Source organism: Defluviitalea phaphyphila (assembly GCF_001466305.1).
GTDB classification, from domain to species: Bacteria; Bacillota; Clostridia; order Lachnospirales; family Defluviitaleaceae; genus Defluviitalea_A; species Defluviitalea_A phaphyphila.
In genome coordinates, this window is the sequence record NZ_JWID01000002.1 from 129,015 (window position 1) to 186,685 (window position 57,671).

A 57,671-nucleotide genomic window follows, 5' to 3' on the forward strand; every position below is an offset into this window, starting at 1 on the left:
TCCATAATGATGGATTAAATTTATCAGAAGAAAAGGTAGGAAATAAAGAAATACTTACAGAAAATTTTAGTCAAGAAGAAAGCTCGAAGAAGGAAATTTTAGAAAAAGAGTTTTCACAACAAAAAATATCTACTAATAAAGATAATAATATGTCAGAAGTTGAAGTAAAAGAAATCATAGTAGAAACAATAGACAATAATAATGGAAATATTATTAACCAAAATATTATTTATGAAAATAAAATAATAAAAACGGAATTAAGTCAAATTAGTTCAGAATCAGTTCAGCAACCACAACAAATAATAGAACAAATGGTTGAATACATAAAAGTTAATTTAGCAGAAGACATAACTGAAATCAATCTTAATCTTAAACCAGATTATTTAGGGAAATTATCTCTTAAAATTGTTAGTGAAAAAGGAATCATGACAGCACGTTTTATTGCAGAAAACCAAGTTGTAAAAGAAGTTATAGAAACAAATTTAAATCAACTTAGAGATGTATTAGAGGATCAAGGCATAAAAGTAGATAAATTAGAAGTTTTTGTAAAACAAGAATTTGATGGTCAAGGATTTAATTTTAATCAAGAAAAGTTTTCAAAATCTAATAAAAGAATATCTTCTATAATTGCCAATTTGGATGAGACAATAGAAGAGATATATGATGATGTAGAAACTAAAAATCCTTATATCTTTTCTGAAAATAAAATCGATTTTTTGGCATGATATTAATTGATTATTAATCTTTATAAGGGGGGATTTTATGTCCAGTATATCAAATACAAGCTATATTAGTGCTACTGATTCTAAAATTCAGTATACACAAGAGACTACTACAGCAGAAAATGAATTAGATAAAAATGCTTTTTTAAATCTCTTAGTAACCCAGTTAAAATATCAAGATCCTTTAAATCCTACTGATGATAAAGAATTTTTAGCTCAAATGGCACAATTTTCATCCTTAGAACAAATGCAGAATTTAAATAGAAATTTTGAAGCTACAAAAGCATTTTCCTTGTTAGGTAAAGATATTCAAGCGACCATAACTAATGATTTAACGTCAGAAGTAGAAACTATTCAGGGCAAGGTTGATTTTGTGAAAATAAAAAATGGAAATGTTTATTTAGTTGTTGATAATAAAGAAATTTCTATTGATGATGTAGAGGTAGTAACAGACTCTCAATTGTTTGATATAGATACAGATATTACCAATGTTTTTGAACTAATAGGAGAAGTTGTACAAGTAAAAAGAAATAATCCAGAAACAAATGAAACAGAATATATTGAAGGAAAAGTTACGCATATAAATATGGAAAATGGTGTTCCATATATAGTTATTGGAAGTGGAGAAAGTTCTATTGAAGTAACTTTAGAAAATTTAGAAGGAGTTATAGATAAAGAATCCTTAACTGGCAAAAAAGTTATAGCTTCTTTCTTTAATGATGAAACAGGTGAAAATGAGGAAATAGAAGGAGAAGTAGAATATATTTTAGTTAAAAATGAGGTTACTTATGTAATAGTAGATGGAAAAGAAATTTCAATTAAAGATGTTGAAAAGGTATTTGATAATTAATTATAGGGAGCGATTTTATGAAAATAAATAATGTTTCTCCCATTAATGCCTTTAATCTTAATGCAAATAAAGTTAATACTAACAGTCAATTTGAAGAAATATTAAAAAATAAAATATCTTTTAATGAACAAATAAAGTTTTCTAAACACGCTACTATGAGACTAAATTCTAGAAATATTCAATTTACAGACGAACAAATAAAAAGACTTAACAAGGGAATTACAAAAGCACAGGAAAAAGGTATTAAAGATTCTTTAATCTTAGTGGATCAAGTTGCTTTAATAGTCAATATAAAAAGTAAAACAGTAATAACGGCAATGGATTCAAATAAAACAGAAGAAAATGTATTTACAAATATTGATGGAGCTGTAATTATTTAACCGGACCTCGAAAGAGGAGGTTTTCATCTTGGAATGATTGAAAAGATGAATTACAGTTCTCTAAAGAAAATGTTTATAATAGGGAGGTCATAAATATGATGAGATCTATGTTTTCTGGAGTTTCTGGACTCAGAGTTCATCAAACAAAAATGGATGTTATAGGTAATAATATAGCAAATGTAAATACAACTGCATTTAAATCAGGACGTGTTACTTTTAATGAAGTATTTAGTCAAACTCTTCAAGGAGCTAGTGGACCTAGTGAATATACTGGTAGAGGCGGTATAAATCCTATGCAAGTAGGATTAGGAGTTAATGTTTCTTCCATAGATACTCTTATGACAAGTGGTGCAGCACAAAGAACAGATAATCCTTTTGATTTAATGATAGAAGGTGACGGTTTCTTTGTTGTAGGAGATGAAAGTGGAACTTATTTTACAAGAGCAGGAATTTTTAGAAAAGATGATTCAGGGAATTTAGTTATTCCTAATGGAATGAAAGTATATGGATGGGATACAGTAGAAACTGATGAGGATACTGGAGTTCAAACAGTAGTAAGAGGGAATGTTGCTCCTCTTAAACTAGATACCCCAGAAAATTTAGTAGCAGAACCGGAGGCAACAACGAGAATTAATATTCAAGGAAATTTAAATTTAGTAGACGGAGAAGAAGGAATAACTATCCAAGTACAATTTTATGACACTTTAGGTAATCTATTTTCAGGTAATTTACAGGCTACATATGATGCAAGTAGTGGAGAATGGACTATACAAGCAATTGATGAAGATGGAAATGCCGGAAGTGATATGTATATTGTAAGTTCTGATGGAGAAATTGAGACTACCATTACTGGACTTAGCGATTTAAATATAACTTTTGATTCTTCAGGAAATCCCGTTTATCCAAGTGGAGTAGATGAATTAATTTTCCAAATTCCTGAAGGAGATTTACAAAATTCTAGTGGGACAACTATATCCAAAATAGGTCCAATTGAGATTTCATTTGATGATATAACACAATATAATTCAACTACTAGCATAGACCCAATAAGAGTTGATGGAAGAGAAGTAGGAACTCTTCAGGGATATAGTATTGGTTCAGATGGAATAATTACTGCTTCTTATAGTAATGGAGATACAAAAGTTCTTGGACAAATAGTAGTAGCAAATTTCATAAATCCTGCAGGTTTAGAAAAAGTAGGAGATAATTTATATGCGACCACTCCTAATTCTGGAGATTTTGATGGAATAGGAGAAGAAGGAACCTTACAAGGTGGAGTTTTGGAAATGTCAAATGTTGACCTTTCTTATGAATTTACAGAAATGATAACAACCCAAAGGGGATTCCAAGCTAATTCAAGGATTATTACAGTATCAGATGAAATGCTTCAAGAATTAGTTAATTTAAAACGTTAATATAGAAAATCCCCACTTTAAGGGTATAAGTAGATATAATTAAAGTGGGGATTTTAAAGGAGAATATCAATGATTGAAGTGACAAAATTAAATAACATAAAAATTGTTATTAATGGAGATTTAATAGAATTAATTGAAGAAACTCCTGACACAGTAATCACAATGACAACTGGTCGAAGGATTGTTGTAAAAGAAACAGTTGATGAAATTATAAATAAGGTAATTCAATATAAGCAAAAAATTTTCATACCAACGAAGACTTTATCAAAGTGAGGTGACGATATTGGACCTTTCAACCATAATAGGAATTATAAGTGGGATTATATTTGTAGTATTATCTATTATGCTAAAAGGAAGATTAGGATTATTTGCTGATATTTCTTCCGTTATGATTACTATAGGAGGAACTTTTGCTTCAGTATTAATTTCTTATCCTCTAAATAAATTTATTAATTCAATAAAAACAATGGGATTAATTTTTAAAAATAAAGAATTAAATGCTGGAGAAGTAATAAAACAAATTATAGATTTAGCTAATATTGCTAGAAAAGAAGGACTTTTAGCTCTTGAAGAAGCAGCTCAGGAAATGGAAGATAAATTTTTACAAAAAGGAATCCTTCTAATAGTTGATGGAACAGACCCAGAATTAGTTAGAAATATTATGGAAACAGAATTAGCTTTTGTAGAAGCTCGTCATAAAGAAACTCAAGGATTTTGGGAAACAATAGCAAAGTTAGGGCCTGCTTGGGGGATGATTGGGACATTGATTGGTCTTATTATTATGTTAGACCAGCTTGATGACCCTACCAAGATAGGTCCGGCTATGGCAGTTGCTTTGCTTACAACTTTCTATGGTTCGATTTTAGCTAATTTATTAGCTAGTCCAACCGCTAATAAATTAAAAGTTAGAAGTAGTGAAGAGATATTATTAAAAGAGGTTATGATCGAAGGACTTTTATCTATTCAAGCAGGAGAAAATCCAAGAATAATTGAAGAAAAATTAAAGGCATTTTTATCACCAACTCTTCGTAATAGTATGGAAGAAAAAGAAGAAGAAAAAGTTGTAGAGGTAGGTGAATAAAAATGTCAAGAAAGAAAACAATTCAAGAGGTAAACGAAGGCTCTCCAGATTGGCTAAATACTTATGGAGATATGGTTACCTTATTACTTACTTTTTTTGTACTTCTTTTTTCAATGTCTACAATTGATATAGCTAAATTCAAAGCTTTTATTAACTCTATTGAAGGATCTTCTGGAATATTGTCAGGGGGTTCTAGTATAGGAGATGGAAGTGAGGTAGGAAATGGAATAAATCAGTTATCCAATTTGGATATATATTTTGATAAAACTAATGAAGAAGAAATACAACTTAAAACACAGGAAGAATTAAAGCAAATGCATTCAGATCTAAAAAATTATATACAAGAAAATAATTTAGAAGAAGAAATAAATGTTACTTTAGGAAATTATTATGTTGTATTAACTTTTAAAGATGGAGTACTTTTTGACAGTGGGAAAGCGGAATTAAAACCAGAAGCTATAGAAATATTAAATAAAATAGGTACACAGCTTTCTAAATATGCAGATAATAGAATACGTTTTGAAGGCCATACGGATAATCGTCCGATTAATACTATAAGATTTCCAAGTAATTGGGAGTTATCTGCTGCAAGAGCAATAGCAGTTGCAAAATATTACATAGATGAGTTAGGATTTGACCCAAAACAATTTTCTACAGAAGGATTTGGAGAATATGCCCCTATAGCTGATAATAACACTGAAGAGGGGAGAGCAAAAAATAGAAGAGTAGAAATTAAGATTTTAAGTAAATATGTTTCATATGCAGTGGAAACTGAAGCATTGCAATAAGGGGGATTATAATGGAAAAAAACAAAACATTAATTTTTATTATAATAGGAGTCTTATCAATAACTGTAATAGTTATGGCAACTACGCTTTTTTCGACGCTTAATTCTTTAAAAGAAGCTACAGAAAACAAAAAAAATTTGACATTTGAAGAAGTTTCAATTGACACAGAAGATATATCTATTTTTTCTATTTCAGACCCTATAACTGCTAATCTACTCAATAATGAAGAAGATGATACTCAGCATATTCTTCGTATTTCTGTAGGATTAGGATTAGATAGCAAACAAAAAGATTTTAAAGAAGTAAATAATGAATTAACAGAAAAAACAACTATTATTAGAGATATTATCATTAAAACAATTAGAAATAAAACTTATGAAGAAATGCAAAAAGCTAATGCGCAAGAGTTAATAGGGGATGAAATTTTAAGTAATATAAAACAAGAATTTCAAACAAATACCATAGTAGATATTTATTTTGAAGAATTTTTTGTTCAATAACATTTTTAAATAATTTTATAAGCTAGAATGGGAGGTGGTTTAGTGGGTGAAGTTTTATCACAAAGTGAAATAGATGAATTATTAAAAGCCTTAAATACAGGAGAGTTAGATGTTGAAGATATTCAAGCTAACGATAGAGAAAAACATATAAAAAATTATGATTTTGCTAGACCTTCTAAGTTTTCAAAAGAACAATTAAGAACTTTAGAAATTATATTTGAAAATTATTCCAGAATAGCTTCTACATATTTATCTGGATATTTAAGGACTCCTACTAAAGTAGAAGTTATTAATGCGGAAGCAGTTACTTATTATGAATTTAGTAATTCTCTATCTAATCCTGTAATATTATCTATAGTAGATTTTTATCCATTAAAAGGATCAATAATATTTGAAATATCTCCAAATGTTGGTTACTGTATTATAGATAGAATTTTAGGAGGAAAAGGCTCTGCAATTGATAAAATAAGAGAATTTACTGAAATAGAGAGAATTCTTTTAGAAAGAATAGTAGCGCAATTATTAAATTTATTAAAAGAACCTTGGGAAAATGTATTAGAAATTAATCCAAAGCTTGAAAAAATTGAAACCAATTCTCAATTTGCTCAAATCATTTCTCCAAATGAAATGATTGCCTTAGTAACTTTAAATGTGAAAATTGGAGAAGTTGAAGGAATGATGAATATTTGTATTCCTCATTTAGTTATTGAGCCTATTATGGATAAATTAAATACTAAATATTGGTTTACAATTTCAGAAAAAGAAGATCAAACAATTTATAGAGAATATTTAGAAAAAAGATTAGAAATTGCTAAAATACCTATAAAAGCAATATTAGGGAAAACTCATATTACAGTAGGGGAATTTATAAATCTTCAAAAAGGTGATGTTATAAAATTGGATTCATATATAAACTCTGATTTAGATATTATGGTAGGTAATATTTTAAAATTTCATGCTAAACCAGGTATATTAAAAAATAAAAATGCTATTCAAATAACGTCAATTGAAAGGAAGGGGGAAGAATAAATGGGAGATATGCTTTCACAAGCTGAAATAGATGCATTATTAGGAGGAACAGATGAGAATACAAAAGAAAATACCTCAACTACAAATCAAATAAATATAGAACCACTTACAGAAGAAGAAAAGGATGCCTTAGGAGAAATTGGTAATATAAGTATGGGGACTGCAGCAACCACTTTATTTACTTTATTAAACCAAAGGGTTACAATTACTACTCCAAAAGTAAAAACTATGACATGGGAAGAATTGGGAGTAGAATATCAAGAACCCTGTGTAGCTATTAATGTAGAATACAAAGAAGGATTAGAAGGAATTAATTTATTAATTTTAAAAGAAGAGGATGTTAAGGTTATAGCGGACCTTATGATGGGAGGAGATGGAACAAATGTAAAAGGAGAGCTTACAGAATTACATTTGAGTGCTATAAGTGAAGCTATGAATCAAATGGTGGGTTCAGCGTCCACATCTATGTCATCAATGTTTAATAAAAAAATAGATATTAGTCCACCTAAAGCTTTTGCAACTAATTTAAATGAAGGGGATATGATAGAAAATGTAGGGTTTGGAGAAAATGGAATAGTAAGAATTGCATTTAAAATGGAAATAGGAGATTTAATAGATAGTGAAATTATGCAAATACTTCCTATTGATTTTGCAAAAACCCTTGTGAAAAATTTAATAGAAGCTGAAGGGAATAATTCTGATAAAAATATAAATGAACATATAACAAAAGATTTAGAAAGTGATATTCCAATGCAAACTTCTGATACATCTAATTTATCTAATCAATCACAACAACAAGTTAAACAAAATATTAATCCTCAAGTTTCAAGAGAACAAGAACCTCAAATAAGATCTTCTAAACAAGAGACTATTAATGTTAAACCTGCTCAATTTCAAAATTTTGATACAGGAGCTGTTGTTCAGCAAAAGGAAAATATTGATCTTATAATGGATGTCCCTTTGGAAGTAACAGTAGAATTGGGAAGAACACATAAATTAATTAGAGAAATATTAGAATTTAGTCCTGGAACTATTATTGAATTAGATAAATTAGCTGGAGAACCTATTGATATTTTAGTAAATGGTAAATTTGTTGCAAAAGGAGAAGTTGTAGTCATTGATGAAAATTTTGGAATTAGGATTACAGATATTATAAATGTCGAAAATAGGATATAATATTTGTTTTTAATATAAATTTGTCGTTTTTTGAATGGAATTTATATTTTAAATATATTATAATACCTATAAAAACTATAATACATATTGTATTCCATAATTATTTAAAGGAGAGGATAAATAAATGCCAAAAAGTATATTAATTGTTGATGATGCAGCTTTTATGAGAATGATGATTAAAGATATTTTAACTAAAAATGGATATGAAATTGCAGGGGAAGCAGAAAATGGAGCTAAAGCTGTAGAAAAATTTAAAGAATTAACTCCAGACCTCGTTATAATGGATATTACAATGCCAGAAATGGATGGAATACAAGCAGTTAAAGAAATTAAAAAAATTGATTCAAATGCTACTATTATTATGTGTTCGGCAATGGGACAACAAGCAATGGTTATAGAGTCTATACAAGCAGGAGCTAAAGATTTTATCGTAAAACCTTTTCAAGCAGAACGTGTAGTTGAAGCAGTAAAGAAGGTCATAGGTTAAATATGATTAATATAAATGACTTTTTGAATTTTGCATTTGGACAGATAACTTTTTTAGATAGCGAAATGCAAATAAATACAAACTGGTTTAAAATGCTAGGCCAGTTTTTTTTCCTAATAATAATATTTATACTTATATTAATATTAACGTATTATGTAACTAAATGGATAGGAAAGTTTCAATATAAAAAATATCAAGGTAATAATATTAAAATTATAGAATCTATAACCATTGCACCACAAAAGACACTTCAGTTGATTAAGGTTGGTAATAAAATTCATTTAATTGGACTTTCAAAAGATAATATTACTTATTTAACAGAAATTGATGAAGATATTATTAAAAATCCAATTTTAGAGAACCACGTAAATAATGTTTCTGATAATAAATTTGAGTTTTATTTAAAATCATGGGTTCAAAAATTAAAAAAAGATTCCAAAATAAAAGATACTACTTCTACTGGAGAGATTCATGATGAAAATAAGTAAAAAAATAAAATTTTTAATTAGTACATTAGTTGTAATAATCATATTACAAATACCTTTTAGTTCTAAAGTTTTTGCAGAACCAACAGATTCAACTTTTACTATACCCAAAATTGGAATTAATGTAGAATCAACAGAAAATCCTGATGAAGTAGTTACGAGTTTACAAATTCTTTTTATTCTTACTATTATTTCATTAGCTCCTTCTATATTAATTATGATGACTTCTTTTACAAGAATTATTGTAGTATTACATTTCTTACGTTCTGCAATAGGAACACAACAAACTCCACCCAATCAAGTTCTTATAGGTTTAGCTTTGTTTTTGACATTATTTATCATGGGTCCTACTTTTACACAAATTAATGAACAAGCCTTAACGCCTTATACAAATGGAGAATTATCTCAACAAGAAGTTATAGAAAAAGCCATGGAACCCATGAGAGAATTTATGTTTAAACAGGTAAGAACAAGTGATTTAAATTTATTTATGGGAATTGCCCAAATAGAACCTATAGAGGAGACAGAAGATGTTTCTATAATGGACCAAATTCCTTCAAGAGTATTAATTCCAGCATTTATTATTAGTGAATTAAAAACAGGCTTTATGATAGGATTTTTAATATATATACCTTTTATTATCATAGATATGATTGTTGCTTCTACTTTAATGTCAATGGGAATGATGATGCTTCCTCCTGTTATGATTTCTCTTCCGTTTAAAATACTATTGTTTGTTATGGTAGATGGATGGAATTTAGTAATTAGTCAACTTGTTCAAACTTTTAGGTAAAAAGGAGGAAGAGATTATGGAACAGATTATAATAGATTTAGCTAAAGAAGCTTTATTGACTACAATAAAAGTATCAGCTCCTATGCTTCTTATGGGATTAATTGTAGGGCTCATTGTAAGTATATTTCAAACAGTTACTTCAATTCAAGAACAAACTCTAGCATTTATTCCTAAGATTCTTGCAGTATTTATATCAATATTAATATTTGGACCTTGGATGCTTACTACTATGATAGAATTTATAAATAATTTATATAAAAATATGAATATGTATATTCGTTAAAGGAAAGTGAATTATGGACTTCTTAATGAGTAATGTGTTTTTTCATATAGATATTGTTCTTCTAGTTTTCATTAGATTTTTAGGTTTTTTTATTACATCTCCTGTTTTTGGAGGAAGAGATATTCCTTCCTATTCAAAAATAGGGCTTTCTTTTATTATGAGTACTATTTTGATTTCTACTATGCCAGATATTACAGTAAGTTATAATGATAATATTTTGGGGTATGTATTACTTATTTTAAAAGAATTAGTTGTGGGGATGCTATTTGGATTTATAGTATATTTGATTTTAAGCACTTTTTATTTAGCGGGACAGCTTATAGATTATCAAATAGGTTTTTCAATGATAAATGTTTTAGACCCATTAAGTCAAATACAGATACCTATTACAGGGAACTTTTATTATTTAATTATATTAGCTTTGCTCTTAGTAACTAATGGACATCATAAAATAATACAAGCATTATTTTATAGTTATAATGTTATTCCTATAGGAGAAGCAATTTTTAATAGTACAATGATAGGGAATTATATTATTATTTTATCCGATATATTTATACTTGCTATTAAAATAGCATCCCCAATTATAGGAGCCATTTTAATATTAGATGTGGCATTAGGGATATTGGCTAGAACAGCTCCACAAATGAATATGTTTGTTATAGGATTGCCTTTGAAATTAATTATAGGATTAGTATTTTTAATGATAATAACTCCTTTACTTAATATGATATATAATTTTATTGCAGAAGAATTATTTAGACAATTATTTATTGTAATTAAAGGGTTGATGCCGTGAAAAAGAATATAAAAAAAATGGAAATTTCTCAAAAATTAATTTATAATTTACAATTTTTTGCGGATAAAGAAGGCAAAACTGAAAAAGCAACTCCTAGAAAAAGAAGTAAAGCTAGAGAAGAAGGACAAGTAGCAAAAAGTATAGAAATAAATACAGCTTTTTTACTGATTTTTATGTTTGCAGGTTTAAAATTATTCGGAATTTTTATATATGATAAGATAACTATAATTTTTAAAAATACTTATGTACTTTATTCAGAATTAGATAATATTTTTAATAAAACGTATATTTTGGAATTTATAAATAATACGATTATTCAAATTCTTATTATAGTTTCACCTTTATTTGTAATTGCTTTAATTGTTGGTATCACTACAAGTTATATTCAAGTAGGATGGCATCCAACCTTAAAGCCGTTAAAACCTAAATTTAATAAATTAAATCCAATAGCAGGTATAAAAAGATTGTTTTCAAAACGTGCCTTAATAGAATTAATGAAAGCTATATTTAAAGTTGTGGTTATTACAATAATTATATATAACTACATTGTTGATGAAATAGAGAATATTATGTTGTTGATAGACATGGATTTAATAGAAATGGTAGGTTATATTGGCAATATTGCAATTAATATAGGATTAAGAGTAGGGATATTTTTCTTGTTTATTGCAGTAGGAGATTATATATATCAAAGATATGAACATGAAAGTAATTTAAAAATGACAAAAGAAGAAGTAAAAGAAGAATATAAAATGACTGAAGGGAATCCTCAAATTAAAAGTAAAATTAAACAAAAAATGAAAGAAATATCTATGAGGAGAATGATGGAAGAAATACCAAAGGCAGATGTTGTTATTACAAATCCTACTCATTATGCTGTAGCAATAAAATATGATTCTAATATTTCATCTGCTCCAATTGTAGTAGCTAAAGGGGTAGATTATTTAGCCGCAAGGATTAAAGAGATTGCAGGAGAAAATAATATAGAAATTGTAGAAAATAAGCCACTTGCAAGGATGCTTTATCAAACTGTGGATATTGGAGAAGAAATTCCCCCTGAATTGTATCAAGCTGTGGCAGAAATATTGGCTTTTGTATATAGTTTAAAAAATAGTGTGTAGTAAGGTAGTGAAGGAGGATTTTTGGTGAAATTTGGGAACATTTTTCTTGGAGTATTTGTTATAGCGATTATTATAATGATTATTATTCCTTTACCTCAAGGTGTATTAGATGTATTTTTTACCCTTAATATTGCTATTGGAATTATTATTCTTTTAAATACTATATTTTCAAAAGAACCTTTAGATATGTCTTTATTTCCCTCTATTCTTTTGATTACAACCATATTTAGATTAGCTTTAAATATATCTTCTACTAGAGCTATTTTAGCAGATGGATATGCTGGAGAAGTTATAGAAGCTTTTGGAAGTTTTGTTGCAGGAGGGAATATTGTTCTTGGAATCGTTGTATTTATTATTATTGTAATTATACAATTTTTAGTTATTACTAAAGGTGCTGAAAGGGTAGCAGAAGTATCAGCAAGATTTACTTTAGACGCAATGCCAGGGAAACAAATGGCAATAGATGCTGATTTAAATACTGGATTAATAGATGAGGCAGAAGCAAAGGCAAGAAGAAAAAAAATACAAGATGAAGCTAGTTTTTATGGAGCCATGGACGGAGCTAGTAAATTTGTTAAAAATGATGCTATTGCTGGAATTATTATTACATTTATTAATATTATAGGAGGAATTATTTTAGGGACAACAGGGATAACAACAGGAAATCCTATGTCTATTAGTGAAGCTTTAGAGGTTTATACTATTTTAACTATAGGGGACGGACTGGTAAGTCAAATTCCTTCTTTACTTATTTCTACAGCAACTGGAATATTAGTAACTAAAGTAGCTACAGAAAATAATATGAGTAGTGATTTTTTAAAACAATTAGGAAGTATTCCTATAGTACTTCAAATTGCAGGATGGGCATTAATCATTTTAGGAATTTTATCTCCTCTCCCATGGTATACTTTAGTTCCAGTTGGAATTTTACTTATTGCAGGAGCTAGTATTATTAATAGAAGATTAAAATTACAAACAATTCAAGAAGAAATTTCTTCAGAAGATATACAAGCTGAAGAAATTAGAAAGCCTGAAAATGTAATATCTCTTTTGCAAGTAGATCCTATTGAATTAGAATTTGGATATGGGATAATTCCTTTAGCTGACGTAAAACAAGGGGGAGATTTACTTGACAGGGTTGTTATGATAAGAAGACAAATTGCTTTAGATTTAGGAGCGATTGTTCCAATTATTAGATTAAGAGATAATATTCAACTTGCCCCAAATCAATATATAATAAAAATAAAAGGGGTTGAAGTTGCTAGAGGAGAAATTTTATTTGATCATTATATGGCTATGAATCCAGGATATGTAGAAGAGGAAATAGATGGAATTGAAACTGTTGAACCTGCCTTTGGATTGCCTGCTCTATGGATTTCAGAGTCTCAAAGAGAAAAAGCAGAAATGATGGGATATACAGTTGTAGATCCTCCTTCTATTATAGCTACTCATTTAACTGAAGTTATAAAGAAAAACTTAAGCGAATTACTTAGCAGACAAGATGTTCAAACTCTTATAAATAATGTAAAAGAAACCAATCCTGCTCTTATAGATGAATTAGTGCCTAAAGTATTGGGTATAGGAGAAATTCAAAAAGTATTGGCAAATTTATTAAAAGAGTATGTACCAATAAGAGATTTAGTTACTATATTAGAAACTTTAGCTGATTATGGGACAACAACAAGAGATACAGATGTTTTAACAGAGTATGTAAGGCAAAGACTTAGTAGAACAATATCTAAAAGGTTTTTAAGTGAAGAAACAAATAATATTATTACTTTAAGTCCTGAACTAGAACAGAAAATAATGGATTCAGTACAACATTCAGAACAAGGTTCATATTTAGCATTAGACCCACAAACAACCCAACAAATTTTTGAAAAGTTAAATAAAGAAATTCAACGTTTTACTTCAATAGGAAAACAACCAATTTTATTAACTTCTCCTATTGTAAGAATTTATTTTAAGAGACTTACAGAACAAGTTGCTCCAGATTTAATTATTTTATCATATAATGAAGTTGACCCAAGTATTGAACTGCAATCTATTGGGATGGTGAGTTTATAATGAAAATAAAGAAATATCAAGCAGAAACAGAATTTCAAGCAATGAAAAAGGCTAAAAAAGATTTAGGTGAAGAGGCGATTATTTTAAATGTAAAAAAAACTAATCCAAAAGGTATTTTAAAATGGTTTAAAAAGCCTTTAGTAGAAATAACTGCTGCTTTAGATGAAGAAAAATCATCAAATTTTGCAAATACATTAAATAATATATCTTCTAAAAAAGTACATATAAATAATTTATCAGAAAATATAATAAAAGAACAAAGTACAACAATTAAATCATTAGAAAATAAATTAGATAATTTGGAAGAGTTAATTATTAAAATAGCAGAAAGAGAAAACAAGTTAAATATAGATGATAAAAATAATAACAAAGAAAATATTTATGATAATCCAGTTTTACAATTATTTTATGATAATCTTATTAAAAATGAAGTTACTCCAGAATTAGCTAAAACGATTTTAAAAGAATTAAATCAAACATATAAAAATAATCAAAATGATATAGATAATTTAGTAAGAATTGTATATAATCAAATTATAGAAATTATTGGGGAACCTAAACCAATTCAAATAGATGATACTCCTAAAATTGTCTTTTTTATTGGACCAACTGGGGTAGGGAAAACTACTACAATTGCCAAAATAACAGCCCATTTTTCTCTAAATATGAAGAAAAAAGTTGGTTTAATTACAGCAGATACATATCGTATTGCAGCAGTAGAACAATTAAAAACTTATGCAGAAATATTAAATGTGCCAGTAGAAGTAATTTATTCTTCTGAAGAACTTTTAGAAACTTTAAAAAAGATGGAAGAAAAAGATATTATATTAATTGATACTGCAGGAAGGTCACATAAAAATGAAAAACAATTTCAAGAATTACATGATTTATTAGACAAAGTAGATAAAAAAGAAGTATTTTTAGTTTTAAGTGCAACTACTAAATATAGAGATATGTTAAAAATAATTAGTAAATATTCTTCTATTTCAGACTATAATATCATTTTTACTAAAATTGATGAGACTACAGCATTAGGTTCTATATTAAATATAAAGTATGTAACTAATAAAAATTTATCATACATGACATTTGGACAAAATGTACCAGACGATATTGAAGTAATTAGTCCGGAAAAAATAGCAAAGATGTTATTAGGGAGAATTGATGAGTGATGGACCAGGCAGAAAATTTAAGGAGAATTGTAAATAATCGAATAAATTATGATATTACTAATTCTAATTCCTCAAGAGTTATAACTATTACTAGTGGAAAAGGTGGAGTTGGAAAAACAAATGTAGCAGTTAATTTAGCTGTGCAGTTTCAAAAAGTTGGGAAAAAAGTTATTATAATTGATGCAGATTTTGGATTGGCTAATATAGAAGTACTTCTTGGAATTGTTCCTAAATTTAATCTTAGTGATGTGATAAATGGGAGAAAGAATATCACAGATATAATAATAAAAGGTCCTCAAAACATTAAGTTTATTTCAGGAGGTTCAGGAGTTCAAGATTTAATTAGGCTTAATAAAAATCAATTAAATTATTTTATTAAAAATATGAGTTTATTGGATGAAATAGCAGATATTATTTTGATTGATACAGGAGCTGGATTAACAGAAGCTGTATTAAGTTTTTCAAAAGCAGCAGAAGAGATTGTTTTAGTTACTACCCCAGAACCTACTTCTATCACTGATGCTTATGCTCTTATAAAAACATTATATATTCAAGATAAAAATGCAGTTCCTAATATAAAATTATTAGTTAACAAAGTAGACAATGAAAAAGAAGGATTAGAAATAAGTAACAAATTAAAACAAGTATCTAAAAAGTTTTTAAATATAGAAATTGAAGAAGTGGGATATATTCCATATGATAGAAATTTAATTAAATCAGTAAAATTACAAGACCCTGTTTCCATTAGTTTTCCCAAAAGTGAATCTAGCAAGGCTTTTAAAAAGATTGCTAATAAAATTCTTAATGCAAATCATAAAGATAAAACAAAACTACAGTTTTCTGCATTTATAAAACGTTTAATGGATGTATTTAGTAATTAATCGAGATATAAATAAAGGGTGAGTTTATGAAAAGCATTTTAATTCCAGGGACTAAATTAGAGATAAAATATAATAATGAGATAGATGAAAAAAAGAATTATACATTTATTAGTCAAATAGAAGAATATATAGATGAAAATAATTTAATAATATCGGCTCCTATATTTAAAGGTGAAATAGTTCCATTAAGATTAAATAAAGAGTATACATTGATTATTTATGGGAATAAAGGACTTTATGAATGTAAAATTATACTAAAAAAACGTTTAAAAAAAGAGAATATAGAGATGGTAAAAATAGAGATAATATCATCTTTAATTAAAATTCAGAGAAGGGATTTTTTTAGATTAGAATGTGTAATTCCAGTAGAATTTACTGTAAATAATGTTTTAAATAAAGGAATTATTAAAGATATTAGTGGTGGAGGAATTAAATTTATTTCAAATATAGAATTGAATATCAATGACGAAATTAATTTTAATTTTGTTTTAAATAATAAAAAAATGTCTTTATTAGGAATAATTTTAACAAAAGAAGATTCGAATGTAGAAAAATATAAATATCAGTATAGAGTAGCATTTAAGGATATTAGTGAAAAAGATCAAGAATGTATAGTAGAATTTATTTTTTTAGAACAAAGGAGAATAGTTAGACAAAATAAAGGGTTGTGATTTTGTGATTAAAAAGAAAAAAATCTTAGTCATCGATGATTCTGCTTTTATGAGAAGAGTCATTTCTGATATAATTAATAGTGATAATAGATTAATAGTAGTGGGAACTGCAAAAAATGGAAAAGAAGGATTAAGAAAAATAAAAGAACTAAATCCAGATGTTATTACAACAGATATAGAAATGCCTACAATGAATGGGTTAGAAATGATAAAGATATTAATGGAAACAACCCCTAAACCTGTTTTAGTAATCAGTGCATTTACTAAAGAAGGAGCAGATACTACTATTAAGGCTTTAGAACTAGGAGCAGTTGATTTTATAACTAAGCCAGAAAATATTTTTAAAATAAACAAGGAAGAAACTAAAAAGCAAATATTAGAAAAAATTATTACAGCTTCTAATATTCGTAATTTACCTCATAAAAATATTAAAAATATAAGAAAAGATATAAAAAACATAGAAAAAAATACTATAAAAAAAGAAAGTATAAAAGAATATGGTAAATATTTGCGAAAAATAGTAGCAATAGGAACTTCTACAGGAGGACCAAGAGCGTTACAAGAAGTATTGCCATATATCCCCAAAACTTTACCAGCAAGTTATGTGATAGTCCAACATATGCCTCCAGGTTTTACAAAATCATTATCTGAAAGATTAAATAGTTTAAGTGATATAACTGTAAAGGAAGCAAAAGATAAAGATATTTTATATCCAGGAGTAGCTTATATTGCTCCTGGAGATTATCATATTTTAATAGAAAAAGCAAATAATTCCTCTGACTATTGGATTAGATTATCTAGTAGCCCGCCTGTAGCAGGACATAGACCTTCAGTTAATGTTATGTTTAATTCTTTAATAGAAACTAATTTTAATGATATTATTGGGGTAATTATGACAGGAATGGGGACTGATGGACTAGAAGGCATGAAAAATCTAAAAAGAAAAAAAAATGCTTTTATTATTGCTCAGGAAGAAAAAAGTTGTGTTGTTTATGGTATGCCTAGAGCTGTAATAGAGGCCGGTATTGCAGATGTAGTAGTTCCTTTGCATAAGATTGCTAAAGAAATTATTAAAGTAGTGGAGGTGTTTTAATATGGATATGAGTCAATATTTAGATATTTTTATTGAAGAATCAAAGGATCATCTTCAAAATTTAAATGAAAGTTTGTTAGAATTAGAAAATTCTCCAAATGATATGTCAATTTTAAACGAAATATTTCGTGTAGCTCATACATTAAAAGGTATGGCTGGCACTATGGGATTTGTAAGAATGCAAAAATTAACTCATAATATGGAAAATGTTCTTTCAGAAATTCGTAATGGACATATAAAAGCTAACTCTAATTTATTAGATATACTTTTTAAATGTTTAGATGCACTAGAAGATTACATAGATAAAATTACAAATACAGGTAGTGAAGGAGAAGAAGAATATTCAGATATTATTAAAAATTTAAATGATATTTTATCATCTGATACAAATAAAGAAGAGAAAGAACAAGATTCCATAGATGAAAAATCTTCAGTTGATAATGATAAAGAAGATTCAGAAACTTCAAATATTTCAATGAATGAATTTGAAAACAATGCAGTAAAAACTGCTGTATCAAAAGGATACAATGTATATGAAATTACTATTTATTTAAACAAAAATTGTGTATTAAAATCAGCTCGTGCATTTATTGTTTTTAAAACTTTAGAAAGTCATGGAGAAATTATTAAGTCAATTCCTAGTGTTGAAGATATAGAAGATGAAAAATTTGAATTTGAATTTACTCTTGTAATAATATCAAAATCATCTAAAGATATAATAAAAAAGGATTTATTATCTATTGCTGAAATAGATAAAATAGTTTTAAAAGATATTTTAATTCAGGTTGATTCTAATAATGTAGTTAATAAAGAAGTTAATGAAAATAAAAAAGATATTGCAACAAAAAGTCTAAAAAATACTTACGAACAACCTAAAAATACTTCAAAAGAGGTAAATAAAAGGCAAAAACCAAAAGCTGGAAAAACTGTAAGAGTAGATATTGACCGTCTAGATACTTTAATGAATTTAGTTAGTGAGTTAATTATTGTAAAGACTAGATTAGAAGGAACTGAAGGAGGAAATAATAATCAAAATTATAATGAGGCAGTAGAATATCTAGAAAGAATTACGACTAGTTTACATGACGCAGTAATGAAAGTAAGGATGGTTCCTGTTGAGAGAGTATTTAATCGTTTTCCAAGAATGATAAGAGATTTATCTAGAAAATTAAATAAAGATATAGAACTTAATATGTCAGGAGAAGAAACAGAATTAGATAGAACGGTTATTGATGAAATAGGAGACCCTTTAATCCATTTATTAAGAAATGCTGCTGACCATGGATTAGAAACAACAGAAGAAAGAATTCAAAACCATAAAGAAAAAACAGGACATATTTATCTTAGAGCTTATCAAGATGGTAATAATGTAGTAATTGAAGTTGAAGATGATGGAAGAGGAATTGATGCAAATAAGATAAAAAATAAAGCCATTGAAAAAGGGATTGTTACTCCAGAATTAGCAGAAAATATGTCTGAGAAAGATTTAATTGAATTATTATTTAAACCTAGTTTTAGCACAGCAAAAACGATCTCTGATATATCAGGAAGAGGAGTAGGATTAGATGTAGTAAAAACTAAAATAGAAGCTTTAGGAGGAGATATAGAAGTCGTATCTAATTTGGGAAGAGGAAGTAAGTTTATTGTTAGACTTCCCTTAACTCTTGCTATTATTCAGGCACTTATGGTGAAAATAGGAGACGAAAAATATGCTATTCCTCTTAATACAATTCAAAATATTGAAGATATAAAAACATCTGAAATACAATATGTGAAAAGTCAAGAAGTTATTATTTTAAGAGATAAGGTTATACCAATAATTCATTTAGATAAAATTTTAGACATAGAACAAAAAGTTCAAAAAGATACAATTACTGTTGTAATTGTTAAAAAAGGAGAAAAACAAGCGGGTTTTGTAGTAGACGGTTTAATTGGACAACAAGAAATAGTAATAAAATCTTTAGGAAAATATCTTAGTAACATTAAAATGATTGCAGGAGCAACTATTTTAGGAGACGGAGAAGTAGCACTTATTTTAGATATTAATACATTAGTATAATATAAATAGGGGGAATATTATGGATAATATTTCAAAAGAAGAAATAAAACAATATGTTGTATTTAAATTAGGAAACGAGGAATATGGAATCGATATACATCAAGTTCAAATCATAGAAAAAATAAAAAAAATCACTAGAGTTCCTAAGGCTCCAGCTCACATAAAAGGAGTAATTAATCTTAGAGGAGAAATTATTCCTGTTATGAGTTTAAAAAGTAAGTTTGGATTAGGAGAAGACCAATATACTGATGAAACAAGAATTATTATTGTAAAAATTGATGATAATCAAATTGGAATGATAGTAGATGAAGTAAAAGAAGTTCTTCAAATTTCTTCAAATTCCATTGAAAATGTTCAGCAAGGAGATATTAATTTAAATTTTATTCAAGGAGTAGGAAAAGTTAATCAGCAAATAGTTACTATTCTAAATTTAAGAACTTTAATTGAATTTGTTAAGGATGTTTAGTTTAGTGATTTGTTATTTAATAAAGGGGTGGAATAATGGCAAATATTGATATAGATACGTTAAATACACTTCATCTAGATGTTTTAAAAGAAATTGGTAATATTGGTGCGGGTAATGCTACTACTGCTCTTGCTAAGCTTCTTAATAAAAAAGTGGATATGGGGGTTCCAAAAGTTAATATTTTAGAATTAAAAAATGTTGCAGATATATTAGGAGGAGCAGAAAATTTAGTTGTTGGGATTTTACTCAGTGTTTCTGGAGAAGTTAATGGAATGATGATGTTTGTTTTAGAACAAAAATCAGCCCATATTTTAGTTAATATTTTAATGGGAAGAGAAATTAATAATATATCAGAATTTACAGAAATGGATATATCAGCACTTAAAGAAATTGGAAATATTTTAACAAGTTCTTATCTCTCTTCTTTATCTGCTTTAACAAATTTAAATATTGTTCCATCTATTCCACAAATGGCTTTTGATATGGCAGGAGCAATACTTAGTGTACCGGCAATTGAATTTGGTAAAATAGGAGATAAAGTTTTACTTATAGAGACAGAATTTATAGAAGGTATAGACCATGTTATGGGGTATTTTATATTAATACCAGAGATAAATTCTTTTGAAAAAATTTTGTTATCTTTAGGAGTTAATATATGATGGGTTCACGAGAAATTATAAAAGTAGGGATGGCAGATCTTAATATAGCAAAGTATCCAAATATTTTAACTACTTTAGGATTAGGTTCTTGTGTAGGAATAGCACTTTATGATCCTATTACTAAAATAGGAGGATTAGCTCATATAATGCTTCCTGACAGCACTCAAATTAAAAATAATTCCAATATAGCCAAATTTGCAGATACAGCTACATTGAAATTAGTAAAAGATATGATTGATATAGGAGCTAAAAAAGATAGAATAGTAGCTAAACTTGCAGGGGGAGCTCAAATGTTTTCATTTAGTTCTTCCAATGACTTAATGAGCATCGGAGAAAGAAATATATTAGCAGCTCAGAATATTTTGGCTAAATTAAATATTCCTATTGTAGCTTCTGATACAGGGGAAAATTATGGGAGAACTATAGAATTATATACAGAAAATGGAGAATTACTTATTAAAACTATTGGCCATGGGATAAAGAAAATATAAAAGGGATTAAAAATAGTTAAAAAGTTGGATATTATTTTTAGTTTAATTTTAGGTATAATCATAATAAAAATATATTTATTATCTGCTGAAAGTAAATTGGTTTCAGGAGGAATTATATGACAGAAAAAAATATTGTAGAGTTATGGGAACAATACGAAAAAACAAATCAACCTGCTTTAAAAGAAAAATTAATAATGGAATATGCTCCCCTAGTTAAATATGTAGCTGGAAGATTAAATATTTATTTAGGTCAAAATGTTGAATATGAAGATCTTATAAGTTATGGGATATTTGGATTAATTGATGCAATTGATAAATTTGATATTAAAAAAGGAGTTAAGTTCGAAACTTATGCTTCTCTTAGAATTAGAGGAGCAATATTAGATAGTATAAGAAAATTAGACTGGATTCCAAGATCACTACGACAAAAACATAAAGAAATTGAGAAAATATATGCAGAGTTAGAGGCAGAATTAGGAAGAGCTCCAACAGATGAGGAATTAGCAAAGAAAATGGGACTTGAAGTTAAAGAAACTCGTGAAATATTAAAAAAAATAAATCTTATTTCTCTTATTTCCCTAGAAGAATATGTAGAACAAAATAGTGAGTTTAGTGTTGAAAGTTCAAGTAAAAGCAGTGAGCAGCCAGAAAATTATTTAGAAAAGCAAGAATTAAAAAGAATACTTAAAGAATATATAGAAAAATTACCGGAAAGAGAACAGAAGGTTTTATTTTTTTATTATTTTGAAGATTTAACGCTTAAAGAAATTAGTGCAATTATGGGAGTATCAGAATCTAGAATATCACAATTACATACAAAAGCTATTACTCGTTTAAGAAGTAAACTAGGAAAGTATAAAAATATTTTATTTGAGCTTTAGAGGAGAGATAAAATGAAAAAAAAAGAAGATTTGTCAAATAGGATTCAAGATAATTATGATGGTTTTTTTGATTTAAAAATTAAAGAAGATGGGCTTTATCTTATTGTTTATGGACCTAAGGGGAAAGGAAAATTTGTAGATATTCAAGAAGTTATTGATAGATTAAATCAAAAAAAAATTGATAAATATAATTTAGATGCCATTAAGCAAGCGTTAAATAATGTAAAACCTGAAGAAAAGATAGAAATTTTGATTTCTACAGAAATACAATTAGAAGATATTAACGAAAAAATAATTGTAGAAATTTCTAAAGATAAAATGTTTGCAGTGATAAGTTTTATTCCTCCTCAAAATAATGGAAAACTTCTTTCTTTTGAAGATGCAATTAAAGCAATTGAAAATAAAGGTATAAAATTTGGTATAGATAAAGAAAAAGTAAAAGAAGCATTAAAGGAAAGAAAGACAAATTATAGATATATTATAGCTGAGGGAATATCTCCTATACATGGTAAAGATGCTATATTAGAATTTCATTTTAATAGGCAAAAAAAAATAAAACCTAAACTTTTAGAAGATGGAAGCGTTGATTTTCACAACTTAGATTTAATTGAAAATGTATCTAAAGGACAAGTTCTTGTTACATTAATTCCTCCTGTGGAAGGAACTCCTGGAGTGAATGTATTAGGAATAAAAATACCTCCTAAAAAGGGAAAACCAATTAGACTTCCTAAGGGGAAAAATACAGCAATTTCAGAAGATGGTTTAAAATTAATATCAACTATAGATGGACAAGTTAGTTTTAATAATAATAAAGTAAATGTATATGAAACTTATGAAGTTCCTAATAATGTGGATAATTCAATAGGTAATATTAATTTTGTTGGAAATGTGATTGTAAAAGGAAATGTATTAACAGGATTTAGTATTAAAGCTGGAGGTAATGTTGAAGTTTATGGGGTCGTAGAAGGAGCTAGAATAGAAGCAGAGGGAGATATTGTTCTTCATAGAGGGATACAAGGAATGAACAAAGGATTTCTAAGTTCAAAAGGAAATATCTTATCTAAGTATATTCAAAACAGTACTGTAGAAGCTTCAGAAAATATTATAAGTGAAGCAATTATGCATAGTCATGTTAAATGCAGTGGTTCTATCATAGTAAATAATAAAAAAGGTATTATAGTAGGTGGAGTAATTCGTGCTAGTGATCAAATTGATGCAAAAGTAATAGGTTCTCCTATGGCTACTTTGACAGAAATTGAAGTAGGGATGGATCCAGGAATACTTGAAAAATATAGAAGTTTAAAAGAAAAATCAGAATATATAAAAAGAGAAATTATAAAGACAAATCAAGTGATAGATTTGCTAAATAAAATGAAAGAAGCAGGGAAAATAACAGATTCTAAAAAGGATTTATTATTAAAATCAATTAGAACAAAAGTATTTTTAGATGATAATTTAAAAAGTATTAAAGGAGAAATGGAAGAACTTCAATTTTTATTAAATGAAAAAGATAATGGAAAAGTTAAAGTGTATGATACTATTTATCCTGGAGTAAAAGTTACTATAGGAAATGCGTGTATGTATGTAAGAGAAGAATTAAAATATTGTACTTTATATAAAGATAGAGCGGATATTGTAACTAGTACCTATGAATAAGGGGGGATGTATTATGTCAATTCGTCCTATAGATATGCAAGTTTCTATACCTAAGACCTCTGAATTATCTAATCAGCAGCAAGGACAAATGCATCGAGGAGAGTTGCAACAACAACAATTTGTCACTCAAATGGAAAAAAATATAATAAAAAATCAACAGCAAGTACAAAACTCTAATAAATCAGAATATCAAGTGGATAAAGATGCAAATAATAAAAATAAGTATCAACAAAATAATAATAAAAAACAAAAAAATAAAAAAAGAAAAAAAGAAGAATTATCAAAAGATACAGATAGTACAATTGATATAAGAATTTAATATTGAGGTGTAAAATATGTCTCAAATTGAAATTATAAATAGTATGCTTTTATTTCTTGTAGTGGTTGGAATAATTATGTTAATAATTGGAATATTTTTTATAAAAGAAAAACAAAATATAAATGCTTATTTAATAGATGATAAACAAGAAGAAATAGATAAGCAATTAAATGATAAAATTGAAGAAGCAGATAAAATGTTACAAGAACTTAATGAATTTTCATCTTATCTTAAATCAGATGTAGAAAAAAAATATAAGGAGTTATTATTTTTATATCAACTAATAGATGAAAAAGAGAAGAATATTTCTAATTTATATTATTTAGAAAATCAAAAAGTTGTTAGTGATGTAGATAAAATAGAAGAAAATATACAAGAAGATATAGAAGAAGATATTAAAAAGAATAAAGATAATATTGAAACAAATCTAGAAAAAAATAATAAAGAAAATATGGGGGAAAATACACAAGAATCTATGATTTTAAATAATAAAAATTATGATAATATTATTAAATTGTATAAAAGAGGGGTTAATCCAACGGACATTGCAAAAGAACTAGACATTGGAAAAGGTGAAGTAGAATTAGTGTTAAGCCTTACTAAAATGAGGTGATGTCAGTGAGGATATCTTTTAAAAGTTTAGTTATTGGATTAGGAATAGGAATAATAGTAACCTCTCTTTTTGTTATGATTTTTACTTTAAAATTAAAAAATGAAAAGGAAACTACTTTATTAACAAATGAAGAGATTATTCAAAAAGCTAAAGAATTAGGAATGATAAATCCTTTAGATTTAGAAGCAGATAAATTTGTTTTATCTAATGAAGAAATTATAAATAAAGCAAGAAAATTAGGAATGGAATATACATCTACAGTTGATTTACAAGTATATAAAGAGCAAGAAGGACAAGTTGATATAGAAGAATTTGTTACAGTATTTATTCCTAAAGGGATAAACTCTGAAGAAATGGCAATAATATTTTATAAAAATGGTTTGATAGATAGTGTAGAAGAATTTAATTCATATCTTAAAAATCAAAATTTAACTACTATAAATAATGGTGGATACTTCGATATTCCTAAAAATAGTGATTATGAAGAATTAATTAATATAATAACAAAATAAAATAAAAATATTGATAAAATAAAAATAGTATGATATACTTCCTTGTGAAAAAACACACGCATTTGATTTTTCGTAATGGTGCCAAAGATTGGTTTTACGAAAAGATGACGAATGCGGAGGAAAAACCAAAATTTAGGAGGAAAAAGAATGAGTGTAATTTCAATGAAACAATTACTTGAGGCAGGAGTACATTTCGGACATCAAACAAAAAGATGGAATCCCAAAATGGCAGAATATATTTTTACAGAAAGAAATGGGATTTATATTATTGACCTTCAAAAAACAGTTAAAAAAGTTGAAGAGGCTTATAAAGTAGTTAGGGATGTTGTAGAAGAAGGTGGTAACATCCTTTTTGTAGGAACTAAAAAACAGGCTCAAGATTCTATTAAAGAAGAAGCTGAACGTTGTGGAATGTTCTATGTAAATCAAAGATGGTTAGGCGGTATGCTTACTAATTTTAAAACAATTCGTACAAGAATAGATAGATTAAATGAATTAGAAGAAATGGAACAAAACGGAACATTCGAAGTACTACCTAAGAAAGAAGTAATTAATCTTCGTCATGAAAAAGAAAAACTTCAAAAAAATCTTGGTGGAATTAAAGAGATGACTAAGCTTCCTGATTTACTTTTTATAGTTGATCCTAGAAAAGAAAGAATTGCTGTTCAGGAAGCACATATTTTAGGGATTCCTATCATCGCAATTGTAGACACAAATTGTGACCCTGAAGAAGTTGATTATGTAATACCAGGAAATGATGATGCAATTAGAGCAGTTAAATTAATTGTAAGTAAAATGGCTGATGCAGTTATTGAAGTGAAGCAAGGGGTACAAGATACAGTGGCTTCTGACGAAGAAGAAGTAGTAGCGGAGTAAAAATGTAAACCTTAAAGCTTCAGCCTGAATTTAGGCTGAAGCTTTTCATGTATATTAAAAATATAAATTATATATACAAGATAATAAAAATATTATAGGAGGTAATAAAATGGCAATAACAGCTAAGATGGTAAAAGAATTAAGAGAAATGACTGGTGCAGGTATGATGGATTGTAAGAAAGCATTAACAGAAGCAGATGGAGATATGGAAAAAGCTGTTGAAGTATTAAGAGAAAAAGGATTAGCAAAAGCTGCAAAAAAATCTGGACGTATTGCAGCAGAAGGATTAGTTAAGGATTATATTTCAGAAGATGGGAAAGTTGGAGCAATAGTAGAAGTAAATAGTGAAACAGATTTTGTTGCTAAAAATGAAGAATTTAGAACTTTTGTGGAACAAGTAGCTAAACAAGTATCAATGACAAAATCAACTAATATTGAGGATTTTATGAAAGAAGAATGGATTTTAGATTCTTCTAAAACAGTACAAGATGTTTTAAATGAAAAGATATCTGTTATTGGAGAAAATTTAAATATCAGACGTTTTGTAAAATTTGAAACCCAAGAAGGAATTATTTCTTCTTATATACATGGTGGTGGAAGAATAGGAGTATTAGTAGAATTAAATTGCAAAAATATTACAGACAAAGTAAAAGAAGTTGCAAAAGATATAGCAATGCAAGTTGCAGCTATTAATCCTAAATATATTAGTAAAGAAGATGTACCTTCTGATTTTATTGAAAAAGAAAGAGAAATTTTAAAACAACAGGCGCTTAATGAAGGGAAGCCAGCTAATATTGTTGAAAAAATGATAGAAGGACGTTTAGCGAAAAATCTAAAAGAAATTTGCTTAGTTGATCAACCATATATTAAAGACGGAGATATTACTGTAGGGAAGTATTTAGAAAGTGTTTCTAAGGAATTAGGAGATGATATTACAATTAAAAATTTTGTTCGTTATGAAACAGGAGAAGGATTAGAAAAGAAAGAAGAAAATTTTGCAGAAGAAGTGGCAAAACAGATGAATGTATAATATGATATAATATTGGGGAACACTAAGTGTTTCCCTTTTTATGTAAAACATTTATATTGATAAGCTTTTTTAAATAATATATTTAATGTGGAAAAATATATAAAAATATGGTACATTAATAATGAAGGAGTAATTGTATGGCAAAATTTAAAAGAGTATTAATTAAATTAAGTGGAGAAGCTCTTGCAGGTTTAAAAGGAGAAGGATTTGATTTTTCAACTGCAGTAAAAGTGTCTAAACAAATTAAAAAATTAATAGAGCAAGGAATAGAAGTTTCTATTGTTATTGGAGGAGGAAATTTTTGGAGAGGAAGAAATAGTGAATCTATGGACCGTACTAAAGCGGACCAAATAGGTATGTTAGCTACAGTTATGAATTCTCTGTACATGGCAGAAATATGTAGATTGCAAGGATTAAAATCAATTGTTCAAACTCCATTTCAAATAGGAACTATTACTGAACAATTTAATAAGGATAAAGCTTTAAGTCATATGAAAAATAATACAGTTGTATTTTTTGCTGGAGGAACTGGACATCCTTTTTTCTCTACAGATACAAGTGCTGTATTAAGAGGATGTGAAATAGAAGCTGATATATTATTATTTGCAAAAAATATTGATGGTGTGTATGATTCAGACCCTAAAGTTAATAATGAAGCAAAAAAATTCACAAAATTGTCTTTTAAAGATATTCTTGATAAACAATTAAAGGTTATTGATGGAACAGCAGCAAGTCTTTGTATGGAACAAAATATACCTATATTAATATTTAAACTTGATACTGAAGATGGTATAATAAAAGCGGCTTATGGTGAAAATATTGGTACATTAATAACTAATTAAGGGGGAGTTAATATGGATAAAAATCAATATAATATATACGAAGAAAAAATGAAAAAAACAATTAAGACATTACAGGAAGAATTTAATACTATTCGTGCTGGAAGAGCTAATCCACGTATTTTAGATCGTATTATGGTGGAATATTATGGAGTTCCAACACCTATACAGCAAGTAGGGAATATATCAGTTCCTGAAGCAAGAATTATTCAAATTCAACCTTGGGATTCTTCTATAATAAAAGATATTGAAAAAGCAATTATGGCATCTGATATAGGAATTACCCCAAGTAATGATGGGAAAGTTATAAGATTGATTTTTCCAGAGATAACGGAAGAAAGAAGAAAAGAATTAACAAAAGAAGTAAAGAAAAAAGGTGAAGAAGCAAAAGTTGCAATTAGAAATATTAGAAGAGAAGCATTAGATCATTTTAAAAAGCTTCAAAAAAATGGAGATATTACAGAAGATGATTTAAAAGATTGCGAAGAAGATATTCAAAAACTTACAGATAAATATATTAAAGAAATAGATAAACATGTAGAAAATAAAAATAAAGATATATTATCAGTATAAATTAATTATACATATATGCCCCTTCCATGGAGGGGTATTTTGTTAATTTTTAAGGAGGCTTGAATGAAAGATATAGATTATAAAGAAAAGATATATTTGGATAAATTACCTAAACATGTAGCAATTATAATGGATGGAAATGGACGATGGGCTAAAAAGAAAAATATTCCTAGAAATTTTGGACATAAAGCAGGAGCTAAAGCATTACAAAAGATATTAAAAGCAGCAGATGATATAGGGATAAAACATTTAACTGTATATGCTTTTTCAACTGAAAATTGGACTAGACCTAAAGAAGAAATAAGTGGATTAATGAATTTACTTAGGGAATATTTAAAACAATATTTAAAAGATATGGATAAAAATAATATAAAAGTTGATATCATAGGGGATATAACAAAATTAGACAAAGATATTCAAGAACAAATTGAAAAAATAAAAATAAAAACTTATAATAAAACAGGATTAAATTTGCATATTGCTTTAAATTATGGTGGCCATGATGAAATTATAAGAGCAATTAAAAAAATAGGACAAGATCTTCTAGACTCAAAAATAAATATAGATGAAATTAATAAAGATGTATTTGCTACATACTTAGATACTAAAGATATTCCAGATCCAGACCTTTTAATTCGTACTAGTGGAGAACAAAGGATAAGTAATTTTTTATTGTGGCAAATTGCTTATAGTGAATTATATTTTTGCGATAAATTATGGCCTGATTATAATGAAAACGATTTTTATAAAGCCATATATGAATTTCAAAAAAGAAACCGCCGTTTTGGGGGAATTTAATATTCGGAGGAGATTTTATTGCGTTTACGAATAATAACATCCATAATAGGTATTCCTTTACTTTTGGGTATAGTAATTTTAGGAGGAGAGGTATTAAAGATATCTTTAGGATTTATTTCCATAGTAGGAATGTATGAATTTTATAAAGCTATGGATATAAAGGTTAATACTATAAAATTTGTTGGATATTTTTTTGCTTTAATTTTTATATTTTTTATATTTCCTAATACTCAATTGTATTTTATATTTTTCATATGTTTTTTATTCTCCTTATTTTTAAGTATTATATTTTTTCATAAAAAATATAATATTATAGACGTAGGGGTTACATTTATAGGATTTGTTTATGTATGTATTTTATTATTTTTTATTATTCAAGTTAGAGAATATACATTACATGGAGAATTTTTTGTATGGTTAATTTTTATAAGTGCTTGGGGTAGTGATACAGCAGCATATTTTACAGGATTATCTATAGGAAAACATAAACTTTCTCCTGAATTAAGTCCTAATAAAACTATAGAAGGGTCATTAGGAGGAGTTATAGGCGGGGCACTTTTATCTTTTATATATGGGCATATATGTATATATTTTGAGTATATTCCTATATCAAATTTTCCTATTATGTGTGCAATAATAGGTGGAATTGGAGCAGTAGCTTCACAATTAGGAGATTTAACAGCTTCATCAATTAAGAGATATGTAAAAATAAAAGATTATGGGAATTTATTTCCAGGTCATGGTGGCGTTTTAGATAGATTTGACAGTATTTTATTTACAGCTCCTTTAGTATATTATTTGATAATATTATATAAATTTTTATTTTAATATTGCTTTTAAAATTAGATGAGGTGAATAACTTGAAAAAAATATCTATATTAGGTTCTACAGGTTCTATAGGAACTCAGACTTTAGATGTAATTAGAAATCTTAAAGATATAGAAGTATTAGGATTAACAACAAATAAAAATATTGAATTATTAGAAAAACAAATTAATGAATTTCATCCTAAAAAAGTAGCAGTTATGGATGAAAAAAAAGCTTATGAGTTAAAAAAGAAATTAAGTAATTCTGTTGAAGTATTATCAGGAATAGAAGGACTAAATGAAATAGCTACTATGGATGAAATAGACACAGTAGTTACATCTGTTGTAGGGACTGTTGGTTTAATTCCAACATTTAAAGCAATAAAGAAAGAAAAAAATATTGCTTTAGCAAATAAAGAAACCCTTGTTACAGCTGGGAAAATCATTATGGAAGAAGCTAAAAATAACAATGTAAAAATTATTCCAGTAGATAGTGAGCATTCAGCAATATTTCAATGTTTACAAGGGAATGAAGAAAATAAAATAGAAAGAATTATTTTAACAGCTTCTGGAGGTCCTTTTAGAAATAAAAATATTGAAGATCTTAAAAATGTTACTTTAGAAGAAGCATTAAAACATCCTAATTGGTCTATGGGGAAAAAAATAACTATAGATTCAGCAACTATGATGAATAAGGGCTTAGAAGTTATAGAGGCTAAATGGTTATTCGGAGTAGAATTAGACCAAATAGAAGTTTTAATTCATCCACAAAGCATTATTCACTCCATGGTAGAATTTGAAGATGGTTCTATTATTTCTCAAATTGGTGAACCGGATATGAGAATACCTATACAATATGCTTTAACTTTTCCTAAACGTTTAAAAAATAAGTGGCCTAGAGTTGATTTTTCTAAAAGAAATTTATTTACTTTTGAACATCCTAATTTAGAGTCTTTCCAATGTTTAGATTTAGCATATAATGCTCTTAAAATAGGAGGAAGTATGCCAGCAGTGCTTAATGCGGCAAATGAAATAGCAGTGGAAAGATTTTTGAAAAAAGAAATAAGTTTTTTAGATATTCCTAAAATTATAGAAAAAACAATGGAAAAGCATAATATAATAAAAGTTCCAACATTATCCGATATTTTAGAAGTAGATAAATGGGCAAGAGAAATTTCAAAAGGTAGGTGAAGATATGAATATATTAATAGCACTTTTAGTTTTTGGGATTATTGTATTAATACATGAATTTGGACATTATATTGTAGCTAAAAAGAGTGGAATTAAAGTAGAAGAATTTGCTATTGGAATGGGGCCTAAATTAATTAGTAAACAGTATGGAGAAACTTTATATTCTATTAGAATTTTTCCTATAGGTGGATTTTGTAAGATGTTAGGGGAGGATGAAGGAGTACAAGATGAAAGAGCCTTCAGTAATAAATCAGTTCTTACTCGTATAGCTGTTATAGCAGCAGGACCTATTATGAATTTGTTATTAGCGTTTATAATTATACTTTTCTTTGTAATTTCTGGTGGTTTTCTAACCACCGTTGTTAATCAAGTTGCTCCTAATACACCTGCAGAACAAGCGGATATTAGAATTGGAGATAAGATAGTTGCTATAGATGGAAAGAAAATTAATATTAAAGAAGAAATAAGCTATATATTAGAGAAAACAAAAGACCAATCAATTGAAGTGACTATATTAAGAGATGGTAATAAAATTAAAAAAGAAATAAAGCCTATGTTAGATGAAGAAACTGGTAGATGGATGTTGGGAATAGGCTTTGAATTTAAAGAAGGTAAAGAAAATATATTAGAGAGTATTGCTCAAAGTTTCTGGAATGTAATTTTTCTTGTAAAACTTGTAATTGTAGGATTCTTTCAAATTATTACAGGACAAGTAGGAGCAGATAAAATAGCAGGACCTGTTGGAGTAATTGAAATGATTGGAGAAAGTTATGAGATAGGGCTAAAAACTAGTATAATTATGGCAATTCAAAATGTTATGTATTTAGCTGCATTAATTAGTGCTAATTTAGGAGTTATTAATTTACTTCCTATTCCTGCTTTAGATGGAGGAAGATTATTATTTTTAATAATTGAAGGATTAAGAGGGAAACCTATAAGTGTTGAAAAAGAAGGTTTAATACATTTCATAGGATTTGTATTATTAATGGTTTTTATGGTGTTTATTTTATATAATGATTTATCAAAACTTGTAGCATAAGAACGGAGGAAATAAATGAAGTCAAAGACAGTTTTTGTTGGGGATGTTCCAATAGGAGGAGGGCATCCCATTGTTGTCCAATCTATGTGTAATACGGATACAAGGAATGTTAAAGAAACTGTAAAGCAAATTCATGCATTAGAAAAAGTAGGATGCGAAATAATTAGGGTTGCTATTCCAGATATGGAAGCAGCTAATGCAGTTAAAGAAATTAAAAGACAAATTAATATTCCTTTAGTTGCAGACATTCATTTTGATTATCGTTTAGCATTGGTTTGTGTAAAAAATGGAATAGATAAGATAAGGATTAATCCTGGAAATATTGGAGGAAAAGAAAAAATTAGAGAAGTTGTTAAAGCTGTAAAAGAACGTAATATACCAATTAGAATAGGAGTAAATTCTGGTTCCTTAGAAAAAGATTTATTAAAAAAATATGGTGGAGTTACGGCAGAAGCTTTAGTAGAAAGTGCAAAAAAACATATTTATTTATTAGAAGAAATGGATTTTAGCGATATTGTTGTATCTATTAAATCTTCTAATGTATTATTATCCTTAAAAGCTTATGAACAATTTTCGAAAGAAATGGACTATCCTCTTCATATAGGAATTACAGAAGCAGGAACATTATGGAGTGGTACAATTAAATCAGCAGTGGGAATAGGAGCTATTTTATCTAGGGGAATAGGAGACACTATTAGGGTATCTCTTACAGGAGACCCAATTGAAGAAGTAAAAGTGGGGAAAGAAATCTTAAAAGCTCTTAATCTTAGAAATTTCGGAATAGAATTTATATCTTGTCCTACTTGTGGAAGAACAGAAATAGATTTAATATCTTTAGCAAATGAAGTTGAAAAAAAGTGTGCCAATAAAGATAAAAAAATAAAAGTAGCAATAATGGGATGTGCTGTAAACGGGCCAGGAGAGGCTAAAGAAGCAGATATAGGAATTGCTGGTGGTAAAGGAGTAGGATTAATATTTAAAAAAGGGAAAATTATAAAAAAAGTACCAGAGGAACAATTATTAGATGTACTTTTAGAAGAAATTGATAAATTATAAATAAATTAAATATAGGGGGCTTTTCAATGCATCAAAATGAAAACTGTCAGAGTTTTCTAAAAGTATTCCCGAACGTATATATGGATAATTCTATAAAAGAATTATTAAAAGAAGCCATGATAACTAATATAAAGATATTTACTAAATTAAGAAAAATAGAAATAACTTTATCTAATAATGCTATTATTCATCAAGAAGTTTTAAACAAATTAAGTATTCAAATAAAAAACCAATTTCCAGGAATTAATAAAGTTTTAATAAAAACTAAATTTAATTTATTAAAGAATCAGTCTCCAAAAAAATTAATGTATTTATATTGGGATAATATACTTCATGCTATTCATGATGAAAATCCTATTTGTTCAGGAATTTTAAAAGAATGCCCTTGGAAAGTTGATAAAGATAATAATTTGATAATATCAGTAAATAATTATCAATTTTTATATCTTAAAAAAAAGAAAGTAGACCAATGCATTCAAAATATGTTAAAAGAACAATTAGGAATAAATATGGAAGTTTTATTGCAAGCAGAAGAAGTATCTGTGAAAGAAAAAGAAATATACGAAAAAAATTTATTTTCTAAGGAACAAGAAGTAGTAAAAGAAATAGCATTAAATATATCTAATGAAATTAAAAACAACAAAGAAGATAAAGAAAAGAAAAAAGATAAAGAAGATAATCCTATTATTATAGGAAAAGAAATAAAGTCCTCTTCAATAGATATAAAAGAAATTTCAGAAGAGATAGGAGAAGCAATTATAGAAGGATGTATTATTGCACTTGATATTAAAGAAACTAAAAATGGTAAATATATAGTTACTTTTGATGTTACTGATTATAAAGATTCTATTACAGTTAAAATGTTTTTAAAAAAAGAACAATTTATATCAAACATTAAAGATAAATTAAAAAAAGATATATATGTTAAAGTTAGAGGGTTTGTACAGTTTGATCCTTATTCAAGAGAAATAGTTATTATTGGGAAAGACATAAATAAAAAGCAAAATTCTAAAATTAGAATGGATAATGCGTCAGAAAAAAGAGTAGAGCTTCATGTTCATACACAAATGAGTAGTATGGATGGAATTTCTTCTGTTGATTCTTTAGTTAAAAGAGCAGCAGAATGGGGACATTCTGCTATTGCAATTACAGACCATGGAGTTGTACAAGCTTATCCTGATGCTGCTATGGCAAGTAAAAAATATGGAATAAAAATTATTTATGGTATAGAAGCTTATTTAGTAGATGATTTAAAAGCTATAGTGCAATCTCCTAGAAATCAAAGTTTAAATGATACGTTTGTAGTATTTGATATTGAAACTACAGGATTAAAAGCTGGTAAAGATAGAATAACAGAAATAGGTGCTGTAAAAATAAAAAACAGAAAAATTGTAGATTATTATAGTACATTTGTGAATCCTGAAATACCAATTCCTCAAAATATTCAAGAATTAACGGGAATAACAGACGAAATGGTAGCTAATGCTCCTAAAATAGAAGAAGCATTAGTAGAATTTTTAGATTTTGTAGAAGATAGTGTAGTAGTTGCTCACAATGCTAATTTTGATGTTGGATTTATAAGATATTTTAGCAATTTATATTCTAAGGATTTTAAAAATACAGTATTAGATACTCTTGAATTAAGTAGATTATTATTTCCAACTTTAAAAAAACATAAGTTAAATATTATCGCTAAACATTTAAATATTTCTTTAGAAAATCATCATAGGGCAGTAGATGATGCAAAAGCTACAGCTGAAATTTTTATAAAATGTATGGAAATACTTTCCGAAAGAAAAGTTGATAATATAAATCAAATTAATGCTTTAGCCAGTGAATCTATTGATATAAAAAAATTAAAAACATATCACGCAATAATATTAGTAAAAAATCATACAGGTTTAATAAATTTATATAAATTAGTATCAAAATCACATATAGATTATTTTCATAAAAAACCAAGAATTTCAAAAAGCTTATATTTAAAATATAAAGAAGGATTAATTATAGGAAGTGCTTGTGAGGCTGGAGAATTATATAGAGCTATATTAGAAAATAAACCTGAAAATGAAATAAAAGAAATAGCTTCATTTTATGATTACTTAGAAATTCAACCGTTAGGAAATAACCAATTTTTATTAGATAATGGAAAATTAGATTCTATAGAAGAATTAAAAAATATTAATAAGTATATTGTAAATTTAGGAGAAGAATTAAATAAATTAGTAGTTGCAACTTGCGATGTCCATTTTATAGATCCAGAAGATGAAGTATTTAGAAGAATTATTATGGCAGGTCAAGGATTTGCAGATGCAGATAAACAAGCTCCCCTATATTTAAGAACAACGGAAGAAATGCTTAAAGAATTTGAATATTTAGGAGAAGAAAAAGCTAAAGAAGTAGTTATCAAAAATACAAATAAAATCGAAAAAATGATAGATACTATTAAACCTATTCCAGATGAAACTTTTCCACCTAAAATTGATGGAGCCGAAGAAGAACTTACAAGAATTACTATGGAAAAAGCAAAATCAATCTATGGAGATCCACTTCCAACTCCAGTACAAGAAAGATTAGATAAAGAACTAAATTCTATTATTAAAAATGGTTTTGCTGTTTTGTATATTATTGCACAAAAGTTAGTTTGGAAATCATTAGAAGATGGATATTTAGTTGGGTCAAGGGGTTCTGTTGGATCTTCTTTCGTAGCAACTATGGCATCTATTACAGAGGTTAACCCTCTTCCTCCACACTATGTTTGTCCTAATTGTAAATATTCTGATTTTGATTCTGAGACTGTAAAACAGTTTGCTGGAGGATCAGGATGTGATATGCCTGATAAAAATTGTCCTAAGTGTGGAAGTAAGATGAATAAAGATGGACATGATATACCTTTTGAAACTTTTTTAGGATTTGATGGAGATAAAGAACCTGATATTGACCTTAATTTTTCAGGAGATTATCAACCTAGAGCTCATGAATATACAGAAGAACTTTTTGGGAAAGGGCATGTATTTAGAGCAGGTACTATAGGTACTTTAGCTGAAAAAACAGCTTATGGATTTGTAAAAAAATATTTAGAAAGCAAAGGAGAAATTGTAAGGAATGCAGAAATAAATCGTCTTGTTAAGGGATGTACTGGAATAAAAAGAACAACTGGACAGCATCCAGGAGGACTTATGGTTGTTCCAAGAGATCATGAGATATATGAATTTTGTCCTGTTCAAAGACCCGCTAATGATGTAAATTCAACGACAATAACAACACATTTTGATTATCATTCAATTAGTGGAAGATTGTTAAAATTAGATATATTAGGTCATGACGATCCTACAGTTATAAGAATGCTTCAAGATTTAACAGGAATTAATCCACAAGAAATCCCGTTGGATGATGAAAAAACTATGTCTTTATTTACTTCTACAGAAGCTTTAGGAGTAAAACCTGAAGATATAGGTAGTGAAGTTGGAACCTTTGGGCTTCCAGAATTTGGGACGAAATTTGTTCGACAGATGTTGGTAGATACAAAACCTAAAACTTTTGCTGAATTAATTAGAATTTCAGGCTTATCACATGGAACAGATGTATGGTTAAATAATGCACAAGAATTAGTTAGGTCTAATGTTGCCACCCTTTCAGAAGTTATATCTACCCGTGATGATATAATGGTATATTTAATTCTTAAGGGAGTAGAAAAAAAGCATGCCTTTAAAATTATGGAAAAGGTTAGAAAAGGGAAAGGACTTTCTCCTGAAGATGAAAAAGAAATGAGAGCTGCAAAAGTTCCAGAATGGTATATTGAATCATGTAAGAAAATTAAATATATGTTTCCTAAGGCTCATGCAGCAGCTTATGTAATGATGGCATTTAGAATAGCTTATTTTAAAGTATATTATCCAGAAGCTTTTTATGTTACTTATTTTACTGTTAGAGCAGAAGATTTTGATTACTGTTCAATGTGTAAGGGAGTAGATAAAGTTAGATTAGCCATAAAACAACTAGAAGAAAAAGGGAATAAACTTACTGCAAAAGAAAAAGGGACACTTACAGTTTTAGAAATTGTTTTAGAGATGTATGCAAGAGGAATTAAATTTGTTCCTATTGATTTATATAAATCAGAAGCTTTAAAATTTCAAATTACAGAAGAAGGAATTCTTCCACCTTTAAATGCTTTACAAGGATTAGGAAATACAGCAGCTAAGAACATTGTTGAAGAACGAAAAAAAGGAGAGTTTATATCTATTGAGAATTTAAGAGAAAGGACAAAAATTAGTAAAACTGTTATAGAAGTTATGAAAGAAAATGGTATTTTAGATGGAATACCAGAAAATAGTCAATTAAGTTTATTTTAAACTTAAGAAAAATACTTTTTAACTTGCAATTCTTTACTGGTAATGTTATAATCATAAATAGTAGAGATATCAAATAAAATTTTCGAACGATAAAAGAGTGGGTTAGAGCCCACTCTTTCTATTGTAATAAGAATAAAATTTTAAATGTATATGAAATATTTTTTTAAAAAAAACTATATAGGAAGGTCAAAATAAAAAAGGGAGATTTTTTTATTAAACTGTTAAGAGAGAGGATGATTAAATGGCTAAAAAAAAGATTGAGCAATTAGTAGAAGCTTATTTAGCACCTATTATAGAAGAATATAAATTTGAATTAGTTGACGTAGAATACGTAAAAGAAGGATCTAATTGGTATCTTAGAATTTTTATTGATAAAGAAGGAGGAATTACGATTGATGATTGTGAGTTAGTATCAAGGTCTTTAGAAAAAAAATTAGATGAAGAAGACCCTATTAAAGATTCTTATATTTTAGAAGTAAGTTCTCCAGGATTAGATCGTCCTTTAAAAAAAGAATCAGACTTTGAGAAATTTAAAGGGCAAGTTGTAGATGTCAAATTGTACAAAGCTGTTAATAAAAAGAAAGAATATAGAGGAGAACTTAAAGGACTAGAAAATAATATAGTAAAAATAATAGATGAAGATGGGCAAGAATTAGCTTTTGATAGAAATGATATTGCCATCATTAGATTAGCAATTTTATTTTAATATAGGAGGTAAAAAAATGAACGCCGAATTCATCGGTGCCTTAGAGCAATTAGAAAAAGAAAAAGGAATAGACAAAGAATTACTTATAGAAGCAATTGAAACATCTTTAGTTTCAGCATGTAAAAAAAATTTTGGAACTTCGCAAAACATAAGGGTATCAATTGATAGAGAAAATGGAGATGTGGCAGTTTATGCTAAAAAAGAAGTTGTAGAAAAAGTAGATAATGAAGCATTGCAAATTTCCATAGAAGAAGCTAAAAATTTAAATGGGAATTATACTATAGGAGATATTGTAGATATTGAAGTAACACCTAAAAATTTTGGAAGGATTGCGGCTCAAACAGCAAAGCAAGTCGTAGTTCAAAGAATAAGAGAAGCAGAACGTGAAATAATATATAATCAATATATTACTAAAGAAAAAGATATAGTTACAGGTATTATACAGAGGAAAGAAAGAAAAAATATTATGATTAATTTAGGAAAAACAGAAGCTATTTTACCCCCAACTGAGCAAATTCCAGGAGAGGAATATAATTTTAATACTCGAATAAAAGTTTATATACTGGAAGTTAGACAAACAACAAAAGGACCTCAAATATACGTGTCCAGAACTCATCCAGAACTTGTAAAAAGATTATTTGAACAAGAAGTTCCTGAAGTGTATGAAGGAATAGTTGAAATAAAAAGCATTTCAAGAGAAGCCGGTTTTAGAACTAAAATAGCAGTTCATTCTAATGATGAAGAAGTGGACCCAGTAGGAGCTTGTGTAGGACAAAATGGGCAGAGAGTAAATGTTATTGTAAATGAGCTTAGAGGAGAAAAAATAGATATTATTCAATGGAGTGAAGAGCCTGAAAAATATATTGCAGCTGCATTAAGTCCATCAAATGTATTAAAAGTATTTATAAATGAAGAAGATAAAAGTGCAAAAGTAGTAGTTCCAGATTATCAATTATCTTTAGCTATTGGTAAGGAAGGTCAAAATGCTAGATTAGCTGCTAAATTAACAGGATGGAAAATAGATATAAAAAGTGAGTCTCAAGCTAAAAAAATAGGACTTATTGAAGAATATGAAAATAATGAAGAAAATTAATAATGAATTTTAGGGGAGTGAATATATGAAAAAAAGAAAAATTCCTCTTAGAAAATGTACTGGTTGTCAAGAAATGAAAAATAAAAAAGAATTAATAAGAATTGTAAGGAATAAAGAAGGAGAATTTTCATTAGATTTTACTGGTAAAAAACCAGGAAGAGGGGCATATATATGTCCTAATGAAGATTGTTTAATAAAGGCTCAAAAGCTTAAAGGATTAGAAAGATCATTTAAAGTAGCAGTTCCTAAAGAAATATATGATGATTTAAGAAGCGAGTTGAGGAAGAAAAATGAATAATTCTATTTTTTCTATGATAAGCTTATGTCAAAAAGCTGGAAAACTTTTATCAGGAGAATTTAAATGTGAGCAAGCAATAAAAAATGGAAAAGCAAAAATGGTTATTATTGCAGAAGACGCTTCTGCTAATACTAAAAAATTATTTAAAGATAAATGTAATTATAGAAATATTCCTATATATGAATTTGGGTCTAAAGAAAAATTAGGTAAAATTATAGGGAAAAGACAAAGGGCTTCTTTAGTAGTATTAGATGAAAATTTTTATGTTAAATTAAAAGAATTACTAGAGAAAGAAAAGATGTAAATTATTGGAGGTGTAGTATTTGTCAAAAATGAGAGTATATGAAATAGCAAAACAGCTAAATATAAGTAGTAAAGAATTAATAGAAAAGTTAAAAGAATTTGGAATTAATGTACATAGTCATATGAGTACATTAGAAGATGATGAAACTAGTTTAATTATAGAATATTATAAAAAAGAAGAAGATATTAATGATAATGAAAAACCACAAAATTCAAAAAATAAAAATAATAAGAAAAATAAAGTTAAAACAAAATCTAATTCAAAAAATGAAAAAAGTAATAATAATAAAAAACAAAAATCAAAAAATAAGTTAAAAGAAGAAGATGAAAATATTGAAGAAGAGGAAATAAAAATCATTCAAATACCTGAAAAAATAAGTGTTCAAGAACTTGCAAATAAACTAGAAAAGCTGCCTTCAGAGTTAATAAAAGATCTTATGATGAAAGGAATAATGGCTTCGATTAATCAAGAAATTGATTTTGAAGTAGCCTCTCAGATTGCAGAAGAATATGGAATTTTAGTTGAAAAGGAAGAGGAAAAAGAATTATTAGAAGAAATATTTAAAGAAGAGCCAGATAATCCAGAAGACCTTGTAGAAAGGCCACCGGTAGTTGTTGTAATGGGACATGTTGATCATGGAAAAACCTCTTTATTAGATGCTATTAGAAAAAGTAATGTTACAGAAAAAGAAGCTGGAGGAATTACTCAACATATAGGAGCTTCAACTATAGAAATATCTGGCAAAAAAATTACTTTTCTTGATACTCCAGGACATGAAGCATTTACAGCTATGAGAATGAGAGGAGCTCAAGTAACAGATATAGCGATATTAGTTGTAGCAGCAGATGATGGTGTTATGCCTCAAACAATAGAAGCTATCAATCATGCTAAGGCAGCAAATGTTCAAATTATTGTAGCAATTAATAAAATAGATAAACCAGGAGCAAATCCTGATAGAGTAAAGCAAGAGTTAGCAGATCATGGACTTATTGCAGAAGATTGGGGAGGAGATACAATTTGTGTTCCAGTTTCTGCTGTTCAAAAAACTAATTTAGATACTTTATTAGAAATGGTTTTATTAGTAGCAGAAATGGAAGAGTTAAAGGCGAATCCAAATAAAAGAGCAAAGGGAACAATAATAGAAGCACAACTTGATAAAGGAAGAGGCCCTGTAGCAACTGTACTTGTTCAAAGTGGTACTTTAAAAGTAGGAGATCCTATTGTAGCAGGAGCAGCTTTTGGGAGAATTCGTGCTATGATGGATGATAAGGGACGTCGTGTAAAAAAAGCCGGACCTTCTACACCAGTAGAAATTCTTGGCTTATCAGAAGTTCCTTTTGCAGGAGATAGATTTTATGTTGCTGAAAGTGATAAACAAGCTCGTCAAATTGCTAATATGTTAGCTGAAAAAGAAAGAGAAAAATCTTTAAAAGCAACGCCTAATAAAGTTTCTTTAGATGATTTATTTAATCAAATACAATCTGGTAATGTAAAACAACTAAATGTTGTTATAAAAGCAGATGTTCAAGGTTCTGTCGAAGCAGTAAGACAAAGTGTAGAGCGTTTGTCGAATGATGAAGTAAGGATTCAAACAATTCATGGAGGAGTTGGAGCTATTACAGAATCAGATGTTATGTTAGCTTCAGCATCAAATGCAATAATAATTGGATTTAATGTACGTCCAGAAGCAGGTGCAAAATCTGTAGCAGAGGCTGAAAAAGTAGATATTAGACTATATCGTGTTATTTATAATGCCATAGAAGATATAGAAGCAGCTATGAAAGGAATGTTAGAACCAGAATTTAAGGAAAAAGTAATAGGTCATGCAGAAATTCGTCAAACTTTTAAAATTTCAGGAGTTGGAACTATTGGTGGAGCATATGTACAAGATGGAAAGTTAATTCGAAATGCTAAAGTTCGTATTATTAGAAATGGTATAGTTGTATATGAAGGTCAACTTAGTTCTTTAAAAAGATTTAAAGATGACGTAAAAGAAGTAAATAGTGGATATGAATGTGGATTGAGTTTTGAAAAATTTAATGATATAAAAGAAGGAGATATTGTAGAAGCCTTTATTATGGAGGAAATTTCTAGGATGTAGGTGATATTATGCCAAAAGGATCAAGAATGATAAGAATTAATGAAGAAATAAAAAGAGAATTAAGTGATATTATTCGTCAAGATTTAAAGGACCCAAGAATTAATCAAGTTATGGTAAGTGTTGTTAGTGTAAATACTACTAATGATTTAAAATATTCTAAAATATATATTAGCGTATTAGGTAATGATGAACAGAAAGAAGCTGTTCTAGAAGGGCTAAAAAGTGCAGGAGGATTTATTAGAAGAGAAATTGCAAGAAGAATTAATTTAAGGAATACTCCAGAGCTTATATTTAAAATAGATGATTCAATTGAATATGGGATACATCTTTCAAAAATTATAGATAATGTTAAAAATAGTGGAGATGAATCTAAATGATTAATTCAAATATAATAGAACAGATTAAAAAATATAATAATATTGTCTTAGCAGCTCATGTTAATCCCGATGGAGATGCCATTGGAGCATGTACTGCTTTGGCTTTAGCCCTTTCTAAGATAGGTAAAAATCCTGTTATACTTATGGATGAATATCCAGAAAAATATAATTTTTTACATGGAAGAGAATATATTCATAAAGAATATATTAATGATGAGCCTTTAGAACTTTTTATTACATTAGATTGTGGAGATTTGGAAAGGTTGGGAGATTATATTTCGTATTTTAGAAAAGCTCCTATAACGATAAATATTGATCATCATATTACTAATACTAAATATGGGCATTATAATGAAGTAAAAAAAGAAGCTTCTTCCACTTGTGAAATTATTTACGAAGTAATTAAATCTTGTGAGATTCCCTTTGATGATAAAATAGCAAGTTCTTTATATACAGGAATAGCATTTGATACTGGAGGATTTAAACATAGTTCTACAACTTCATTTACTCATGAAGTAATTTCCGATCTACTAAAATACAAAGTAAATTTCACCTATATTATGAACAAATTATTTTATTCTCGTTCTTTAACATCTTCTAGATTATTAGGATTAGCATTAAGTAAAATAGAACTTCTAGAAAATGATAAACTTTGTTTTTGTGATTTGAGTAAAAAAGAGATGGAAAGTTTAGGAGCAACTATAGATGATGTAGATGGGATTATTGCATCAATGCAAAATATAGAAGGCGTTTTAGTTTCTGTTCTAATTTATGAAAAAGATAAAAATGAAATAAAAGTAAGTTTTAGGTCTGTAGGAGATAAAGATGTTTCTAAAATTGCAAAGATGTTTAATGGAGGAGGGCATAAAAATGCCTCCGGTTGTACAATAAATAAAAATCTAGAAGCAGTTAAAAAAGAAATATTAAAAAAAATACAAGAAGAATTATTTTAAGGAGTAATAAATTTGGACGGGATTTTAAATATTTATAAAGAAAAAGGATATACATCTCATGATGTTGTAGCAATTATTAGAAAAATATTAAATCAAAAAAAGGTAGGACATACAGGGACATTAGACCCAGAAGCAGAAGGTGTTTTACCGATTTGTATAGGTAAAGCTACAAAAACTGTAGAATATTTAACAGATAAAAAGAAAAGATATTTATCAGTTGTAAAATTTGGAATAACAACTTCTACTGGAGATAGTACAGGAGAAATTATAAAATCAACTTCTGTAGATTTAGACAAAAATAAGGTAGAAAATATAGTTAAATCTTTTATAGGAGAGTATAATCAAATACCTCCTATGTATTCAGCAATAAAAGTTAAGGGAAAAAAATTATATGAATTAGCAAGGCAAGGGAAAGTTATTGATAGAAAACCAAGAAAAGTATATATATATAATATAAATATTACTTCATTTATTTCTAAAGATGAAATAGAAATCGATGTAGAATGTTCTAAAGGAACTTATATTAGAACTTTGTGTGAAGATATTGGAAATGCCTTGGGGTTTGGAGCCCATATGAAAAGTTTAATACGTACCCAAGTAGGTATGTTTAATATAGATAATAGTATTAAATTAAATGAACTAAAAGAAATAGTAAAAGATAAAAAATTAGATAAATATATTATAAAAATAGAAGAAATATTTTCTCAATATTCCTTGGTAAAGATAAAATCAGAAGGAGAAAAAATATTAAAAAATGGTAATAAAATAAAATTTAATTATATTGAATATAGTGTAAAAAAATTGACTCCTGAAGAAATAGTCAGAGTATATGATTATTCAGAAAAATTTATTGGAATTTATAAAGTTATAGTACAAGGAGAAAGTTATTACCTAAAACCTATGAAGTTATTTTTGTAAGGAGTTTTATAATGAAATATATATCAGATTCAAGTATATATCAGAATAAATTTAGTGTAGTTACTTTAGGTAATTTTGATGGTATCCATTTAGGACACAGAAAATTAATAGAAACAGTAAAAAAAGAAAGTAAAAAAAGGGGTTATCAGTCAGTTGTTTTTTCATTTTATCCACATCCACAATTAGTAATTAAAAAAAATAATTTTCAAGGTATGATTTTTTCAAGAAATGAAAAGAAAAAAAAATTAGAAAATATGGGAATAGATATTTATATAGAATATCCCTTTACTAAGGAATTTGCCAATATTTCTCCTGAAGAATTTGTAAAAGATATTCTTATAAAACAACTTAAAACAAAGGTTATTGTAATTGGTTCTAATAATAGATTTGGAAGGAAACAAGAAGGAAATGTTCAATTTTTAAAAGAAAGAGAAAAAAAATGGGGAATATCTGTTATTGAAATTAGCCATGTTTTAAAAGATAATAAAATTATTAGTAGTAGTAGGATAAGAAAAGAATTATTAAATGGTAATATACAAAAAGTAAATGAACTTTTAGGAAGTCCATATGTTATTTCTGGTAATGTTATAGAAGGTAAAAAATTAGGACGAATTTTAGGATATCCTACTGTAAATATATCTTCACAAGAGGAAAGGATATATCCTCCTAATGGAGTATATATAACAAGAACAAAATGGAATAATAAAAATTTTTATAGTGTTACTAATATTGGGTATAATCCTACTGTAAATGGAAAAAATAAGAATATTGAAACTTATATAATAGATTTTAACAAAGATATTTATGGAGAAATGATAGAAGTAGAATTTTATAAATGGGTTAGAAAAGAACAAAAATTTGAAAGTATAGATAAATTAGTTGAGCAATTAAAGAAAGATGTAAATATAGCAAAGTTATATTTTAAGAATTGTAATAATTAATTTAATAAATATGGTTTACAGAAAAGAACTGTAATGATATAATACATTTTGTATTAAACCTTTGCTCAGAGTTAGGGGACTCCGACCTATTCTTAGCAAAAGGGGTTAATAAATAAAGGAGGATAATAAAATGGACAAAGCTAGAAAACAAGAAATTATTAAAAAGTATGGAAGAACTGAAAATGATACAGGTTCTCCAGAAGTACAAATTGCTCTTTTAACAGAAAGAATTAATCATTTAACAGAACATTTGAAAGTTCATAAAAAAGACCACCATTCAAGAAGAGGACTTCTTAAAATGGTAGGACAAAGAAGAGGTTTATTAAATTATCTTATGAAAAAAGATATTGAAAGATATCGTAAAATTATTTCAGAGCTTGGTATAAGAAAATAAAGTATATAGAGCGGAGGAATCCGCTCTATTATTTTAGCAATTTTAGATATTATTTCAAAAAATAATTTTCATAAACATAGATATAATTTAAAATAATAAATATACATAAGATTAATTCAAGGAAGGAGAAATGGTTTTATGACGGATAAAGTAAAAACCTTTTCAACAGATTTGGGAGGACGTAAGCTTTCTGTTGAAATAGGAAAAGTTGCAGAATTTGCTAATGGTGCTGCAATTGTGAGATATGGAGATACGGTAATTTTAGTTACAGCAACTGCTTCAGAAAAACCTAGAGAAGGAGTAGATTTTTTCCCATTAAGTGTGGATTATGAAGAAAGATTATATGCAGTAGGGAAAATTCCAGGAGGATTTATAAAAAGAGAAGGTAAACCAACTGAAAAAGCAATTCTTACATCTAGGGTTATAGATAGGCCTATAAGACCATTATTCCCTAAAGATTATAGGAATGATGTTTCTGTTGTAGCTACAGTACTTTCTGTAGACCAAGACTGTAGTCCAGAAATTACAGCCATGATAGGTTCTTCTATTGCATTATCAATTTCAGATATTCCATTTAATGGGCCTACAGGATCTGTAAATGTAGGATATGTTGATGGAGAAATAGTAATTAATCCTACTTCAGCTCAACGGGAAGTTAGTAAACTTTCTTTAACGGTTTCTTCTACAAAAGATAAGGTAATGATGATAGAGGCTGGAGCTGATGAAATAGAAGAAAGTATTATGTTAGAAGCAATTTTTAGAGGACATGAAGAGAATAAGAAAATTGTAAAATTCATAGAAGAGATTGTGGCAGAATGTGGTAAGCCAAAACATGATTATGAAAAACATGAAGTTCCTCAAGAGGTTTATGAAGCAGTAAAAGAATTAATTGGAGAAGAAGAAATGGAAAAAGCTGTATTTACTGATGATAAGCAGCATAGAGAAGAGCAAATAAAAGAGCTTACAGAAAAGGTTAATGCCTATTTCGCAGAACATAATAGTGAATATGAACCATACGTTAATGAAGCAATTTATAAATTTGAAAAAGAAGTTGTAAGAAAAATGATTTTAAGAAAGCATAAACGTCCTGATGGGAGAGCTTTAGAAGAAATAAGACCTTTATCGGCAGAAATAGATGTCCTTCCAAGAACTCATGGATCAGCTATATTTAAAAGAGGACAAACTCAAGTTTTGACAGTAACAACTTTAGGAGCCATGGGGGATGTACAAATATTAGATGGATTAGATGCCCTAGAAGACATAAAGAGATATATGCATCATTATAATTTCCCATCTTTTTCAGTAGGAGAAACTAAACCTTCAAGAGGACCAGGGAGAAGAGAAATAGGACATGGTGCTTTAGCAGAAAGAGCATTACTTCCAGTTATTCCAAGTGAAGAAGAATTTCCTTATGCTATTAGATTAGTTTCCGAAGTATTAAGTTCTAATGGGTCAACTTCTCAAGCGAGTGTTTGTGGTAGTACTTTGTCCTTAATGGCTGCAGGAGTTCCTATTAAAGCTCCAGTTGCAGGGATTTCAGTAGGACTTGTAACAGGAGATAATGATGAAGACTTTGTTTTACTTACAGATATACAAGGTCTAGAAGACTTTTTTGGAGATATGGATTTTAAAGTAGCCGGAACTCATAAAGGAATAACAGCTATACAAATGGATATAAAAATTCAAGGATTAACAAAAGAAATTATACAAAAAGCATTACAACAAACTAAAAGAGCTAGAACATATATATTAGATGAAGTAATGTTAAAAGTTATTGATAAACCAAGACCTAATCTTTCACCTTATGCTCCACAAATTATAACAACTCATATTGATCCTGAAAAGATTAGTGAAGTTATAGGACCTAGAGGAAAAACAATAAATAAAATTATTGATGAAACGGGAGTAAAAATAGATATTGAAGACGATGGACGTATATTTATATGTGGAAAAGATTCTGATAAAGCTAAAAAAGCTTTATCTATGATAGAAGGAATTGCAAAGGAAATTGAACCAGGAGAAATCTATTTAGGAAAAGTAACTAGAATTATGAATTTTGGTGCTTTTGTAGAAATTGCTCCGGGGAAAGAAGGACTTGTACACATTTCTAAACTTGCCCATGAACATGTTAAAAATGTAGAAGATATTGTTAAAGTAGGGGATGAAATATTAGTTAAAGTATTAGATATAGATAGACAAGGGCGTATAAATTTATCAAGAAAAGATACTCTTCCTAAACCTGAAAATAAAGAACAATCTTAAGTAAACAAAAATAAAAGGAGAACGTTTATGTTCAAACTAAAAAGATTATCTAATGGAGTTACTATTGTAGCAGAGAAACTTCCTTTTGTGCGTTCAATTGCTTTAGGAATTTGGGTTTACAATGGTTCAAGACATGAAAAAGCTAATGAAAATGGAATTTCTCATTTTATAGAACATATGTTATTTAAAGGAACTAAAAACAGAAATAGCAAACAAATTGCTGAAGAAATGGACGCCATAGGAGGACAACTTAATGCTTATACTACTAAAGAATACACCTGTTATTATTTTAGAACTTTAGATAATCATATCAATCAAGCATTAGATATATTAACTGATATGTTTTTTAATTCAATTTTTGATGAAAAAGAAATTGAAAAAGAAAAAGGAGTTATTATAGAAGAAATAAATATGTACGAAGATTCTCCAGAAGAACTTGTTCATGATCTAATGCAAAAAGCTGTATGGGAAAAAGATCCTTTAGGAGAACCAATTTTAGGAACAAAAGATACAATAATGTCTTTTAATAATAAAACTTTAAAAACTTTTTTAAATAAAAGATATCGCCCTGAAAATACAGTTATAGCAGTTGCAGGGAATTTTGAATACGACGAAATAATAAATAAAATTGAAGAAAAATTTATAAATTGGAATACATTTCAAAAAGATGACTATGTATATACAATACCTAAATATCAATCCAAGTTAGTTACTAAATTTAAAGATATAGAACAAGTTCATTTATGCTTAAGTTTTCCAGGAATTGCTTCAGATTCAAAAGATATATATAATTTAATAACTCTTAATACTATATTTGGAGGAGGAATGAGTTCTAGACTTTTTCAAAAAATTAGAGAGGATAGAGGATTAGCATATTCTGTTTACTCTTATCCAACTAATTATAAAGATACAGGACTTTTTACTATTTATGCTGGAATGAATCCTTCTCAAGTAATAGAAGTAATTAACTTAATTATAAAAGAAATAGAAAATTTAAAATCTAATAAAATTCCTAAGCAGGATTTAATAAAAACTAAAGAACAATTAAAAAGTAATTATATTATGGGATTAGAAAGTACTAATAGTCGTATGTCTTCTTTAGGAAAGTCACAATTAATGTTAAATAAAATCAGAACTCCTGATGAAATTATTGAAAAGCTAGATGAAGTAACCCAAGAAAAAATAGAGATATTAATTGAAAAAATATTTGATTTTTCTAATATAAGTTTATCTATTGTAGGGAATTTAGATAATATTAATCTTAAGGAGATTAAAGATATATGTCTTATGAATTAAAAGTAAAAATAAAAAAATCTAAGGGAGCAGAAGATATTCCTCTCCCTAAATATATGACTAGTGGGTCTGTAGGTATGGACCTGTATGCAAATATAGAAAAACAAGAAATACTTAAAGCAGGTAAAATAAAGTTAATACCTACAGGTATTCATATTGAACTTCCTAAAGGATATGAAGCACAAATTCGTCCTAGAAGTGGATTAGCGCTTAAAGGAATTACTTTGGTAAATAGTCCAGGAACTATTGATGCAGATTATAGAGGAGAAATAAAGGTAATAATGATTAACTTTGGAGAAGAAGATTTTATTATTAAAAGAGGGGACAGAATTGCCCAAATGGTAATTAATAAGATAGAACAGGTAAAATGGGTTTTAGTAGAAGAATTAAAAGACACTAAAAGAAATGATGGTGGATTTGGTCATACGGGAATATAAAAGTCATGTGAACATTAAGTTCATATGATTTTTTTTATGCAAAATTTTATATTTTGTAGAAGAATATGATTTGTTTATAGGACTAGCACCAAATAATAGTTAGATTTCATAAACTATATTATCGATATTCTAGCAAGGAGTTTATCAGGAGGGGTTTTAGTTGAAATTTAAAAAAAGAAAATTTGCTATTGTTGGAGGAGATTTAAGGCAAATTAAATTGAGCCAATATTTATCAAAAAAAGGTTATGAAGTTTCAATATTTGGATTTGATAAAAATAAAATAGAATTAAAAAAAAATATAATGATATCTCCATCTCTTAAAAAAACAATGGAAGATATAGATATTGTAATAGGTCCTATTCCTTGTTCTAGGGATAATACCACTTTATTTACTAAATATTATGAAGGAAAAATTTTATTAAAAGATTTATTTAAATGTATACCTAGAGATAAAATTTTTATGGCAGGAAATATTACACCGGAAATGAAGATAATTTTAGATAATAAAAAAGTTAAAGTAATTGATTTATTAAAAAGAGAAGAATTAGCTATTTTAAACGCTATTCCCACAGGAGAAGGAGCTATACAATATGCCATGGAAAATAGTGATATTACCTTAAATGGAAGCGAATGTTTAGTATTAGGTTATGGAAGATGTGGGAAAGTACTTGCTAATATGTTAAAAGGACTTGGAGCAAATACCACAGTAGAAGCTAGAAATTTTAAAGATTTAGCCTATATAAAAAGCTATGGATATAAAGCATTACATTTGAAAGATTTAAAAAAACATATTGGTAAATTTGATTTTATTTTTAATACAATTCCCAGTTTAATTTTAAATAAAGAAATTTTAAACGAAATTAAAGAAAATGCTTTAATAATTGATTTGGCTTCAAAGCCTGGAGGAGTAGATTATGATGCTGCAAAAGAATTAGGAATAAAAGCTATTTCCGTACTAAGTTTACCAGGGAAAGTAGCCCCTGAAAGTGCAGCTTTGATTATTTATAATACCATATTTAACGTATGTGCAGAGATGGGGGTGACTTTATGAACACTTTAAAAGGAGTAAAAATAGGATTTGCATTAAGTGGCTCTTATTGTACTTATAACAAAGTTATACCTGAAATAGAAAAACTAGTAAATGAAGGAGCAGATGTATTTCCTATTATGTCTCAAAATGCTTTTACTACAGATACAAGGTTTGGAACAGCAAAAGAACATATAGAAAAAATAGAAAAAATTACTGGGAAAAAAATAATTAAAACAATTGTTGAAGCGGAACCATTAGGACCTAAAAATATAATAGATATATTAGTTATCGCTCCATGTACTGGGAATACTCTAGCTAAATTAGCAAATGCAATAACTGATACAGCGGTATTAATGTCAGCAAAGACTCTTCTTAGAAATAAAAAACCTGTAGTATTAGCTATTGCAACTAATGATGGTTTAGGAATGAATATGAGAAATATAGGTCTTCTTATGAATATAAAAAATATTTATTTTGTGCCTATGGGACAGGATAATTATAAAGATAAACCTAATTCTCTTATGGCAGATATGAATCTAATTTTAGAATCTGTTCAAAAAGCCTTAAAAGGAGAACAGATTCAACCAGTTATTATTAATTTAAATGAATAACAAATATTAAATTATGAAGATTCATAGAATCTTCATAATTTAATATTTAATAAAGTTTAGACATTCGTATAGTATTATGGCATAATTATTCTGTTATTAATTAGAAAGGAATGATATTATGACTAGAAAATTCGCATTTATTTCAGATTTCGACGGGACGATTACTAAAAAAGATTTTTACTGGCATATTATTGATAAATATATGGTAGAAGAGGGACATGCTTTATACAAGAAGTGGAAAAGAGGAGAATTAAAAGATATTGAGTTTTTAAACTTAATTTTTAGTAATATTAATAAAGATAAAGAACAAATTTATAAAGATATTATAGAAATTCCAATGGATTCTAATGTTAAATCTTTTATTGAATTTATAAAAAAATCTCAAGGAGATTTTATTATAGTTAGTGCTGGAAACTTATATTATATTGATATACTTCTTAAATATCATGGAATAGAAAACATTAAAGTTTACTCTAATAAAGGAGTTTACAAAAATAGAGGAATTCATTTTGAACTAGACCCTAATTATGAATTTTATTCTGAAAGATATGGGATAAATAAAGGTAAAATAGTTAAATTTTTAAAAAAGAAATATCAAAAACTTTATTATGCAGGAGATAGTGAGCCGGATTATGAACCAAGTTTATTATGCAATATGAGATTTGCAACAGGTTCTTTAGTGACTCTATACGAAAAAAATAATATTAGTTATATACCGTTTAAAAATTTTAATGATATTTATCAAGTCTTAAAAGATAAAATAGAGTAATATAAAATTTATTACAAATTTTAAGAAAAGGGGAATAGTATGGATATAGTAATCCAAAAATTTGGGGGCACTTCTGTGGCAACTGAACAATCAAGAAATGAAGTGGCAAAGAAAATTATTAAAGCAAAGGAAGAAGGTAAAAAACCAGTAGTTGTAGTTTCTGCCATGGGAAGAAAAGGAGATCCTTATGCTACAGATACTTTAATTGAATTTGTATCTAGTATTAATTCTTCTATTCCTCAACGAGAATTAGATTTATTAATGTCTTGTGGAGAAATTATATCTGCTGTTGTTCTAACTAATATACTTATTTCTAAAGGATATAAGGCATCAGCAATGACAGGAGCTCAAGCTGGGATTATTACAGATGATAGTTTTGGAAATGCAGATGTTTTGATGGTTAACCCTAAAAATATATTTGAATTAATTTCTAAAGATATAATCCCTGTTATAGCAGGATTTCAGGGCATTAGTCAAACAGGTAACATAACTACTTTAGGAAGAGGAGGCAGTGATACTAGTGCTTCTCTTATTGGAGAAGCTGTAAAAGCTAATACTATTGAAATTTATACAGATGTAGATGGAATTATGACAGCAGACCCAAGAATATGTCCAGATGCTAAAGTTATAGAGAAAATTAGTTATAATGAAGTATTTCAATTAGCTGATAGTGGAGCTAAAGTAATTCATCCTAGAGCAGTAGAAATTGCTATGAGAGCTAATATACCTCTTTTTATTAAAAATACTTTTAATGAAAGACCAGGAACTTGTATCATTCATTATGGAGGAGAAGAAAATAATTTATTAAAGAAGTCAAATAATAGACTAATTACAGGTATAGCACATAGAAATAATAGGCTTCAAATATGTATAGAAGGGGAAAATATTGATGATGAAGATTTATTTAGTACATTAGCAGAGAATAATATAAGCATAGATATTATTAATATTTTTCCTGAGAGAAAACTTTTTACTGTTGATGATAAATATAAAGAAATAATTATAAAAATATTAAATCAAAAAAATGTAAAGTTTAAACTTACTGATAATTGTTGTAAAATAACTTTAATAGGAGAAAGAATGACAGGAGTCCCGGGAGTAATGGCAAAGATTATTAAATGTTTAAATAAAAATAATATTACCATATTACAAACAGTAGATTCTTTAACTACGATTGCTTGTTTAATTCATAATAGTAATACTACTAAAGCAGTTATGGCATTGCATAAAGAATTTGAATTAGGAATTTAAAATATATTTTTTTGAATGAATCCTCTTCAATATATGCATAATAGAAATAAACATTAATATTGAAGAGGAGAATAATATGATTAATCAAAATCAATCAGATAATAAACAAGATAATATCAATGAATCTATTAAAGAATTTGGGCAAATACCTTTACCACAGGAAGAAAACAAAAATGATAAACCTAAAATTCATTGTCTTACTATTATAGGACAAATAGAGGGACATATTACTTTGCCCCCTCAAAATAAAACTACAAAATATGAGCATGTGATTCCACAATTAGTAGCTATTAGAGATAATGATGAAGTAGATGGAGTTTTAATTATATTAAATACAGTAGGAGGAGATGTGGAAGCTGGACTTGCTATTGCTGAAATGATTGCTTCTTTGGGAAAACCGACAGTTTCGTTAGTATTAGGAGGAGGACATTCTATAGGAGTTCCTCTAGCAGTGGCAGCTAATTATTCTTTTATTGCTTCTAGCGCTACTATGACTATTCATCCTGTTCGAATGAGTGGTACTGTAATAGGAGTTCCACAGACTTTTGAATACTTTGATAAAATGCAGGACAGAATAATAGAGTTTATTTCAAAAAACTCAAAAATATCTCAAAAAAGACTAAAAGAATTAATGTTAGATACAGGGAAATTAGCAAAAGATGTGGGGACTATTGTAATAGGAGAAGAAGCTGTAAAAGAAAAAATAATTGACGAAGTTGGAGGATTAGACGATGCCTTAAAAAAACTTTATGAATTAATAGATGAGAACAAAAAACTTAAGGAGGATATAAATTGATTTATTCCATAATACCTAATGACGTAATTTTTAGAGACTTAAAATATGAAAAAAATTATGAACGAGAAGAAATAGAATATAAAGGGTGTATATTACAAGTAAGTTCATATGATAATGGTTATAAGATACAAAGAATTATTTCTACAAATCCTATTGATTATTTAAATAAAGAAATACAACCTGGAAATGTAATTTATTTAAATAATAGAAATAAATTTTAAAATAAGAATTAAACAAACTTAAAAAAATAATAAAATAATGTTATAATAATTTATAGTGTTAGCAAAAAGCTAGCACTTTTTACTTAAAAGAGGAGATTGACAGATATGGGAAGAAAAAGAACGGTAAGTAAAAAACAAAGACAAAAATTAAAAGTAGAAAAAACTTATAAAGGGGTATTATCCCAAGAAATTAAGGGTGTACTTATTTTTGCATTAGCTTTAATTTATGCAGTATCAATTTATACTAATAAAGCTGGGATTTTTGGAAATTTTATTTGCAAAATATCTGTTGGGATAATAGGTATTGGGGCATATATATTGCCTATATTAATGGGAATAATAGGAATACTTATTCTAAGTAAAAAAACGACTACATCTAATAAAATAAAAATAGTAATTTTTATAGGAATGATAATTTTAATATCTACTTTTATTCATATTATAAATTTTAAGAAAATTACTTTAGAAGAGATTAATTTTTGGGCATTAATTAAACATTATTATGATATTGGAAGTTGGAGAAATGGAGGAGTAATAGGAGGAATAGTAGGAAGTTTGTTATTTAAAATTTTAGGAGTATATGGAAGTTATATTGTTATTATTACTCTTTTTATTATACTTTTCATTTTATTAACTGGAAGATCTTTTATAGATATAATTATGGCTATTTTTAATATAATAAAAAAATATATTTTAAGATTAAAAGAAGCAATAGAAAATTATCATTTAGAACAGCAATTTAAAAATAAACAAAGAAAAGAAAATTCTATAAATAAAAAAGCTAAGCACAAAAAGAATGCAGAAAAAATTAGTAATCAAATAATAGATAACAAAGAGAAAAACGAGCTGCCTATTAATTTATCGGAAAAAGATGAAGAGATACAGGTGCTAGATTTTGCAGAAAAGAAAGAAAAGGATAAGGGAAACAAGAAAGATGATTATTCTAAAAAAGAAATTAATAAAACAGATGATGAAAATACTACACAAATCATGTCTAATATTAATAATCATATAGAATATAAATTCCCTTCTATTGAATTTTTGCAAAATAATACATATTCAATTACTGCTAGTTCTAAAAAACTTATGATTAACAATGCAAAAAAATTAGAAGAAACTTTATTAAGTTTTGGAGTTGAAGCAAAAGTTTTACAAATTAGTAGAGGACCAACTGTAACAAGATATGAATTACAGCCCAGTCAAGGAGTTAAAGTAAGTAAAATAGTAAATTTAGCAGATGATATAGCATTAAATTTGGCTGCTTCTGGAATAAGAATTGAAGCTCCTATACCAGGGAAAGCAGCTATAGGGATAGAAATACCTAATAAAGAAGTTCAACCTGTATTTTTAAGAGAAGTTATTGAAGATGAAGAATTTATTAAATTTCCTTCTAAACTTGCCTTTGCTCTTGGAAAAGATATTTCTGGGAAAACTGTTGTAGCAGATATAGCTCGTATGCCCCATTTATTAATTGCAGGGGCAACAGGTTCAGGAAAAAGTGTATGTATTAACACACTTATTACTAGTATTCTTTATAAAGCAAATCCTAACGAAGTAAAGTTATTAATGATAGACCCTAAAGTAGTAGAATTAAGTGTTTATAATGGAATTCCTCATCTTATGATACCTGTAGTAACAGATCCTAAAAAAGCTGCAGGAGCTCTTAATTGGGCAGTACAAGAAATGACTAATAGATATAAATTGTTTGCAGAAAATAATGTAAGAGATATAAAAGGTTATAATAATATGAAAAGAGAACAAAATACAGAAGAAGCTAATAAAGAAATAATGCCTCAAATAGTTATTATTATAGATGAATTAGCGGATCTTATGATGACAGCTCCAGGAGAGGTAGAAGATGCTATTTGTCGATTAGCTCAAATGGCAAGAGCTGCAGGGATTCATTTAGTTATTGCTACTCAAAGACCTTCAGTAGATGTTATAACAGGTGTTATTAAAGCCAATATTCCTTCTAGATTAGCTTTTGCAGTTTCTTCTGGAACAGATTCTAGAACAATTTTAGATATGACAGGAGCAGAAAAACTTTTAGGTAAGGGTGATATGTTATTTTATCCTGTGGGTGCTTCAAAACCTATAAGAATTCAAGGAGCCTTTATTTCAGATAAAGAAGTAGAAAAAATAGTAGAGAGTATAAAAGTTGAAAGTAAGGTAGAATATAATCAAGATATAATAGAAGAAATTACAACGTCCAATAATTTATCTACTAAAGGAGAAGAAGTGGATGAATATTTAGAAAAAGCTATAGAGATGGTAATCGAAAAAGAAAAAGCATCTATCTCCATGCTTCAAAGATATTTAAGAGTTGGATTTAACAGGGCTGCAAGAATTATGGAGGAAATGGAAAAACGAGGGATAGTTGGCCCGGATGAGGGAAGTAAACCTAGAAAAGTGCTTATTACTAAAGAAGAATTTGAAAAAATGAAATCAGATACTGGACAAAAAGCAAGTAATTTGTAATACTCTAATAATATAAACAAAATTAAGGAGGACTAATGAAATGAAAACTGACATAGAAATTGCTCAAGAAGCAAATATGAAACCTATTACAGAAATTGCTTCTAAGCTAGATATTAATTTAGATGATTTAGAATTATATGGTAAATACAAAGCGAAGTTATCTGATAATTTATGGAATAAATTAAAAGATAAAGAAGATGGGAAATTAGTTTTAGTAACTGCTATTAATCCTACACCAGCTGGTGAAGGTAAAACAACGACTTCTGTTGGCTTAGGACAAGCTTTATGCAAATTGGGGAAAAAAGCTATCATTGCATTAAGAGAGCCTTCTCTTGGACCTTGTATGGGAATAAAGGGAGGAGCTGCAGGTGGAGGATATTCTCAAGTAGTTCCTATGGAGGATATTAATCTTCATTTTACAGGAGATAT

General features: G+C 27.7%; 61 protein-coding genes (2 of these 61 cut by a window edge). All 61 read left to right on the forward strand.

The window, feature by feature from the left end:
• On the forward strand, nt 1-725 hold the 3' portion of the coding sequence (locus tag OM90_RS01720; protein WP_058485157.1) for a flagellar hook-length control protein FliK. 616 nt of this gene lie to the left of the window's left edge; only the last 725 of its 1,341 coding nucleotides appear in the window; its start codon lies off the left edge, out of view; the stop codon is at nt 723-725.
• 37 nt (nt 726-762) lie between these two features.
• Nucleotides 763-1,572, forward strand: coding sequence for a flagellar hook capping FlgD N-terminal domain-containing protein (locus tag OM90_RS12245; protein WP_064505470.1), 810 nt, complete (start codon nt 763-765; stop codon nt 1,570-1,572).
• Between the two features lie 17 nt (nt 1,573-1,589).
• Nucleotides 1,590-1,952: a TIGR02530 family flagellar biosynthesis protein gene (locus OM90_RS01730; RefSeq protein ID WP_058485158.1), complete on the forward strand. Its 363-nt coding sequence runs from the start codon at nt 1,590-1,592 to the stop codon at nt 1,950-1,952.
• A gap of 95 nt (nt 1,953-2,047) precedes the next feature.
• A complete protein-coding gene (locus tag OM90_RS01735; RefSeq protein ID WP_058485159.1) occupies nt 2,048-3,367 on the forward strand; it encodes a flagellar hook protein FlgE in 1,320 nt (439 codons plus the stop codon).
• Between the two features lie 69 nt (nt 3,368-3,436).
• Complete coding sequence (locus OM90_RS01740) at nt 3,437-3,640, forward strand: flagellar FlbD family protein (RefSeq protein ID WP_058485160.1); 204 nt, start codon at nt 3,437-3,439, stop codon at nt 3,638-3,640.
• Nucleotides 3,641-3,650: 10 nt separating this feature from the next.
• The gene (locus tag OM90_RS01745) at nt 3,651-4,448 is read left to right on the forward strand and encodes a motility protein A (protein WP_058485161.1); all 798 of its coding nucleotides are present in this window, start codon (nt 3,651-3,653) and stop codon (nt 4,446-4,448) included.
• A gap of 2 nt (nt 4,449-4,450) precedes the next feature.
• On the forward strand, nt 4,451-5,236 hold the full coding sequence (locus tag OM90_RS01750; protein WP_058485162.1) for an OmpA/MotB family protein: 786 nt from the start codon (nt 4,451-4,453) through the stop codon (nt 5,234-5,236).
• Nucleotides 5,237-5,247: 11 nt separating this feature from the next.
• The gene (locus OM90_RS01755; protein WP_058485163.1) at nt 5,248-5,736 is read left to right on the forward strand and encodes a flagellar basal body-associated FliL family protein; all 489 of its coding nucleotides are present in this window, start codon (nt 5,248-5,250) and stop codon (nt 5,734-5,736) included.
• Between the two features lie 42 nt (nt 5,737-5,778).
• Nucleotides 5,779-6,765, forward strand: coding sequence for a flagellar motor switch protein FliM (gene fliM, locus OM90_RS01760; protein ID WP_058485164.1), 987 nt, complete (start codon nt 5,779-5,781; stop codon nt 6,763-6,765).
• Nucleotides 6,766-7,941, forward strand: coding sequence for a flagellar motor switch phosphatase FliY (fliY, locus tag OM90_RS01765; protein ID WP_058485165.1), 1,176 nt, complete (start codon nt 6,766-6,768; stop codon nt 7,939-7,941).
• Nucleotides 7,942-8,065: 124 nt separating this feature from the next.
• Complete coding sequence (locus OM90_RS01770) at nt 8,066-8,428, forward strand: response regulator (protein WP_058485166.1); 363 nt, start codon at nt 8,066-8,068, stop codon at nt 8,426-8,428.
• A gap of 2 nt (nt 8,429-8,430) precedes the next feature.
• A complete protein-coding gene (fliO, locus tag OM90_RS01775) occupies nt 8,431-8,916 on the forward strand; it encodes a flagellar biosynthetic protein FliO (protein WP_058485167.1) in 486 nt (161 codons plus the stop codon).
• On the forward strand, nt 8,903-9,706 hold the full coding sequence (gene fliP / locus OM90_RS01780; protein WP_202813778.1) for a flagellar type III secretion system pore protein FliP: 804 nt from the start codon (nt 8,903-8,905) through the stop codon (nt 9,704-9,706). Before fliO ends, fliP begins: the two co-directional genes overlap by 14 nt.
• A 16-nt stretch (nt 9,707-9,722) precedes the next feature.
• On the forward strand, nt 9,723-9,989 hold the full coding sequence (gene fliQ, locus OM90_RS01785; RefSeq protein ID WP_058485169.1) for a flagellar biosynthesis protein FliQ: 267 nt from the start codon (nt 9,723-9,725) through the stop codon (nt 9,987-9,989).
• Between the two features lie 13 nt (nt 9,990-10,002).
• Nucleotides 10,003-10,788, forward strand: a complete 786-nt coding sequence (fliR, locus tag OM90_RS01790; protein WP_058485170.1) for a flagellar biosynthetic protein FliR — start codon at nt 10,003-10,005, stop codon at nt 10,786-10,788.
• Nucleotides 10,785-11,909 carry a flagellar biosynthesis protein FlhB gene (gene flhB, locus OM90_RS01795; protein WP_242860842.1) on the forward strand — a complete coding sequence of 375 codons (1,125 nt, stop codon included), beginning with the start codon at nt 10,785-10,787 and terminating at the stop codon, nt 11,907-11,909. Before fliR ends, flhB begins: the two co-directional genes overlap by 4 nt.
• Nucleotides 11,910-11,933: 24 nt before the next feature.
• Entirely contained in the window at nt 11,934-13,976 is a 2,043-nt protein-coding gene (gene flhA, locus OM90_RS01800) for a flagellar biosynthesis protein FlhA (RefSeq protein WP_058485171.1), read from the forward strand.
• Nucleotides 13,976-15,148 carry a flagellar biosynthesis protein FlhF gene (flhF, locus tag OM90_RS01805; protein ID WP_058485172.1) on the forward strand — a complete coding sequence of 391 codons (1,173 nt, stop codon included), beginning with the start codon at nt 13,976-13,978 and terminating at the stop codon, nt 15,146-15,148. The genes flhA and flhF overlap by 1 nt, the downstream gene beginning before the upstream one ends.
• A complete protein-coding gene (locus tag OM90_RS01810) occupies nt 15,148-16,029 on the forward strand; it encodes a MinD/ParA family protein (RefSeq protein WP_058485173.1) in 882 nt (293 codons plus the stop codon). Before flhF ends, OM90_RS01810 begins: the two co-directional genes overlap by 1 nt.
• Before the next feature lie 26 nt (nt 16,030-16,055).
• The gene (locus OM90_RS01815) at nt 16,056-16,700 is read left to right on the forward strand and encodes a flagellar brake protein (protein WP_058485174.1); all 645 of its coding nucleotides are present in this window, start codon (nt 16,056-16,058) and stop codon (nt 16,698-16,700) included.
• Nucleotides 16,701-16,704: 4 nt separating this feature from the next.
• Entirely contained in the window at nt 16,705-17,793 is a 1,089-nt protein-coding gene (locus OM90_RS01820; RefSeq protein WP_242860843.1) for a protein-glutamate methylesterase/protein-glutamine glutaminase, read from the forward strand.
• 1 nt (nt 17,794) lies between these two features.
• Complete coding sequence (locus OM90_RS01825; RefSeq protein WP_058485175.1) at nt 17,795-19,852, forward strand: chemotaxis protein CheA; 2,058 nt, start codon at nt 17,795-17,797, stop codon at nt 19,850-19,852.
• A gap of 19 nt (nt 19,853-19,871) precedes the next feature.
• Nucleotides 19,872-20,318, forward strand: a complete 447-nt coding sequence (locus OM90_RS01830; protein WP_058485176.1) for a chemotaxis protein CheW — start codon at nt 19,872-19,874, stop codon at nt 20,316-20,318.
• 35 nt (nt 20,319-20,353) lie between these two features.
• Entirely contained in the window at nt 20,354-20,977 is a 624-nt protein-coding gene (locus OM90_RS01835) for a chemotaxis protein CheC (RefSeq protein ID WP_058485177.1), read from the forward strand.
• On the forward strand, nt 20,974-21,468 hold the full coding sequence (locus OM90_RS01840) for a chemotaxis protein CheD (protein ID WP_330381808.1): 495 nt from the start codon (nt 20,974-20,976) through the stop codon (nt 21,466-21,468). Before OM90_RS01835 ends, OM90_RS01840 begins: the two co-directional genes overlap by 4 nt.
• 116 nt (nt 21,469-21,584) lie before the next feature.
• Nucleotides 21,585-22,349: a FliA/WhiG family RNA polymerase sigma factor gene (locus OM90_RS01845; protein WP_058485178.1), complete on the forward strand. Its 765-nt coding sequence runs from the start codon at nt 21,585-21,587 to the stop codon at nt 22,347-22,349.
• A 12-nt stretch (nt 22,350-22,361) separates the two neighbouring features.
• The gene (locus OM90_RS01850; protein WP_058485179.1) at nt 22,362-24,005 is read left to right on the forward strand and encodes a DUF342 domain-containing protein; all 1,644 of its coding nucleotides are present in this window, start codon (nt 22,362-22,364) and stop codon (nt 24,003-24,005) included.
• A 13-nt stretch (nt 24,006-24,018) separates the two neighbouring features.
• Nucleotides 24,019-24,324 carry a hypothetical protein gene (locus OM90_RS01855; RefSeq protein WP_058485180.1) on the forward strand — a complete coding sequence of 102 codons (306 nt, stop codon included), beginning with the start codon at nt 24,019-24,021 and terminating at the stop codon, nt 24,322-24,324.
• 16 nt (nt 24,325-24,340) lie between these two features.
• On the forward strand, nt 24,341-24,937 hold the full coding sequence (locus OM90_RS01860; protein ID WP_058485181.1) for a DUF6115 domain-containing protein: 597 nt from the start codon (nt 24,341-24,343) through the stop codon (nt 24,935-24,937).
• A gap of 5 nt (nt 24,938-24,942) precedes the next feature.
• Nucleotides 24,943-25,449 carry a hypothetical protein gene (locus tag OM90_RS01865; RefSeq protein WP_058485182.1) on the forward strand — a complete coding sequence of 169 codons (507 nt, stop codon included), beginning with the start codon at nt 24,943-24,945 and terminating at the stop codon, nt 25,447-25,449.
• 147 nt (nt 25,450-25,596) lie between these two features.
• A complete protein-coding gene (gene rpsB, locus OM90_RS01870) occupies nt 25,597-26,325 on the forward strand; it encodes a 30S ribosomal protein S2 (RefSeq protein WP_058485183.1) in 729 nt (242 codons plus the stop codon).
• Nucleotides 26,326-26,434: 109 nt separating this feature from the next.
• Nucleotides 26,435-27,355, forward strand: coding sequence for a translation elongation factor Ts (tsf, locus tag OM90_RS01875; RefSeq protein ID WP_058485184.1), 921 nt, complete (start codon nt 26,435-26,437; stop codon nt 27,353-27,355).
• Between the two features lie 137 nt (nt 27,356-27,492).
• Nucleotides 27,493-28,197 (forward strand): UMP kinase, encoded by a 705-nt coding sequence (pyrH, locus tag OM90_RS01880; protein ID WP_058485185.1) that lies wholly within the window; start codon nt 27,493-27,495, stop codon nt 28,195-28,197.
• Nucleotides 28,198-28,209: 12 nt separating this feature from the next.
• A complete protein-coding gene (gene frr, locus OM90_RS01885; protein WP_058485186.1) occupies nt 28,210-28,767 on the forward strand; it encodes a ribosome recycling factor in 558 nt (185 codons plus the stop codon).
• Between the two features lie 63 nt (nt 28,768-28,830).
• The gene (locus OM90_RS01890) at nt 28,831-29,565 is read left to right on the forward strand and encodes an isoprenyl transferase (RefSeq protein WP_058485187.1); all 735 of its coding nucleotides are present in this window, start codon (nt 28,831-28,833) and stop codon (nt 29,563-29,565) included.
• Nucleotides 29,566-29,583: 18 nt separating this feature from the next.
• The gene (locus OM90_RS01895) at nt 29,584-30,393 is read left to right on the forward strand and encodes a phosphatidate cytidylyltransferase (RefSeq protein ID WP_058485188.1); all 810 of its coding nucleotides are present in this window, start codon (nt 29,584-29,586) and stop codon (nt 30,391-30,393) included.
• Between the two features lie 32 nt (nt 30,394-30,425).
• Nucleotides 30,426-31,562 (forward strand): 1-deoxy-D-xylulose-5-phosphate reductoisomerase, encoded by a 1,137-nt coding sequence (locus OM90_RS01900; RefSeq protein ID WP_058485189.1) that lies wholly within the window; start codon nt 30,426-30,428, stop codon nt 31,560-31,562.
• A 4-nt stretch (nt 31,563-31,566) separates the two neighbouring features.
• Nucleotides 31,567-32,601: an RIP metalloprotease RseP gene (gene rseP, locus OM90_RS01905; RefSeq protein WP_058485190.1), complete on the forward strand. Its 1,035-nt coding sequence runs from the start codon at nt 31,567-31,569 to the stop codon at nt 32,599-32,601.
• A 15-nt stretch (nt 32,602-32,616) separates the two neighbouring features.
• The gene (ispG, locus tag OM90_RS01910; protein ID WP_058485191.1) at nt 32,617-33,657 is read left to right on the forward strand and encodes a flavodoxin-dependent (E)-4-hydroxy-3-methylbut-2-enyl-diphosphate synthase; all 1,041 of its coding nucleotides are present in this window, start codon (nt 32,617-32,619) and stop codon (nt 33,655-33,657) included.
• 26 nt (nt 33,658-33,683) lie between these two features.
• Nucleotides 33,684-38,009 (forward strand): PolC-type DNA polymerase III, encoded by a 4,326-nt coding sequence (locus tag OM90_RS01915; protein WP_084757930.1) that lies wholly within the window; start codon nt 33,684-33,686, stop codon nt 38,007-38,009.
• 241 nt (nt 38,010-38,250) lie between these two features.
• Entirely contained in the window at nt 38,251-38,715 is a 465-nt protein-coding gene (gene rimP, locus OM90_RS01920) for a ribosome maturation factor RimP (protein WP_058485192.1), read from the forward strand.
• A gap of 16 nt (nt 38,716-38,731) precedes the next feature.
• Nucleotides 38,732-39,808: a transcription termination factor NusA gene (nusA, locus tag OM90_RS01925; RefSeq protein ID WP_058485193.1), complete on the forward strand. Its 1,077-nt coding sequence runs from the start codon at nt 38,732-38,734 to the stop codon at nt 39,806-39,808.
• A gap of 25 nt (nt 39,809-39,833) precedes the next feature.
• The gene (gene rnpM, locus OM90_RS01930) at nt 39,834-40,106 is read left to right on the forward strand and encodes an RNase P modulator RnpM (RefSeq protein ID WP_058485194.1); all 273 of its coding nucleotides are present in this window, start codon (nt 39,834-39,836) and stop codon (nt 40,104-40,106) included.
• Complete coding sequence (locus tag OM90_RS01935; RefSeq protein ID WP_058485195.1) at nt 40,099-40,410, forward strand: L7Ae/L30e/S12e/Gadd45 family ribosomal protein; 312 nt, start codon at nt 40,099-40,101, stop codon at nt 40,408-40,410. The genes rnpM and OM90_RS01935 overlap by 8 nt, the downstream gene beginning before the upstream one ends.
• A gap of 19 nt (nt 40,411-40,429) precedes the next feature.
• The gene (infB, locus tag OM90_RS01940) at nt 40,430-42,511 is read left to right on the forward strand and encodes a translation initiation factor IF-2 (RefSeq protein ID WP_144428519.1); all 2,082 of its coding nucleotides are present in this window, start codon (nt 40,430-40,432) and stop codon (nt 42,509-42,511) included.
• Between the two features lie 8 nt (nt 42,512-42,519).
• Complete coding sequence (gene rbfA / locus OM90_RS01945) at nt 42,520-42,888, forward strand: 30S ribosome-binding factor RbfA (RefSeq protein ID WP_058485196.1); 369 nt, start codon at nt 42,520-42,522, stop codon at nt 42,886-42,888.
• Complete coding sequence (locus tag OM90_RS01950; protein WP_058485197.1) at nt 42,885-43,841, forward strand: DHH family phosphoesterase; 957 nt, start codon at nt 42,885-42,887, stop codon at nt 43,839-43,841. Before rbfA ends, OM90_RS01950 begins: the two co-directional genes overlap by 4 nt.
• Before the next feature lie 12 nt (nt 43,842-43,853).
• Complete coding sequence (gene truB, locus OM90_RS01955; protein ID WP_058485198.1) at nt 43,854-44,759, forward strand: tRNA pseudouridine(55) synthase TruB; 906 nt, start codon at nt 43,854-43,856, stop codon at nt 44,757-44,759.
• Between the two features lie 11 nt (nt 44,760-44,770).
• Nucleotides 44,771-45,700, forward strand: coding sequence for a bifunctional riboflavin kinase/FAD synthetase (locus tag OM90_RS01960; RefSeq protein WP_058485199.1), 930 nt, complete (start codon nt 44,771-44,773; stop codon nt 45,698-45,700).
• A gap of 130 nt (nt 45,701-45,830) precedes the next feature.
• Nucleotides 45,831-46,094 carry a 30S ribosomal protein S15 gene (gene rpsO, locus OM90_RS01965; protein ID WP_058485200.1) on the forward strand — a complete coding sequence of 88 codons (264 nt, stop codon included), beginning with the start codon at nt 45,831-45,833 and terminating at the stop codon, nt 46,092-46,094.
• Between the two features lie 138 nt (nt 46,095-46,232).
• Nucleotides 46,233-48,356 (forward strand): polyribonucleotide nucleotidyltransferase, encoded by a 2,124-nt coding sequence (locus OM90_RS01970; protein ID WP_058485201.1) that lies wholly within the window; start codon nt 46,233-46,235, stop codon nt 48,354-48,356.
• A gap of 27 nt (nt 48,357-48,383) precedes the next feature.
• Nucleotides 48,384-49,652, forward strand: coding sequence for a M16 family metallopeptidase (locus OM90_RS01975; RefSeq protein WP_058485202.1), 1,269 nt, complete (start codon nt 48,384-48,386; stop codon nt 49,650-49,652).
• The gene (dut, locus tag OM90_RS01980; protein ID WP_058485203.1) at nt 49,637-50,086 is read left to right on the forward strand and encodes a dUTP diphosphatase; all 450 of its coding nucleotides are present in this window, start codon (nt 49,637-49,639) and stop codon (nt 50,084-50,086) included. Before OM90_RS01975 ends, dut begins: the two co-directional genes overlap by 16 nt.
• A gap of 160 nt (nt 50,087-50,246) precedes the next feature.
• Entirely contained in the window at nt 50,247-51,137 is an 891-nt protein-coding gene (dpsA, locus tag OM90_RS01985) for a dipicolinate synthase subunit DpsA (protein WP_058485204.1), read from the forward strand.
• The gene (locus OM90_RS01990) at nt 51,134-51,727 is read left to right on the forward strand and encodes a dipicolinate synthase subunit B (RefSeq protein WP_058485205.1); all 594 of its coding nucleotides are present in this window, start codon (nt 51,134-51,136) and stop codon (nt 51,725-51,727) included. The genes dpsA and OM90_RS01990 overlap by 4 nt, the downstream gene beginning before the upstream one ends.
• A gap of 118 nt (nt 51,728-51,845) precedes the next feature.
• Nucleotides 51,846-52,496: an MtnX-like HAD-IB family phosphatase gene (locus OM90_RS01995; protein ID WP_058485206.1), complete on the forward strand. Its 651-nt coding sequence runs from the start codon at nt 51,846-51,848 to the stop codon at nt 52,494-52,496.
• 39 nt (nt 52,497-52,535) lie between these two features.
• On the forward strand, nt 52,536-53,747 hold the full coding sequence (gene dapG / locus OM90_RS02000) for an aspartate kinase (protein ID WP_058485207.1): 1,212 nt from the start codon (nt 52,536-52,538) through the stop codon (nt 53,745-53,747).
• A gap of 76 nt (nt 53,748-53,823) precedes the next feature.
• Nucleotides 53,824-54,543: a ClpP family protease gene (locus tag OM90_RS02005; protein ID WP_058485208.1), complete on the forward strand. Its 720-nt coding sequence runs from the start codon at nt 53,824-53,826 to the stop codon at nt 54,541-54,543.
• On the forward strand, nt 54,540-54,764 hold the full coding sequence (locus OM90_RS02010; RefSeq protein WP_058485209.1) for a YlzJ-like family protein: 225 nt from the start codon (nt 54,540-54,542) through the stop codon (nt 54,762-54,764). Before OM90_RS02005 ends, OM90_RS02010 begins: the two co-directional genes overlap by 4 nt.
• Before the next feature lie 105 nt (nt 54,765-54,869).
• Nucleotides 54,870-57,242: a DNA translocase FtsK gene (locus OM90_RS02015; protein ID WP_058485210.1), complete on the forward strand. Its 2,373-nt coding sequence runs from the start codon at nt 54,870-54,872 to the stop codon at nt 57,240-57,242.
• Nucleotides 57,243-57,282: 40 nt separating this feature from the next.
• Nucleotides 57,283-57,671, forward strand: the 5' end (the start) of a protein-coding gene (locus tag OM90_RS02020; RefSeq protein WP_058485211.1) for a formate--tetrahydrofolate ligase. Its footprint extends 1,282 nt past the window's final position; only the first 389 of its 1,671 coding nucleotides appear in the window; it begins with the start codon at nt 57,283-57,285; the stop codon falls past the right edge of the window.

Coding starts and splice junctions, on each gene's coding strand:
- OM90_RS12245 (WP_064505470.1), top strand. CDS start 763: ATGTCCAGTATATCAAATACAAGCTATATTAGTGCTACTGATTCTAAA.
- OM90_RS01730 (WP_058485158.1), top strand. CDS start 1,590: ATGAAAATAAATAATGTTTCTCCCATTAATGCCTTTAATCTTAATGCA.
- OM90_RS01735 (WP_058485159.1), top strand. CDS start 2,048: ATGATGAGATCTATGTTTTCTGGAGTTTCTGGACTCAGAGTTCATCAA.
- OM90_RS01740 (WP_058485160.1), top strand. CDS start 3,437: ATGATTGAAGTGACAAAATTAAATAACATAAAAATTGTTATTAATGGA.
- OM90_RS01750 (WP_058485162.1), top strand. CDS start 4,451: ATGTCAAGAAAGAAAACAATTCAAGAGGTAAACGAAGGCTCTCCAGAT.
- OM90_RS01755 (WP_058485163.1), top strand. CDS start 5,248: ATGGAAAAAAACAAAACATTAATTTTTATTATAATAGGAGTCTTATCA.
- fliY (WP_058485165.1), top strand. CDS start 6,766: ATGGGAGATATGCTTTCACAAGCTGAAATAGATGCATTATTAGGAGGA.
- OM90_RS01770 (WP_058485166.1), top strand. CDS start 8,066: ATGCCAAAAAGTATATTAATTGTTGATGATGCAGCTTTTATGAGAATG.
- fliO (WP_058485167.1), top strand. CDS start 8,431: ATGATTAATATAAATGACTTTTTGAATTTTGCATTTGGACAGATAACT.
- fliP (WP_202813778.1), top strand. CDS start 8,903: ATGAAAATAAGTAAAAAAATAAAATTTTTAATTAGTACATTAGTTGTA.
- fliQ (WP_058485169.1), top strand. CDS start 9,723: ATGGAACAGATTATAATAGATTTAGCTAAAGAAGCTTTATTGACTACA.
- fliR (WP_058485170.1), top strand. CDS start 10,003: ATGGACTTCTTAATGAGTAATGTGTTTTTTCATATAGATATTGTTCTT.
- flhF (WP_058485172.1), top strand. CDS start 13,976: ATGAAAATAAAGAAATATCAAGCAGAAACAGAATTTCAAGCAATGAAA.
- OM90_RS01810 (WP_058485173.1), top strand. CDS start 15,148: ATGGACCAGGCAGAAAATTTAAGGAGAATTGTAAATAATCGAATAAAT.
- OM90_RS01815 (WP_058485174.1), top strand. CDS start 16,056: ATGAAAAGCATTTTAATTCCAGGGACTAAATTAGAGATAAAATATAAT.
- OM90_RS01825 (WP_058485175.1), top strand. CDS start 17,795: ATGGATATGAGTCAATATTTAGATATTTTTATTGAAGAATCAAAGGAT.
- OM90_RS01830 (WP_058485176.1), top strand. CDS start 19,872: ATGGATAATATTTCAAAAGAAGAAATAAAACAATATGTTGTATTTAAA.
- OM90_RS01835 (WP_058485177.1), top strand. CDS start 20,354: ATGGCAAATATTGATATAGATACGTTAAATACACTTCATCTAGATGTT.
- OM90_RS01840 (WP_330381808.1), top strand. CDS start 20,974: ATGATGGGTTCACGAGAAATTATAAAAGTAGGGATGGCAGATCTTAAT.
- OM90_RS01845 (WP_058485178.1), top strand. CDS start 21,585: ATGACAGAAAAAAATATTGTAGAGTTATGGGAACAATACGAAAAAACA.
- OM90_RS01850 (WP_058485179.1), top strand. CDS start 22,362: ATGAAAAAAAAAGAAGATTTGTCAAATAGGATTCAAGATAATTATGAT.
- OM90_RS01855 (WP_058485180.1), top strand. CDS start 24,019: ATGTCAATTCGTCCTATAGATATGCAAGTTTCTATACCTAAGACCTCT.
- OM90_RS01860 (WP_058485181.1), top strand. CDS start 24,341: ATGTCTCAAATTGAAATTATAAATAGTATGCTTTTATTTCTTGTAGTG.
- rpsB (WP_058485183.1), top strand. CDS start 25,597: ATGAGTGTAATTTCAATGAAACAATTACTTGAGGCAGGAGTACATTTC.
- tsf (WP_058485184.1), top strand. CDS start 26,435: ATGGCAATAACAGCTAAGATGGTAAAAGAATTAAGAGAAATGACTGGT.
- pyrH (WP_058485185.1), top strand. CDS start 27,493: ATGGCAAAATTTAAAAGAGTATTAATTAAATTAAGTGGAGAAGCTCTT.
- frr (WP_058485186.1), top strand. CDS start 28,210: ATGGATAAAAATCAATATAATATATACGAAGAAAAAATGAAAAAAACA.
- OM90_RS01890 (WP_058485187.1), top strand. CDS start 28,831: ATGAAAGATATAGATTATAAAGAAAAGATATATTTGGATAAATTACCT.
- rseP (WP_058485190.1), top strand. CDS start 31,567: ATGAATATATTAATAGCACTTTTAGTTTTTGGGATTATTGTATTAATA.
- ispG (WP_058485191.1), top strand. CDS start 32,617: ATGAAGTCAAAGACAGTTTTTGTTGGGGATGTTCCAATAGGAGGAGGG.
- OM90_RS01915 (WP_084757930.1), top strand. CDS start 33,684: ATGCATCAAAATGAAAACTGTCAGAGTTTTCTAAAAGTATTCCCGAAC.
- rimP (WP_058485192.1), top strand. CDS start 38,251: ATGGCTAAAAAAAAGATTGAGCAATTAGTAGAAGCTTATTTAGCACCT.
- nusA (WP_058485193.1), top strand. CDS start 38,732: ATGAACGCCGAATTCATCGGTGCCTTAGAGCAATTAGAAAAAGAAAAA.
- rnpM (WP_058485194.1), top strand. CDS start 39,834: ATGAAAAAAAGAAAAATTCCTCTTAGAAAATGTACTGGTTGTCAAGAA.
- OM90_RS01935 (WP_058485195.1), top strand. CDS start 40,099: ATGAATAATTCTATTTTTTCTATGATAAGCTTATGTCAAAAAGCTGGA.
- rbfA (WP_058485196.1), top strand. CDS start 42,520: ATGCCAAAAGGATCAAGAATGATAAGAATTAATGAAGAAATAAAAAGA.
- OM90_RS01950 (WP_058485197.1), top strand. CDS start 42,885: ATGATTAATTCAAATATAATAGAACAGATTAAAAAATATAATAATATT.
- OM90_RS01960 (WP_058485199.1), top strand. CDS start 44,771: ATGAAATATATATCAGATTCAAGTATATATCAGAATAAATTTAGTGTA.
- rpsO (WP_058485200.1), top strand. CDS start 45,831: ATGGACAAAGCTAGAAAACAAGAAATTATTAAAAAGTATGGAAGAACT.
- OM90_RS01970 (WP_058485201.1), top strand. CDS start 46,233: ATGACGGATAAAGTAAAAACCTTTTCAACAGATTTGGGAGGACGTAAG.
- OM90_RS01975 (WP_058485202.1), top strand. CDS start 48,384: ATGTTCAAACTAAAAAGATTATCTAATGGAGTTACTATTGTAGCAGAG.
- dut (WP_058485203.1), top strand. CDS start 49,637: ATGTCTTATGAATTAAAAGTAAAAATAAAAAAATCTAAGGGAGCAGAA.
- OM90_RS01990 (WP_058485205.1), top strand. CDS start 51,134: ATGAACACTTTAAAAGGAGTAAAAATAGGATTTGCATTAAGTGGCTCT.
- OM90_RS01995 (WP_058485206.1), top strand. CDS start 51,846: ATGACTAGAAAATTCGCATTTATTTCAGATTTCGACGGGACGATTACT.
- dapG (WP_058485207.1), top strand. CDS start 52,536: ATGGATATAGTAATCCAAAAATTTGGGGGCACTTCTGTGGCAACTGAA.
- OM90_RS02005 (WP_058485208.1), top strand. CDS start 53,824: ATGATTAATCAAAATCAATCAGATAATAAACAAGATAATATCAATGAA.
- OM90_RS02015 (WP_058485210.1), top strand. CDS start 54,870: ATGGGAAGAAAAAGAACGGTAAGTAAAAAACAAAGACAAAAATTAAAA.